At 64.8% G+C, this 56,036-nt stretch carries 54 protein-coding genes and 1 pseudogene (2 of these 55 only partly in view); 30 read left to right on the forward strand and 25 right to left on the reverse strand.

Going from position 1 to position 56,036, the window contains the following annotated elements; translation table 11 throughout:
• Positions 1–121: the start of a nodulation factor ABC transporter ATP-binding protein NodI gene (nodI, locus tag BBA01S_RS21900; RefSeq protein ID WP_027818322.1), read on the reverse strand. It extends 788 nt beyond the left edge of the window; the window shows 121 of its 909 coding nt (coding positions 1–121); it begins with the start codon at positions 119–121; its stop codon lies off the left edge, out of view.
• A gap of 323 nt (positions 122–444) precedes the next feature.
• Between nodI and BBA01S_RS21905 the strand changes: the two genes are divergently transcribed.
• Positions 445–915: a universal stress protein gene (locus tag BBA01S_RS21905; protein WP_027818323.1), complete on the forward strand. Its 471-nt coding sequence runs from the start codon at positions 445–447 to the stop codon at positions 913–915.
• A 93-nt stretch (positions 916–1,008) separates the two neighbouring features.
• Here BBA01S_RS21905 and BBA01S_RS42160 read toward each other — a convergent pair whose 3' ends face one another.
• The 3 genes from BBA01S_RS42160 to lexA form a co-directional block, all read right to left on the reverse strand.
• On the reverse strand, positions 1,009–1,680 hold the full coding sequence (locus BBA01S_RS42160; RefSeq protein WP_042297665.1) for a DUF2939 domain-containing protein: 672 nt from the start codon (positions 1,678–1,680) through the stop codon (positions 1,009–1,011).
• A gap of 117 nt (positions 1,681–1,797) precedes the next feature.
• A complete protein-coding gene (locus BBA01S_RS47610; RefSeq protein ID WP_027818324.1) occupies positions 1,798–2,178 on the reverse strand; it encodes a hypothetical protein in 381 nt (126 codons plus the stop codon).
• Positions 2,179–2,234: 56 nt separating this feature from the next.
• Positions 2,235–2,885, reverse strand: coding sequence for a transcriptional repressor LexA (lexA, locus tag BBA01S_RS21920; protein WP_027818325.1), 651 nt, complete (start codon positions 2,883–2,885; stop codon positions 2,235–2,237).
• A 303-nt stretch (positions 2,886–3,188) separates the two neighbouring features.
• On the opposite strand from lexA, the gene BBA01S_RS21925 reads away from it, so the two are divergent.
• From BBA01S_RS21925 to BBA01S_RS21950, 6 genes are all read left to right on the forward strand, one after another.
• On the forward strand, positions 3,189–4,232 hold the full coding sequence (locus BBA01S_RS21925) for a sulfate ABC transporter substrate-binding protein (protein ID WP_027818326.1): 1,044 nt from the start codon (positions 3,189–3,191) through the stop codon (positions 4,230–4,232).
• A 147-nt stretch (positions 4,233–4,379) separates the two neighbouring features.
• Positions 4,380–5,270 (forward strand): sulfate ABC transporter permease subunit CysT, encoded by an 891-nt coding sequence (cysT, locus tag BBA01S_RS21930; protein ID WP_027818327.1) that lies wholly within the window; start codon positions 4,380–4,382, stop codon positions 5,268–5,270.
• The gene (gene cysW, locus BBA01S_RS21935; protein ID WP_027818328.1) at positions 5,267–6,223 is read left to right on the forward strand and encodes a sulfate ABC transporter permease subunit CysW; all 957 of its coding nucleotides are present in this window, start codon (positions 5,267–5,269) and stop codon (positions 6,221–6,223) included. Before cysT ends, cysW begins: the two co-directional genes overlap by 4 nt.
• Positions 6,224–6,225: 2 nt before the next feature.
• On the forward strand, positions 6,226–7,284 hold the full coding sequence (locus tag BBA01S_RS21940) for a sulfate/molybdate ABC transporter ATP-binding protein (protein ID WP_027818329.1): 1,059 nt from the start codon (positions 6,226–6,228) through the stop codon (positions 7,282–7,284).
• A gap of 83 nt (positions 7,285–7,367) precedes the next feature.
• Positions 7,368–8,294 (forward strand): CysB family HTH-type transcriptional regulator, encoded by a 927-nt coding sequence (locus BBA01S_RS21945; protein ID WP_027818330.1) that lies wholly within the window; start codon positions 7,368–7,370, stop codon positions 8,292–8,294.
• A 173-nt stretch (positions 8,295–8,467) separates the two neighbouring features.
• Positions 8,468–9,499, forward strand: a complete 1,032-nt coding sequence (locus BBA01S_RS21950; protein ID WP_027818331.1) for an asparaginase — start codon at positions 8,468–8,470, stop codon at positions 9,497–9,499.
• A gap of 413 nt (positions 9,500–9,912) precedes the next feature.
• On the opposite strand, the gene BBA01S_RS21955 is transcribed toward BBA01S_RS21950, so the two are convergent.
• The 3 genes from BBA01S_RS21955 to gcl all read right to left on the reverse strand — a co-directional run bounded on the left by BBA01S_RS21955 (position 9,913) and on the right by gcl (position 13,558).
• Positions 9,913–10,821 (reverse strand): 2-hydroxy-3-oxopropionate reductase, encoded by a 909-nt coding sequence (locus tag BBA01S_RS21955; RefSeq protein WP_027818332.1) that lies wholly within the window; start codon positions 10,819–10,821, stop codon positions 9,913–9,915.
• 68 nt (positions 10,822–10,889) lie between these two features.
• Positions 10,890–11,687: a hydroxypyruvate isomerase gene (gene hyi, locus BBA01S_RS21960; protein ID WP_027818333.1), complete on the reverse strand. Its 798-nt coding sequence runs from the start codon at positions 11,685–11,687 to the stop codon at positions 10,890–10,892.
• A gap of 95 nt (positions 11,688–11,782) precedes the next feature.
• The gene (gene gcl, locus BBA01S_RS21965; protein WP_027818334.1) at positions 11,783–13,558 is read right to left on the reverse strand and encodes a glyoxylate carboligase; all 1,776 of its coding nucleotides are present in this window, start codon (positions 13,556–13,558) and stop codon (positions 11,783–11,785) included.
• Between the two features lie 211 nt (positions 13,559–13,769).
• Here gcl and BBA01S_RS21970 point away from each other — a divergent pair, with 211 nt between their 5' ends.
• Complete coding sequence (locus BBA01S_RS21970) at positions 13,770–14,681, forward strand: substrate binding domain-containing protein (protein WP_027818335.1); 912 nt, start codon at positions 13,770–13,772, stop codon at positions 14,679–14,681.
• Between the two features lie 13 nt (positions 14,682–14,694).
• On the opposite strand, the pseudogene BBA01S_RS48135 reads toward BBA01S_RS21970, so the two are convergent.
• Positions 14,695–14,833 (reverse strand): annotated as a pseudogene (locus BBA01S_RS48135) (cupredoxin domain-containing protein); the annotation flags it as partial.
• A gap of 266 nt (positions 14,834–15,099) precedes the next feature.
• Between BBA01S_RS48135 and BBA01S_RS42165 the strand changes: the two are divergent.
• The 9 genes from BBA01S_RS42165 (at position 15,100) to BBA01S_RS22015 (ending at position 21,858) form a co-directional block, all read left to right on the forward strand.
• Positions 15,100–15,891 (forward strand): RNA polymerase sigma factor, encoded by a 792-nt coding sequence (locus BBA01S_RS42165; RefSeq protein WP_156966029.1) that lies wholly within the window; start codon positions 15,100–15,102, stop codon positions 15,889–15,891.
• A complete protein-coding gene (locus BBA01S_RS21980; protein ID WP_027818336.1) occupies positions 15,881–16,771 on the forward strand; it encodes a zf-HC2 domain-containing protein in 891 nt (296 codons plus the stop codon). Before BBA01S_RS42165 ends, BBA01S_RS21980 begins: the two co-directional genes overlap by 11 nt.
• A gap of 169 nt (positions 16,772–16,940) precedes the next feature.
• Entirely contained in the window at positions 16,941–17,312 is a 372-nt protein-coding gene (rpsF, locus tag BBA01S_RS21985) for a 30S ribosomal protein S6 (RefSeq protein WP_027818337.1), read from the forward strand.
• A 45-nt stretch (positions 17,313–17,357) separates the two neighbouring features.
• Positions 17,358–17,657 carry a primosomal replication protein N gene (gene priB, locus BBA01S_RS21990; RefSeq protein WP_027818338.1) on the forward strand — a complete coding sequence of 100 codons (300 nt, stop codon included), beginning with the start codon at positions 17,358–17,360 and terminating at the stop codon, positions 17,655–17,657.
• 2 nt (positions 17,658–17,659) lie between these two features.
• Complete coding sequence (gene rpsR, locus BBA01S_RS21995; RefSeq protein ID WP_027818339.1) at positions 17,660–17,935, forward strand: 30S ribosomal protein S18; 276 nt, start codon at positions 17,660–17,662, stop codon at positions 17,933–17,935.
• Between the two features lie 27 nt (positions 17,936–17,962).
• Complete coding sequence (gene rplI, locus BBA01S_RS22000) at positions 17,963–18,415, forward strand: 50S ribosomal protein L9 (protein ID WP_027818340.1); 453 nt, start codon at positions 17,963–17,965, stop codon at positions 18,413–18,415.
• 220 nt (positions 18,416–18,635) lie between these two features.
• The gene (locus tag BBA01S_RS22005; protein ID WP_027818341.1) at positions 18,636–20,018 is read left to right on the forward strand and encodes a replicative DNA helicase; all 1,383 of its coding nucleotides are present in this window, start codon (positions 18,636–18,638) and stop codon (positions 20,016–20,018) included.
• Between the two features lie 191 nt (positions 20,019–20,209).
• Positions 20,210–20,836 carry a DUF47 domain-containing protein gene (locus BBA01S_RS22010; protein ID WP_027818342.1) on the forward strand — a complete coding sequence of 209 codons (627 nt, stop codon included), beginning with the start codon at positions 20,210–20,212 and terminating at the stop codon, positions 20,834–20,836.
• A gap of 11 nt (positions 20,837–20,847) precedes the next feature.
• Positions 20,848–21,858 (forward strand): inorganic phosphate transporter, encoded by a 1,011-nt coding sequence (locus BBA01S_RS22015; protein ID WP_027818343.1) that lies wholly within the window; start codon positions 20,848–20,850, stop codon positions 21,856–21,858.
• Positions 21,859–21,935: 77 nt separating this feature from the next.
• Here BBA01S_RS22015 and BBA01S_RS22020 read toward each other — a convergent pair whose 3' ends face one another.
• The 12 genes from BBA01S_RS22020 to BBA01S_RS22075 form a co-directional block, all read right to left on the reverse strand.
• Positions 21,936–22,754 (reverse strand): SDR family oxidoreductase, encoded by an 819-nt coding sequence (locus BBA01S_RS22020; RefSeq protein WP_027818344.1) that lies wholly within the window; start codon positions 22,752–22,754, stop codon positions 21,936–21,938.
• A gap of 162 nt (positions 22,755–22,916) precedes the next feature.
• Positions 22,917–23,972, reverse strand: coding sequence for a C40 family peptidase (locus BBA01S_RS22025; RefSeq protein ID WP_027818345.1), 1,056 nt, complete (start codon positions 23,970–23,972; stop codon positions 22,917–22,919).
• Between the two features lie 253 nt (positions 23,973–24,225).
• The gene (locus tag BBA01S_RS22030) at positions 24,226–26,073 is read right to left on the reverse strand and encodes a PhoH family protein (RefSeq protein WP_027818346.1); all 1,848 of its coding nucleotides are present in this window, start codon (positions 26,071–26,073) and stop codon (positions 24,226–24,228) included.
• A 402-nt stretch (positions 26,074–26,475) separates the two neighbouring features.
• On the reverse strand, positions 26,476–26,937 hold the full coding sequence (locus BBA01S_RS22035; protein ID WP_027818347.1) for a peroxiredoxin: 462 nt from the start codon (positions 26,935–26,937) through the stop codon (positions 26,476–26,478).
• Positions 26,938–27,134: 197 nt separating this feature from the next.
• Complete coding sequence (locus tag BBA01S_RS22040) at positions 27,135–28,031, reverse strand: polysaccharide deacetylase family protein (RefSeq protein WP_027818348.1); 897 nt, start codon at positions 28,029–28,031, stop codon at positions 27,135–27,137.
• Between the two features lie 18 nt (positions 28,032–28,049).
• Positions 28,050–29,099: a bifunctional UDP-4-keto-pentose/UDP-xylose synthase gene (locus BBA01S_RS22045; protein ID WP_027818349.1), complete on the reverse strand. Its 1,050-nt coding sequence runs from the start codon at positions 29,097–29,099 to the stop codon at positions 28,050–28,052.
• The gene (locus tag BBA01S_RS22050) at positions 29,096–30,064 is read right to left on the reverse strand and encodes a formyltransferase (RefSeq protein WP_027818350.1); all 969 of its coding nucleotides are present in this window, start codon (positions 30,062–30,064) and stop codon (positions 29,096–29,098) included. The genes BBA01S_RS22045 and BBA01S_RS22050 overlap by 4 nt, the downstream gene beginning before the upstream one ends.
• Complete coding sequence (locus tag BBA01S_RS42170; protein WP_042297666.1) at positions 30,061–31,158, reverse strand: glycosyltransferase; 1,098 nt, start codon at positions 31,156–31,158, stop codon at positions 30,061–30,063. Before BBA01S_RS42170 ends, BBA01S_RS22050 begins: the two co-directional genes overlap by 4 nt.
• 99 nt (positions 31,159–31,257) lie before the next feature.
• Complete coding sequence (locus BBA01S_RS22060) at positions 31,258–32,409, reverse strand: DegT/DnrJ/EryC1/StrS family aminotransferase (RefSeq protein ID WP_027818351.1); 1,152 nt, start codon at positions 32,407–32,409, stop codon at positions 31,258–31,260.
• A 187-nt stretch (positions 32,410–32,596) separates the two neighbouring features.
• Positions 32,597–32,968 carry an SMR family transporter gene (locus BBA01S_RS22065; RefSeq protein ID WP_027818352.1) on the reverse strand — a complete coding sequence of 124 codons (372 nt, stop codon included), beginning with the start codon at positions 32,966–32,968 and terminating at the stop codon, positions 32,597–32,599.
• Between the two features lie 159 nt (positions 32,969–33,127).
• Positions 33,128–34,819 (reverse strand): glycosyltransferase family 39 protein, encoded by a 1,692-nt coding sequence (locus tag BBA01S_RS42175; RefSeq protein WP_042297667.1) that lies wholly within the window; start codon positions 34,817–34,819, stop codon positions 33,128–33,130.
• Positions 34,820–35,049: 230 nt separating this feature from the next.
• Positions 35,050–35,424 carry an Mth938-like domain-containing protein gene (locus tag BBA01S_RS22075; protein WP_027818353.1) on the reverse strand — a complete coding sequence of 125 codons (375 nt, stop codon included), beginning with the start codon at positions 35,422–35,424 and terminating at the stop codon, positions 35,050–35,052.
• A gap of 458 nt (positions 35,425–35,882) precedes the next feature.
• Here BBA01S_RS22075 and BBA01S_RS22080 point away from each other — a divergent pair, with 458 nt between their 5' ends.
• The 8 genes from BBA01S_RS22080 to BBA01S_RS22115 all read left to right on the forward strand — a co-directional run bounded on the left by BBA01S_RS22080 (position 35,883) and on the right by BBA01S_RS22115 (position 44,178).
• Positions 35,883–37,121, forward strand: a complete 1,239-nt coding sequence (locus BBA01S_RS22080; protein ID WP_027818354.1) for a pyridoxal phosphate-dependent aminotransferase — start codon at positions 35,883–35,885, stop codon at positions 37,119–37,121.
• 62 nt (positions 37,122–37,183) lie between these two features.
• Complete coding sequence (locus BBA01S_RS22085; RefSeq protein WP_027818355.1) at positions 37,184–38,515, forward strand: homoserine dehydrogenase; 1,332 nt, start codon at positions 37,184–37,186, stop codon at positions 38,513–38,515.
• Between the two features lie 28 nt (positions 38,516–38,543).
• Positions 38,544–39,995 carry a threonine synthase gene (thrC, locus tag BBA01S_RS22090; RefSeq protein ID WP_027818356.1) on the forward strand — a complete coding sequence of 484 codons (1,452 nt, stop codon included), beginning with the start codon at positions 38,544–38,546 and terminating at the stop codon, positions 39,993–39,995.
• Between the two features lie 286 nt (positions 39,996–40,281).
• Positions 40,282–41,502 (forward strand): molybdopterin molybdotransferase MoeA, encoded by a 1,221-nt coding sequence (locus BBA01S_RS22095; protein ID WP_027818357.1) that lies wholly within the window; start codon positions 40,282–40,284, stop codon positions 41,500–41,502.
• 46 nt (positions 41,503–41,548) lie between these two features.
• Positions 41,549–41,806 (forward strand): molybdopterin converting factor subunit 1, encoded by a 258-nt coding sequence (gene moaD, locus BBA01S_RS22100; protein ID WP_027818358.1) that lies wholly within the window; start codon positions 41,549–41,551, stop codon positions 41,804–41,806.
• A 30-nt stretch (positions 41,807–41,836) separates the two neighbouring features.
• Positions 41,837–42,316 carry a molybdenum cofactor biosynthesis protein MoaE gene (locus BBA01S_RS22105; protein WP_027818359.1) on the forward strand — a complete coding sequence of 160 codons (480 nt, stop codon included), beginning with the start codon at positions 41,837–41,839 and terminating at the stop codon, positions 42,314–42,316.
• A gap of 189 nt (positions 42,317–42,505) precedes the next feature.
• Positions 42,506–42,817 (forward strand): helix-turn-helix domain-containing protein, encoded by a 312-nt coding sequence (locus BBA01S_RS42180; protein WP_052391830.1) that lies wholly within the window; start codon positions 42,506–42,508, stop codon positions 42,815–42,817.
• The gene (locus BBA01S_RS22115) at positions 42,817–44,178 is read left to right on the forward strand and encodes a HipA domain-containing protein (RefSeq protein ID WP_027818360.1); all 1,362 of its coding nucleotides are present in this window, start codon (positions 42,817–42,819) and stop codon (positions 44,176–44,178) included. Before BBA01S_RS42180 ends, BBA01S_RS22115 begins: the two co-directional genes overlap by 1 nt.
• A gap of 33 nt (positions 44,179–44,211) precedes the next feature.
• Here BBA01S_RS22115 and BBA01S_RS22120 read toward each other — a convergent pair whose 3' ends face one another.
• Positions 44,212–45,540, reverse strand: a complete 1,329-nt coding sequence (locus BBA01S_RS22120) for a M23 family metallopeptidase (protein ID WP_027818361.1) — start codon at positions 45,538–45,540, stop codon at positions 44,212–44,214.
• A gap of 289 nt (positions 45,541–45,829) precedes the next feature.
• The gene (locus BBA01S_RS22125; protein ID WP_027818362.1) at positions 45,830–46,381 is read right to left on the reverse strand and encodes a group III truncated hemoglobin; all 552 of its coding nucleotides are present in this window, start codon (positions 46,379–46,381) and stop codon (positions 45,830–45,832) included.
• A 162-nt stretch (positions 46,382–46,543) separates the two neighbouring features.
• On the opposite strand from BBA01S_RS22125, the gene BBA01S_RS22130 reads away from it, so the two are divergent.
• Positions 46,544–47,050, forward strand: coding sequence for an Rrf2 family transcriptional regulator (locus BBA01S_RS22130; protein ID WP_027818363.1), 507 nt, complete (start codon positions 46,544–46,546; stop codon positions 47,048–47,050).
• 187 nt (positions 47,051–47,237) lie between these two features.
• Complete coding sequence (gene clpB / locus BBA01S_RS22135) at positions 47,238–49,835, forward strand: ATP-dependent chaperone ClpB (RefSeq protein WP_027818364.1); 2,598 nt, start codon at positions 47,238–47,240, stop codon at positions 49,833–49,835.
• Between the two features lie 124 nt (positions 49,836–49,959).
• On the opposite strand, the gene BBA01S_RS22140 is transcribed toward clpB, so the two are convergent.
• From BBA01S_RS22140 to BBA01S_RS22150, 3 genes are all read right to left on the reverse strand, one after another.
• Positions 49,960–50,397, reverse strand: a complete 438-nt coding sequence (locus BBA01S_RS22140) for a YidB family protein (RefSeq protein ID WP_027818365.1) — start codon at positions 50,395–50,397, stop codon at positions 49,960–49,962.
• Positions 50,398–50,478: 81 nt separating this feature from the next.
• Positions 50,479–51,075 (reverse strand): ComEA family DNA-binding protein, encoded by a 597-nt coding sequence (locus BBA01S_RS22145; RefSeq protein WP_027818366.1) that lies wholly within the window; start codon positions 51,073–51,075, stop codon positions 50,479–50,481.
• A 271-nt stretch (positions 51,076–51,346) separates the two neighbouring features.
• Positions 51,347–53,323, reverse strand: a complete 1,977-nt coding sequence (locus BBA01S_RS22150; protein ID WP_027818367.1) for a sigma-54-dependent Fis family transcriptional regulator — start codon at positions 53,321–53,323, stop codon at positions 51,347–51,349.
• Positions 53,324–53,802: 479 nt separating this feature from the next.
• On the opposite strand from BBA01S_RS22150, the gene BBA01S_RS22155 reads away from it, so the two are divergent.
• The 3 genes in view from BBA01S_RS22155 to BBA01S_RS22165 are tightly spaced (at most 56 nt apart) and all read left to right on the forward strand, a layout consistent with a single transcriptional unit that may run on beyond the window.
• A complete protein-coding gene (locus tag BBA01S_RS22155) occupies positions 53,803–54,861 on the forward strand; it encodes an ATP-NAD kinase family protein (protein ID WP_027818368.1) in 1,059 nt (352 codons plus the stop codon).
• 27 nt (positions 54,862–54,888) lie between these two features.
• On the forward strand, positions 54,889–55,665 hold the full coding sequence (locus BBA01S_RS22160) for an SDR family NAD(P)-dependent oxidoreductase (protein WP_027818369.1): 777 nt from the start codon (positions 54,889–54,891) through the stop codon (positions 55,663–55,665).
• Positions 55,666–55,721: 56 nt separating this feature from the next.
• Positions 55,722–56,036, forward strand: the beginning of a protein-coding gene (locus BBA01S_RS22165; protein ID WP_027818370.1) for a thiamine pyrophosphate-dependent dehydrogenase E1 component subunit alpha. The gene runs 663 nt beyond the window's last position; 315 of the gene's 978 nt are visible here — the first part of the coding sequence; its start codon is at positions 55,722–55,724; its stop codon lies off the right edge, out of view.

The raw sequence follows: 56,036 nt of genomic DNA on the forward strand, positions 1-56,036 counted from the left end.
CCGCGCCGTTGGGGCCCAGAAGCCCGAAGCATTCGCCGCGGACGACGTCGAACGACAAGCCGTTGACGACCGTCCGGTCTCCGTAATGTTTGATCACCTGCTCGAATTCGATGGCGGGCATGTCGTACCGTTTTCCGGTTTTATATCGGTTTGAGTGTGCGCCAGGCACACGTCCACACGTCTTGAGGCGGCCTATTCTAGTGCATCGACGCTTAAGCGGTGGCGGCCCGCTGCTGCGCAGCGACGATGACAATGCACGGTCAATGGCTGTCGCGACAAGCATCCGGAATCGCTGCAAAGCCCGTGCCGCAAGGGTTTCGAGGCGCTAAAACGGTGCACGCTCAGCTGGCGCCCACCTGGCGTTTTCCAGCCCTTGCGTGCGGAATTGCGGCGCACCATCATGCCAGTACGACCTGCGTTTCGAGCGGGTGGGGAGAAGGGATCATGGCGAGCTACAAAAAGATTTTGTTGTGCTACGACGGCTCGCGCGAGGGCCGCAAGGCGCTGCGTTGCGGCGCCGATCTGGCGTTGGATCTGAAGGCGGAAACGCATCTGCTGTCGGTGGTCGACATGCGCTCGACCATCGCACAGAGCGCCGGTCTGCTGACCGATGTGGCGTGCGGCCGCTTCGAGGAAACCGCACGCGAAATCCTTCAGGAAGGGGTGGACTGGCTCACCGAGCGCGGCGTGCGCGCGCAGGGGCATTTCGCCTTCGGCCATCCGATCGACGAGATTGCGAATCTCGCGACCGAACTGAACGTGGATCTCGTGGTGGTGGGGCATCGCTGCCGCACGGGTCTGTCGCGCTGGTGGATGGGCGCGGGCAATACGCCGCTGCTCGACCGTATTTCGTGCAGCATTCTGGTGGCGTGTTCTTCGGCCGCCGAGGAAAAACAGCAGCAGGCGGCTGCTTAAACACGCCTGACGCAATTTGCACGCGCCCGGCTGCAATGGCCGGGCGCGGTGTCGTTCACGTTTCCATTCACGTTGTTACTCAACGTGCGGTATTTAATTCGGCGCGCTTGCGCCGTCGCCTGCATCAGCCGGGTTCAATTCCACTGCGGCAAGTTTCCACGAGAACAGACCGTGCCGCTGCAGGATCGCGGCGTAGCGCTCGCCGTTCGCGCTGCGCTGCCACGTTACGGCGAATGCGTTGAGGCTGCGATAACCGGCGCTTGCTTGCGGACGCGGTTGCGGTGCTTCGGCTTGCGTACTGGCAGGTGCAGGCGGCGCTGCTTCAGCCGGTGTCGATGATGCCGGCGTGCTGGGCGGCGGCGGTGCGGGTCGCTCTCCAGGCTTGCCCGTCGGCGGCATGCCGTTGAGCAAGGCGGCCACGCCTTCCGGCGTAGCGTAAGCATCCACGAGCGGCCCGATCAGCGCCGCGCCAATCACCGCACCGAGCATCAACAGCGGATTACTGCTGTGCTGCGCCTGAATGCGCCGCTGCAGCATCTCGCCAACCTGTTGCTTGAGGCTCACGCGCAGCGCCGGGTAGTCGACGTATTCGCTCAACGCCGCGGCGTCGCGCGCGTCCGCGGCCTGTTTGAGGCTGTTGAGCGCGAGATACGGCGAGGCATACGCGTAGCCGAGCGCAGTCACGACAACGACTGCCGCGACGGCAATCGCGACGGGTTTCTTCCAGTTCGAAGTCGGGCGTGAGGACGGTGTCGGTTCAGTCATCGGGCAGGGCGGCCCCGCGCGAACGGGGCAAAAGTTCAATCACGGTGTTGACCGCCCGCGCGCCGAAAAATTTCCCGCGTAACGCTTTGTTACCCCGGCTTTGTTACCCCGGCCTGGTTACTTCGCGAGCGCCATGGGCATGTCGCCGGTTTGTTCGGCGATGCAGCGGTCGATGGCGCGGCACACCGCGTCCATCGTGCCGACCATGATGAGTCGCGACGGGCCGTGATAGACGCGCACCGGCGCGCGGCGATCCGGTTGTTCCGTATTGAGCGTGCTGTTCAGCGACACGCGCGCGAATGCGGGCTGCGCGGAGGGCAAGGACGGCAGCGGCGGCAGTTCCGGCGTGTGGACGAGATCGACGTTGTCTTCGAAGAGCGAGCCATTGAGCGCCGCCGCCGAAGCGCGCGCTTCGCGCATTGCGCACGATGCGATCCCACGCAGATGGCGCAGACGACCGAATTGACGGAAGGGCAACAGGCGGGCAAGGCGTTCCATGGCTAACTCTCCAGAAGATGCGCGGACCAGGCGCTGACGAGGCGCGGTCGGAATTATCAGAATTCGGTGGGACGGATCAGACCGACTGCAATGCCTTCGAGCGCGAATTCAGCGCTGCCGGCCGCGACGAAGATGTTGTCGTAGTCGGGGTTCTCGGCGATCAGCTCGATACCGTTGGGCTGGCGCTTCAGGCGCTTGACGGTCACGTCGTCGCCCAGACGCGCGACGATGATCTGGCCGTCCTTGGCCTCGGCTTTCTTCTGCACGGCGAGCAGGTCGCCGTCGAGGATGCCCGCGTCGCGCATCGACAGGCCGCGCACCTTCAGGAGGTAGTCGGGACGGCTCGAGAACAGCGCCGGGTCGCATGCGTAGTTCTGCGAAATATGCTCCTGCGCGAGGATCGGGCTGCCCGCCGCGACGCGGCCGACGAGCGGCAGCGAGAGCTGCATGATGCTGGCGTGCGGCAGCGTGAACTGATGCGGCAGGTCATCCGGGCCCGGCATCAGGCGGATGCCGCGCGAGGCGCCCGCAGCCAGTTCGATCACGCCTTTGCGCGCGAGGGCGCGCAGGTGTTCCTCTGCGGAGTTGGCCGAGCTGAAGCCGAGTTCGGCGGCAATCTCTGCGCGCGTGGGCGGAAAGCCGGTGCGCTCGATCGCGCGGCGAACCAGATCGAAAACCTGCTGCTGTCGTGCGGTGAGTTTGGTCATGGCGACACTGTATGTTTGAACAGGTGCCTGTATTTTTATACAGTACTCGCCGCTTTTCAAGTGTTACTTGAAGTTTGACGTTTGGGTGGCGCTACAACGGCGTTTTGCGATGGTCTGACGGACGAAAACCTGCTCCAACAGCCGACTTGTCCGCCTTTACCACTTTTGCGTATTAAAAAATGAGAAAACATCATTTTTAATAATGTAAGCCAATCGCTAGACTGGCCTTCATCGATCGCCGCACAGACAAGAACGCGGCGGCACGCAAGACCACACGGCACACGACAACACGGAGAAAGCGGGATGAAACAAGGCACTACGGGGCGCGCATGGTTCAAGACTTTCGCGGCAAAACTGGTCATCGGCGCAGTGCCGCTGCTGGGCATGGCCGCCATCGCGCCGGCCGCGCATGCGGACACGTCGCTGCTCAACGTCTCCTACGATCCGACGCGTGAGCTGTACCAGGACGTCAACGAAGCCTTCATCAAGCAGTGGAAGGCCAAGACCGGCGAAACCCTGACCATCAAGCAGTCGCACGGCGGCTCGGGCGCACAGGCGCGTTCGGTGCTCGACGGCCTGCAAGCCGATGTCGTGACGCTGGCGCTCGCCTGGGACATCGACGCACTCGCCAACAAGGGCATCGTCGCGAAGGACTGGCAAAAGCGCCTGCCCGACAACGCCTCGCCGTACACCTCGACCATCGTGTTCCTCGTGCGCAAGGGCAATCCCAAGCACATCAAGGACTGGGACGACCTGACCAAGCCGGGCGTGTCGATCGTCACGCCGAATCCGAAGACCTCGGGCGGCGCGCGCTGGAACTACCTCGCGGCGTGGGCCTACGCGGAACACCAGCCGGGCGGCAACGACCAGAAGGCCAAAGAGTTCGTGACGAAGCTCTACAAGAACGCCGGCGTGCTCGATTCGGGCGCACGCGGTGCGACGACCAGCTTCGTGCAGCGCGGCATCGGCGATGTGCTGATCGCCTGGGAAAACGAAGCCTTCCTGTCGCTCAAGGAGTTCGGGCCGGAGAAGTTCGAGATCGTGGTGCCGTCGGTGAGCATCCTGGCCGAGCCGCCGGTTGCCGTGGTCGACAAGGTCGTCGACAAGAAGGGCACGCGCAAGGTCTCGGAAGCCTATCTGCAGTTCCTCTATAGCGAGGAAGGCCAGGAAATCGCCGCGAAGAACTTCTACCGTCCGCGTTCGGACAAGGTGCCCGCAGCGCTGACGGCGAAGTTCCCGAAGCTCAAGCTCTATACGGTGGACGACACGTTCGGCGGCTGGACGAACGCGCAGAAGACGCACTTTGCCGACGGCGGCGTGTTCGATTCGATCTATCAGCCGCAGTAAGGGCCGCAATAAGTCCTGCAACACGTATCAACGCAGTCGCAACCATTAGAAAAGCAGCATAAAACAAGGCGCGCCCCACGAGGCGCGCCTTTCGGCGCAGTGCATCGCATGCGATCCGCCCGCGCAACCCATGTGAAGAGATAGAGCATGACGACGTTCCGATTACAGAAGCCAGGCGCCTTGCCCGGGTTCGGCGTGACGCTCGGCATCACGGTGGCGTACCTGAGCCTCGTGGTGCTGATCCCGCTTGCGGCGACCTTCCTCAAGACCGCCACGCTCGACTGGGCGCAGTTCGTACGCGCGGTGTGGTCGCCGCGCGTGATCGCGTCGTACCGCCTGACGTTCTTCTCGGCGCTTGGCGGGGCGCTCATCAACGCCGTGTTCGGCTTCCTGCTCGCGTGGGTGCTGGTGCGTTACACGTTCCCGTTCAAGCGCGTGGTCGATGCGCTCGTCGACCTGCCGTTCGCGCTGCCCACTTCCGTGGCGGGCATTTCGCTGGCTGCGGTGTATGCGGGCAATGGCTGGATCGGCCAGTTCCTCGAACCGCTCGGGCTGAAGATCGCGTTTACGCCGATTGGCGTGCTGGTGGCGCTCACGTTCATCGGCTTGCCGTTCGTGGTGCGCACGGTGCAGCCCGTGCTCGAAGAGTTCGAGCGCGAGCAGGAAGAGGCCGCCGCGTGCCTGGGCGCGTCGCGCTGGCTGACGTTCCGCCGTGTCGTGTTCCCCGCTGCGTTGCCCGCACTGCTCACCGGCTTCGCGCTCGCGTTCGCGCGCGCACTGGGCGAGTACGGCTCGGTCATCTTCATCGCCGGCAACGTGCCGATGAAGTCGGAAATCACGTCGCTGCTCATCATCACCAAGCTCGAACAATACGATTACGCGGGCGCCACGGCGCTGGCCGTCGTGATGCTGTGCGTGTCGTTCCTCATGCTGCTGTTCATCAACACCTTGCAGTGGTATCTGCAACGTCGCACGGGCCGCGGCGCATCGGCTGCCGCGCCTGTGAGCGCAACGCCGGCGACCGGAGGCGCGCAATGAGCACGATCAATCGAAAAAACGCAGGCCGCCCCGATCCCGTCACCGAAGCGCCCTGGGTGCGCTGGCTGCTTACCGGCATCGCGCTGGTGTTCCTCTCGCTGTTTCTCGTGGTGCCGCTCGTGGCGGTGTTCTGGCAGGCGCTCTCGAAGGGCATCGGCTTTTATTTCGAATCGCTCGCCGATCCCGACGCGCTCGCCGCCATCAAGCTCACGCTGATCACGGCCGCGATCGCCGTGCCGCTGAACTGCGCATTCGGGCTGGCCGCTTCGTGGGCGATCGCCAAGTTCGACTTCCGCGGCAAGGCGCTGCTCACGACGCTGATCGACCTGCCGTTCTCGGTCTCGCCGGTGATCTCGGGCCTGATCTACGTGCTGATGTTCGGCGCGCAGGGCTGGCTTGGGCCCTGGCTCGAAGACCATAACGTGCAGATCATTTTCGCCGTGCCCGGCATCGTGCTGGCGACGATCTTCGTGACGTTCCCGTTCGTCGCGCGCGAGCTGATTCCGCTGATGCAGGCGCAAGGCAACGACGAGGAAGAAGCCGCGCACGTGCTCGGCGCGTCGGGCTGGCAGATGTTCCGCCGCGTGACGCTGCCCAATATCCGCTGGGGCCTGCTGTACGGCGTGATTCTGTGCAACGCGCGGGCGATGGGCGAGTTTGGCGCGGTGTCGGTGGTGTCGGGCCATATTCGCGGCCAGACCGACACCATGCCGCTGCACGTCGAAATTCTCTACAACGAATACAACTTTGCTGCGGCATTTGCGGTGGCTTCGCTGCTGGCGCTGCTTGCGCTCGTGACGCTCGGCCTCAAGCTGCTCGCTGAGCGCCACATGAACGCCGCGCTGCGCGACGACGACGTGCCGGCATTCGCGGGCCCGGCGCCGCAAGCTGCGGGACACGCGGCGCAAGCTGCACGCCAATCGGGACAATCGCTTCAACCTGGAGAGCTGTAATCATGGGCATCACCGTCAGCAATTTGCAGAAGCGCTTTGGCGACTTCACCGCCCTCGACAATGTCTCGCTCGACTTTCCGCCAGGCGAACTCGTCGCGCTGCTGGGCCCCTCCGGTTGCGGCAAGACCACGCTGCTGCGCGTGATCGCCGGTCTCGAATACGCCGATGCGGGCCAGGTCGTGCTGCAGGGCCAGGATGTGGGTGCGGCCGGTGCGCGCGAGCGCCAGGTGGGTTTCGTGTTCCAGCATTACGCGCTGTTCCGCCACATGACCGTGTTCGAGAACGTGGCGTTCGGCCTGCGCGTGAAGCCGCGCGGCGAGCGTCCGTCCGAAGCGAAAATCCGCGAGAAGGTGCATGAGCTGCTCAAGCTCGTGCAGCTGGACTGGCTCGCGCAGCGTTATCCGTCCGAGCTTTCCGGCGGCCAGCGCCAGCGTATCGCGCTGGCCCGCGCGCTGGCCGTGGAGCCGAAGGTGCTGCTGCTCGACGAGCCGTTCGGCGCGCTCGACGCCAAGGTGCGCAAGGAGTTGCGCAGCTGGCTGCGCCGCCTGCACGACGACCTGCATATCTCGACGATCTTCGTCACGCACGACCAGGAAGAGGCGCTGGAAGTGGCCGACCGCATCGTCGTGATGAATCATGGTCATGTGGAGCAGGTCGGCAGCCCGCAGGACGTGTACGATCATCCCCAGACGGCGTTCGTCTACGAGTTCCTCGGCGCGGCGAACCGTCTGCGCGGCAAGGTGGCGGCGGGCGGCTTCGTCGCCGATGGCGCGGCGCAGGCGATTGCGGTCGAGGCCGGCTTCGAAGGCCCGGCGCTCGCCTATGTGCGACCGCACGATATCGTGCTGCATCGCGACGCCGCGGATCATCGCGACGGCATCGTCGTCGATGTGCGCCGTGTCGTGACGCTGGGCGGCTCCGTGCGCGTCGAGCTGGAAAGCCGCACGGGCGGTGCGCTCGAAGCGCAGCTCGACCGCGAGGCGTGGCGTTCGCTCAACCTCGCCGTGGGCGACGGCGTGACGGCCGTGCCGCGCGGGCTGCGCGTGTTCCCGGCGCAGTGAAGCGAAGTGCATAACCGCGCATCCCCAATAGCGGGTAAATAGCGGGCAAATAAAAACAGGTCGGCAGTTCCGGAGAGAAGAACATGAATTTTCAGCAGTTGCGTTTCGTGCGCGAAGCCGTGCGGCAGAACATGAACCTGACCGAAGTCGCGAACGTGCTGTACACGTCGCAGTCGGGTGTCTCGAAGCAGATCAAGGATCTGGAGGACGAGCTCGGCGTCGATATTTTCATTCGCCGCGGCAAGCGCCTCACGGGCCTCACGGAGCCGGGCAAGGCCGTGCACCAGTTGATCGAGCGCATGTTGCTCGACGCCGAAAACCTGCGCCGCGTGGCGCGCCAGTTCGCCGACCAGGACAGCGGTCACCTCGTGGTGGCGACCACGCACACCCAGGCGCGCTATGCGCTGCCGAAGGTCGTGCACCAGTTCCGCGAAGTGTTCCCGAAGGTGCATCTGGCGCTGCGCCAGGGCAATCCGCAGCAGATCGCGCAGATGATCATTAACGGCGAGGCCGACATCGGCATCTCGACCGAAGCGCTCGACCGGTTCCCGGATATCGTGACGTTCCCGTGCTACTCGTGGCATCACACGGTGGTCGTGCCGAAGACGCACCCGCTCGTGGGCCGCGAAAACCTCACGCTCGAAGAGATCGCCGAGTATCCGATCATCACGTACGACCAGGATTTCACGGGCCGCTCGCACATCGACCAGGCGTTCGCGAAGGCGGGCACCGTGCCCGACGTGGTGCTGACCGCCATCGACGCGGACGTGATCAAGACTTACGTCGAACTCGGCATGGGGATCGGCGTGGTCGCGGCGATGGCCTACGATCCGAAGCGCGATAGCGAGCTTGTCGCGCTCGACACGCAACATCTGTTCGAGGCGAGCACGACGCGCGTCGGCCTGCGCAAGGGCGCGTTCCTGCGCCAGTACGCGTACCGCCTGATCGAGATGTTCGCGCCGCAGCTCAGCGAGCAGCAGATCGCGAGCCAGTTGCGCGAAGCGGTCTGAGGGCGTCGATGTAACGCGTCGATGTGAACCTGAAGCGGCGGCGCGATTTCGCGCCGCCGTTGTCATTTCTGCACGGGCGTTCGTGGGTATTTGCGTGATTTAGCTAGATAGCGCGCGCCAGCGGGGTTTTCCGCCAGATCGTCGCGCGCCGCGGATCGCTTAAAATCGCGGCCATGAATACTTCCAACACTACCCAAAGCGCGGCCCTGCCGCGCATCGCCGTGCTCGCTACCGGCGGCACGATCGCGGGCTCCGCGCCCGACGCGGCCAATACCGCCGGCTACCAGGCCGGCGTGATCGGCGTCGCGCAATTGCTGGCGGCCGTGCCCGGCCTCGACGCGGTCGCGCAGATTCACGCCGAGCAGGTCGCGAGCGTCGACAGCAAGGACATGTCGTTCGCGCTCTGGACGACGCTGGTGCAGCGCGTGAACGAGTTGCTCGCGAGCGACGATATCGACGGCGTCGTCATCACGCACGGCACCGATACGCTCGAAGAAACCGCCTACGTGCTGCATCTCGCGGTCAAGAGCGCAAAGCCCGTGATCCTGACGGCCGCCATGCGTCCGGCTTCGGCGCTGTCGGCGGACGGCCCGCTGAACCTGCTCAACGCCGTGACGCTCGCCGCGAGCGGCCAGGCGGGCGGGCAGGGTGTGCTGGTGGCGTTCAACAACCGCATTCACTGCGCGCGCGATGTGGCGAAGGTCAGTACCTACGCGGTGGACGCGTTCCAGTCGCCTGAGATCGGCGCGCTGGGCTGGGTGCAGGACGGCCGCGTCGAGTTCCAGCGCCGCGCACTGCGCCCGCATACCGTCGATACGCCGTTCCACGCCGACAAGCTGACGGAAACCCAGTGGCCGCACGTCGAGATCGTCACGAGCTACGCGGGCGTGTCGCGCATTGCCGTCGATGCGCTGGTGAGCGCGGGCGTGCGCGGCATCGTCGTGGCGGGTACGGGCAACGGCTCGATCCATGCGACGCTGCAACAGGCGCTGGGCGATGCGGTGGCACAGGGCATTGCCGTGGTGCGCGCGTCGCGCGTGGGTTCGGGTCACGTGATGCACAACGGCGCGGCGAAGGACGATGCGCTTGGCTTCGTCTCGGCAGGCACGCTCAGCCCGTTCAAGGCGCGCGTGCTGCTGATGCTGGCACTCGCGGCGGGCACGAGCGGGAAGGCTGATCTGCAACGCGTGTTCGACACGTACTGATCGGGCGCGGCAAAACACAAAGGGCCTGGCGGATCATCGTCCGCCAGGCCCTTTTGTTTTTTTGCAGGCTTCTGCTGGGTGCCTGTCTGGGTGCTCGATGGGGTACTCGAATGAATGCGGGCTGCCGCAATCCGTACGCGGACACCCGGTGACGACGTCTGACCGACCAAGGCTTCCCCGTCGTCGCCGGGTGCCGCTTTCGGACCCCACTGGCCGCTCTCAGCCCAGAGCGGCCCCGATTTGCCCCGCAGCGGTTGCCGCCGCCACGAAGCGCCCCACCTGCGGCCGTCGCGTGCACAGTGCCGCGCCAGCCTGAATTCGTGTTGTGGCCTGGTGAAAGTCCATCGAGAGGCGATGCGCACGGGCCCACGCGCGCATCGCTTCGGCTTTTGCTGCTTTACAAACCGGCAGCCTTAGGCGGCCTTGGCCTTCGATTCCGGTGCTTCGGCGATTTCGAAATCAGCCATGATTTCCAGTGCGCGAATCATCGCCGAGTGATCCCAGGCCTTGCCGCCGTTCGCTGCGCACACGCTGAACAGTTGCTGCGCGCTCGCCGTATGGGGCAGGGCGATGCCGAGCTTGCGCGCGCCGTCCAGTGCCAGGTTCAGATCCTTCTGGTGCAGCTCGATGCGGAAGCCCGGGTTGAACGTGCGCTTGGTCATGCGCTCGCCGTGCACTTCGAGAATGCGCGACGACGCGAAACCACCCATGAGCGCCTTGCGCACGCGCTCCGGATCGGCGCCCGAGCGTGCCGCGAACAGCAGCGCTTCGGCGACGGCTTCGATGTTCAGCGCGACGATGATCTGGTTCGCGACCTTGGTGGTCTGACCCGCGCCGTTGTCGCCGACGAGCGAAATGTTCTTGCCCATCAGGTCGAACAGCGGCTTGGCCAGATCGAAGGCCTTTTGCGGGCCGCCGACCATGATCGAGAGCGTCGCTTCGCGTGCGCCGACTTCGCCGCCCGAGACCGGCGCGTCGAGGTAGTCGCAGCCCAGCGCGTTGACCTGCTTCGCGAACTGCTGCGTTTCCAGCGGCGAGATCGAGCTCATGTCGATCACGAGCTTGCCAGCCGTGAGGCCCTTGGCGACGCCGTCATCGGCGAACAGCACGTTCTGGACGTCGGGCGTGTCCGGCACCATCAGGATGACGATTTCCGAAGCCTGCGCGACAGCGGTCGAATCGGCGACCACGGTGGTGCTCGCGCGCAGGTCGTCCGGCACCGGGAACTTGCCGTTCACGACGAGCGAGTGGCCACCCTTCTGAAGGTTGCGCGCCATGTGCGCGCCCATGATGCCGAGGCCGATAAAACCAATCTTTGCCATCTTGTGTGTCTCCGGTTGAGTCTAATGCGAGTCGAATGCGGTTCGAGGTGTCGATTGAGCAGCGTGGCTCACGCCAGTTCTGCCGCGCGTTGCTGTGCGCCACGCAGCCAGCCGAGGCCGTCGACGGTCGCGGTCTTCGGCTTGTACTCGCAGCCGACATAACCCGCGTAGCCGAGCGAATCGAGCAGCTCGAACAGGAAGGGATAGTTGATCTCGCCCGTGCCCGGCTCGTTGCGGCCCGGGTTGTCGGCAAGCTGGATGTGGGCGATCTTCGCGAACTGCTTCTTGATGGTCGCGGCCAGTTCGCCTTCCATGCGCTGCATGTGATAGATGTCGTACTGCAGGAACAGATTGTCCGAGCCGACCTTTTCGATGATGTCGAGGCCTTCTGCCGAACGGTTCAGCGCAAAGCCGGGAATGTCGTACGAGTTGCACGGCTCGACCAGCAGGCGGATGCCTTCGCGCTTGAGTTCGGCAGCGGCGTAGCGCAGGTTGTCGACGATGCTCGCGTGCGCGGTGTCGCGGTCGATGCCCGCCGTCGGGATACCGACGAGGCAGTTCAGTTGCGGCACCTTGAGCGCCTTCGCGTACTCGATCGCGCGGCCCACGCCTTCCTGGAACTCGCCACGGCGATCCGGCAGGCACGCAATGCCGCGCTCGCCGCCTTCCCAGTTGCCGGCGGGCAGGTTGTGCAGCACGAGCTTGAGGTTGTTCGCCTCCAGACGTTCGGCCAGTTCAGCGGCCTTGAACGGGTAGGGGAACAGGAATTCGACGGCTTCGAAGCCCGCCTCGGCAGCCGCGGCAAAGCGGTCGAGGAACGGCACTTCGTTGAACAGCATGGTGAGATTCGCGGCGAATTTCGGCATGAGTTGTCTCTCGCGGGGCTTGAGTGGGTGGGGAGCGCCGCTTTTCGCGCATCAGGGCTGAGTGCGAAAAGCGGCGCTTGCTGTTACTTCGATCTTCAGGACTGCAGGCTGATTGCCGTCGGTGCGTGCTCGGGCTTCTCGGCGAGTTCCTCGAACTCGTTGATGGCGTCGATTTCCGTGCCCATCGAGATATTCGTCACGCGTTCGAGGATCACTTCCACGACGACCGGCACGCTGTGTTCGAGGGCCATCGCTTGCGCCTGCTTGAGCGCCGGAGCGATTTCTTCCGGCTTGAACACGCGCAGCGCCTTGCATCCCAGGCCTTCGACGACGGTCTTGTGATCGACGCCATAGCCGTTCAATTCCGGCGCATTGATGTTCTCGAAGGCGAGCTGCACGCAGAAGTCCATGTCGAACTGGCGCTGCGCCTGGCGGATCAGGCCCAGATACGAGTTGTTCACCAGCACGTGCACGTAGGGCAGCTTGAACTGCGCGCCCACGGCCAGTTCTTCGATCATGAACTGGAAGTCGTAGTCGCCCGAGAGCGCCACGATCGGGCGCGCCGGATCGGCTGCACGCACACCGAGCGCCGCCGGAATCGTCCAGCCGAGCGGGCCTGCCTGGCCGCAGTTGATCCAGTTGCGCGCCTTGTAGACGTGCAGGAACTGCGCACCGGCGATCTGCGACAGGCCGATCGTGCTGACGTAGCAGGTGTCGCGGCCAAACGCCTTGTTCATCTCTTCATAGACGCGCTGCGGCTTGATCGGCGCGTTGTCGAAGTGCGTCTTGCGATGCATCGTTGCCTTGCGCTGCTGGCAGTCCGCGACCCATGCGCTGCGATCCTTGAGCTTGCCCGCGGCCTTCCACTCCTGCGCGACTTCGACGAACAGTTCGAGCGCGGCCTTGGCGTCCGAGACGATGCCCAGATCCGGGCCGAACACGCGGCCGATCTGCGTCGGTTCGATATCGACGTGCACGAACTTGCGGCCCTTCGTGTAGACCTCGACGCTGCCCGTGTGGCGGTTGGCCCAGCGGTTGCCGATGCCGAGCACGAAGTCCGACGCGAGCATCGTGGCGTTGCCGTAGCGGTGCGAGGTTTGCAGACCGACCATGCCAGCCATCAGCGGATGGTCGTCGGCGATGGCGCCCCACGACATCAGCGTCGGGATCACCGGCACGCCGACGGTTTCCGCGAACTGCACGAGCAGGTCTTCAGCGGCTGCGTTGAGTACGCCGCCACCCGACACGATCAGCGGCTTGTCGCTGGCGTTCAGGAGTTCGAGCGCGGCTTCGATCTGCTTGCGCGTGGCGCGCGGCTTGTAGACCGGCAGCGGCTCGTAGGTGTCGATGTCGAATTCGATTTCGGCGAGCTGCACGTCGATCGGCATGTCGACCAGCACCGGGCCGGGGCGGCCCGAGCGCATCAGGTGGAACGCCTGCTGGAACACGCGCGGCACGAGCGCCGGTTCGCGCACCGTGACGGCCCACTTGGTGACGGGCTTGGCGATCGATTCGATGTCGACGGCCTGGAAGTCTTCCTTGTAGAGACGCGCACGCGGGGCCTGGCCCGTGATCGCGAGAATAGGAATCGAGTCGGCCTGGGCCGAGTAGAGACCGGTGATCATGTCGGTGCCCGCCGGGCCCGAGGTGCCGATACACACGCCGATGTTGCCCGGCTGCGCACGCGTATAGCCTTCGGCCATGTGCGAGGCGCCTTCGACGTGACGCGCGAGCACGTGGGTGATGCTGCCGGCCTTCTTGAGCGCCGAGTAGAACGGATTGATGGCGGCACCCGGCACGCCGAAGGCGGTATCGATGCCTTCTTTTTCGAGCACCAGCACGGCGGCGTCGACGGCTCTCATTTTGGCCATGATTGTCTCCTGAATATCGCAAAAGCTTTGAGTGACGCGCTGGAAAAAGCGCGCATGGGATACAGCGCTTGTGGTTCACTTTAGGGATGCACGAAAGGTTTGATAAGATCAGTCCCGGTCGCTTATTTCGAAACAAAAAGTATGGAATGACGGTGTGGCGGGGCTTTGCGCCATCGGCACCCTCAGCACCGTGCGTTCAGGAGACAGAGCCATGGATCGCTTCAAGCAGATCGAGACCTTCGTGCGCGTCGCGGAGGCGGGCAGCCTCGCGGCGGCGGCACTGGAGGAGGGCGTGTCGCCCGTGATCCTTGGGCGGCGCATCGACGCGCTGGAAAAGCGCCTGGGCGTGAAGCTGATGTACCGCTCGACGCGGCGGCTGGTGGTGAGCGAGGAAGGCGGGGCGTTCCTGGAGCGTTGCCGCGGCCTGCTGGCGGAATGGGAGCAGGCGGAAAACGAGCTATCGGTGGGGCGGCGCGTGGTCAACGGGCATCTGATCGTGTCCGCGCCCGCGGCGTTCGGTCGCAAGCACGTCGCGCCGCTCGCACCCGAATTCATCGCCGACAAGCCCGAGCTGCAGGTGTCGTTCAACCTGACCGACCGCGTGGTCGATCTGGTGCGCGAGGGTTACGACCTGTCGATCCGCATTGGCGGGGCCGTCGATCCGAACTTCGTGGCCGTGAAGCTGGCGACGAACCGGCGCGTGGTGTGCGGCACGCCCGAATACTTCCGCAAGCACGGCAAGCCGAAGACGCTCGAAGATCTGCCGGGCCACAACTGCCTCGCGTTCAATCTGCAAGGCGGCCAGAACCGCGGCTGGTATTTCCGCCGCAACGGCAAGCTGGCGACGGTGCGTGTGGGCGGCAATCTCGACTGCAACGATGGCGAACTGCTGCATCGCTGGGTCACGGAGGGATTGGGTCTTGGCTGGCGCTCGACCTGGGAAATCGACGCGCAACTCGCGCGCGGCGAACTGGAGACCGTGCTCGATGACTATGCGCTGCCCGATTACGACATTCTTGCCGTCTATCCGCAGCAGCGCTATGTGCCGGCCAAGGTGCGCTATTTCATCGACTATCTGAAAGAGGTCTACGCGCGGCCCGGGTACTGGAGCGGCGTGGTGTGAGGCTAAGCGTGGGCTAGCCCACGACGATCACGCCATTCATCGATTCGATGCCCCGAGCCGCAGAAGATATCGCAGAGAAACTCCACGTTGCCCGCATCGCCCGCCGTCGCGGCGACTAGCACGACTGCGCCGGGCGGCACGTCGGCACGCATCCAGGTTGGTGTGCGCTCTTTCTCAGCCGGGATCGCGGTTCGGCATTTCCGTGAGCGCAAAGGCTTGCGGTGTGCTGCCTGGTGCGTCGATCCGGCCTGCGTGTAGTAGCGGCTTTCGTGCGCAAACCTTCCCGATTTATTTTTCGTTTTCGCCCGCATCGAGCGGGAATAAACTGGCCGCTAACCAGGTAAGACATGCGGGAAGGCAGAGCGATGACACGACTGCCGGTGAGCGAGACCAGGCGCGTGCGGCACGAGGGGACGAGGTGGGAAAAACCGCGAACGGGCAGCACGAATGCCGGGGTAGCGAGGCGGGCGACGCGCAGGAGATCGCGGCGCGCAGCCGCCGTTTCCAGGCGCTCGCGCTGCCGCATCTGGATGCGGCCTACAACCTCGCGCGCTGGCTGTCGCGCAATCCCGGCGACGCCGAGGACATCGTGCAGGACGCGTTTTTGCGTGCGTTTCGTTTCTTCGACACGTTTCGCGGCGATGAGGCGCGGCCGTGGCTGCTCGCGATCGTGCGGCGGGTCTGGTACGACGAATGGCGGCGTCGCGGCGGGGCGCAGGAAGTGGCGCAGTTCGACGAGATGCGCGACGACGTCGCGCCCGAAGGCTGGGACACGGGTGGCGTCGATCCGGAAACGCTCGCGATCCGCGCGGAATCCTCGCGCCACGTGCACGAGGCGTTGCAGCGCCTGCCGGTGGAGTATCGCGAAGTGCTGGTGCTGCGCGAGCTGGAGGAGCTGGAATACCGCGAGATCGCCACGGTGATCGACGTACCGATGGGCACCGTGATGTCGCGGCTCGCACGGGCGCGCAAGCGCCTCGCCGCGTTGCTGGCGGCGCAGGGGCATGGCTCCGGCAGCTCCGGCGGCGCAGCAGGCAGGGAGAACGGTTTAGCAGTCGGGGGAAGTAGCAGTAAAGCCTGGAGACCATCCGGCCGGGGGCCAGACGGCCGGTTCCGCGAGGGGCCGGCCGTCGATGGCGGAGCGCACGAACCGCGTGCGCAGGAACGCCCCGTCGGCCCGCGCAATACGGAGGCGCCCGATGAACTGTGACGAAGCGCGCCCGCTGGTCGACGCCAGTGTCGATCGAGAACTGTCCGCCGCCGATGAATGGCGCGTGCGTGAGCATCTGGCTGGCTGCGTGCCGTGCCGCCGCGCCGTCGCTCAGGTCGAAGCGGTTTCCCGGATCACGCGTCAAGCGCCTTATCACCGCGCGCCGGAAGGCCTGGCCGCGCGGATCGTGGCGGCCTTGCCGCCCGAGGCGGCGCCCGAAGCGGCTGCAACTGCGCCGCAACGGATTGAACCTGCTCGTCGTGGAACGTGGCGCGACTGGCTGCGCTTGCCCGTTGGCGGCGTCGGCGGTGTCGGTGGCGCATCGGGCGCGGGCACGGCGGGGCTCGCGTGGGCGGGCAGCGGCGCGCTGCTGCTAGCCGCGCTCGGCGTGGCGCTCGCGCTGCATCTGCGCACACCCGCCGCCGACGGCGCGTTCGTCGATGAACTGGTCGCCAGCCACATCCGTGCGCAGATTTCAGGGCGCGACATCGACGTGATTTCGACGGATCGGCATACCGTGAAGCCGTGGTTCAACGGCCGCATCGACTATGCGCCGCCGGTCGAGGATTTCGCCGCGCAAGGCTTTCCGCTAATAGGTGGCCGCCTGGACTATGTGGGGCGCGAGCGTGTCGCGGTGCTGATCTATCGCTTCCGCAAGCACGTGATCGACCTCTACGTGTTTCCGCCGGGCTCGGCGGGGCCGGCGCAGCAGGGCGGCACGCCACGCGCAAGCGATGGCTATTCGCTGCTGCGCTGGCAGGCCGCCGGCATGACCTGGTGGGCGGTCACGGATGCGGGGCCCGATGCGCTGGTGGGCCTGCGCGCGGCGCTCGACACACGCCTGTCCGATGGCTCGCCGGGCGTGGAAGCGCGCCCTTAGACACGACTGTTTTGCGCGCCCGAGCGCAAGTCCTTGAAAACACGCCCGAAACGACGCGCGAGGCGCTCAATCCTGTTGCGGGAGGCGTCTTATCGCGCTATACTCTTCGGCTTCTCACTTGCCGCACCGGTTCCGACGCCCGGGTGGCTTTAATCCACAAGGAGTGAATATGCGTCATTACGAAATCGTCTTTATCGTGCACCCCGATCAGAGCGAGCAAGTGCCCGCCATGATCGAGCGTTACAAGAGCACGATCACGTCGCACGGTGGCCAGATCCACCGTATCGAAGACTGGGGCCGTCGCCAACTGGCCTACATGATCGAGAAACTCGCGAAGGCTCACTACGTCTGCATGAACATCGAATGCGACCAGACCACGCTCGACGAACTGGAACACGCGTTCAAGTTCAACGACGCTGTTCTGCGTCACCTCATCGTCAAGATGAAGAAGGCCGAAACCGGCCCGTCGCCGATGATGAAGGAAGTGCAGCGCGAAGAAGCCAAGAAGGCGGCTGCCCAGCCGACCGAAGCGCAGGCTTAAGTTTTAAGCCATCAGGATTCGAGCCCACTTGCACAAGCTGACTGCGTGAACAGGCTGCAACTCACGGCAAGCGTCGTCGAACGCGAACCGGTGCGGTATACCCCCGCCGGCGTTCCGATTGCGAGCGTTACGTTGCAGCACCGCACGGAAGTCGTCGAAGCCGGGATTCCCCGCTTCGTCGAACTGACGATGCCCGCAGTCGCAGCCGGCAAGGCCTGCGGTCTGGTCGAAAGCTGCGAGTTGGGAGCGGAAGCGCTCTTCACCGGCTTTCTGGCGAAAAAGCACCGCAACGCGCGAACCCTGGTGTTTCACATCACCGAAATGCAAGGCACAGGAAAGGACTAATCATGCCCCGCCCGACTGGTAAGAAATTCGACAAGCGTCGTCAACAACAAAACCCGCTCTTCAAGCGTAAGAAGTTCTGCCGCTTCACGGCCGCAAACGTCGAACAGATCGACTACAAGGACATCGATACGCTGAAGGACTTCATCGGCGAAAACGGCAAGATCACGCCGGCTCGTCTGACGGGTACGAAGGCCCACTATCAGCGTCAGCTGGACACGGCTATCAAGCGCGCGCGTTTCCTCGCGCTGATGCCGTACACCGACCAGCACAAGGCCTAATAAGACGACGCGATAAGGAGCAATAGAATGCAGATCATTCTTCTGGAAAAAGTCGTCAACCTGGGTAACCTCGGCGACATCGTGAAGGTCAAGGACGGTTACGCACGTAACTTCCTGATCCCGAACAAGAAGGCACGCCGTGCAACGAAGGACGCAATCGCTGAATTCGAAGTCCGCCGCGCAGAACTCGAAAAGGCCGCCGCTGAAAAGCTGGCAGCAGCTCAAGCCGAAGGCGAAAAGCTGAATGGCCAAACCGTCACGATCGGCCAGAAGGCTGGCGTCGACGGCCGTCTGTTCGGTTCGGTCACGAACGCAGACATCGCTGCAGCGCTGGTCAAGGCTGGCTTCGCAGTGGAAAAGATGCAAGTGCGTCTGCCGGAAGGCCCGCTGAAGATGGTTGGCGAGCACCCGGTGCAAGTTGCACTGCACACGGACGTCCTCGTCGACGTCACGGTGTCGGTGCAAGGCGAGCACGCCTAAGCATGCTGACGGGCGGCCCGCAAGGGTCGCTTGCTGTCTTGCAAAGCACAAAAACAAGAAAGGCAGGAGCCGCAGGGCTTCTGCCTTTTTTGTTGCGCGCTTGTTGTATCGTGACGTCCGCCTTGATGTCTGGTGACGTCCATTGGCTGCACGCTCGCACTGACTTTTTGCACTTTTTGAAGCTTGTGAGCGCCCGCGCACTGCCCGATAATTGCCCTCCATGAACGCTCCGAAAGACCCCCAAATCGAGTCGCTAAAAGTCCCGCCGCATTCGATCGAGGCCGAGCAATCGGTACTCGGCGGCCTGCTGCTGGATAACGGCGCCTGGGACCGGATTGCCGACTTCCTCTCGCAAGGCGACTTCTACCGCTACGATCACCGCGTCATCTACGAGCATATCGGTCGTCTGATCGCGTCTTCGCGTCCGGCCGACGTGGTGACGGTGTTCGAAGCGCTCGGTACGTCGGGCAAAGCGGAGGACGTAGGCGGGCTCGCGTACCTGAACGCGCTCGCGCAGAACACGCCGAGCGCGGCGAATATCCGCCGTTACGCGGAAATCGTGCGCGACCGCGCGGTGCTGCGTCGCCTGGTGTCGGTGGCTGACGAAATTTCCGCCGACGCGTTCAACCCGCAAGGCAAGGAAGTCCGCCAACTGCTGGACGAGGCCGAGGCGAAGGTGTTCTCGATCGCCGAGGACGGCGCGCGCGGCACCCAGGGCTTCCTCGAAATCGGCCCGCTGCTCACCCAGGTGGTCGAGCGCATCGACACGCTCTATCACACGGCCAATCCGAGCGACGTGACGGGCACGCCCACGGGCTTCATCGACCTCGATCGCATGACTTCGGGCATGCACGGCGGCGAACTCATCATCGTGGCGGGTCGTCCGTCGATGGGTAAGACGGCGTTTTCGATGAACGTCGGCGAATACGTGGCGGTGGAGTACGGCCTGCCGGTCGCGGTGTTCTCGATGGAAATGCCGGGCACGCAGCTCATCATGCGTATGCTGGGTTCGGTCGGCCGGCTCGACCAGCACCGCATGCGAACCGGTCGTCTCACCGACGAAGATTGGCCCAAGCTCACGCACGCTGTGCAGAAAATGAGCGAGGCGCAAATCTTCATCGACGAAACCGGTGGCCTGAACCCGATGGAACTGCGCTCGCGCGCGCGGCGTCTGTCGCGCCAGTGCGGCAAGCTTGGCCTCATCATCATCGACTACTTGCAGCTGATGAGCGGTTCGGGCGGCGGCGAAAACCGAGCAACCGAAATTTCCGAAATTTCGCGCTCGCTCAAGAGTCTCGCCAAGGAACTCGACGTGCCGGTGATTGCGCTCTCGCAGCTCAATCGTGGCCTGGAGCAGCGTCCCAACAAGCGTCCGGTGATGTCCGACCTGCGCGAATCGGGCGCTATCGAACAGGATGCGGACGTCATCCTGTTTATTTATCGCGACGAAGTCTACAACCCTGACAGCCCCGACAAGGGCACTGCCGAAATCATCATCGGCAAACAGCGTAACGGCCCAATCGGGCCCGTTCGCCTCACGTTCCACGGTCAATACACGAAGTTCGACAATTTTGCCGGGGCTCAGACCTTCTACGGCGAGTGATGTCGAGTTACGCCAGAAATTGACGTGGAGTCAAGCCGGGATCCCGTGCGATTGCGCCATAGTGGCGCAAATGCCGCTCGGGTGTCCCCGGATCAGTGCGGCCTCCTGCCCGTAACGTTACAATATTGCCGTTTTATGACGGCTATCTTGCTGTTTTGTGACGGCAACTCGAGACCATTACCGGGATTCAAATGTTCGGTCGATTCATGCCCACCGAGGGCAAGTTCTTCGAAATCTTCAATGCGCACGCAAAGTGCATCGTTTCCGCCAGCCGCGAGCTTGAGCTCGTGATCGACAATCTGGCTGATGCGGAAGTCCACAAACAGAACGTGCAGGCCGCCGAAAAGGCCGCCGACAAGCTCACGCACGAAGCGATTGACCTGCTGCACAAGACCTTCATCACGCCGCTCGACCGCGACGAGATCCACAAGCTGATCACGACGATGGACGACTGCCTCGACCTCATGGAGGACGTCGCCACGGCCATCTCGCTGTACGACGTGCAGGCCGTCACCGCCGAAGCCAGCCAGCTCGCACACGTCGTCACGGCGACCGCCGAGCGTGTCCAGGCCGCCGTCGCGCTGCTCTCCGACATGAAGCAGGCGCGCGAGATCCTCAAGGCCTGCGAGGACATCGACCGTCTGGAGTCCGACGCCGACCGCCTGCTGCGCGGCGCGATCTCCAAGCTCTTCCGCGAGGAAGAGGACGTCAAGAACCTGATCAAGCTGAAGGCGATCTACGAACTGCTCGAAGCCATCACGGACAAGTGCGAGGATGTCGCGAACATCATCGAAGGCATCGTGCTAGAGAACGCCTGAGCGGGACCACGATGCAATCGATACAACTCGCCCTCTGGGTGGTGGCCACGCTGGTGGCCATCGCTCTCATTTTCGACTTCATGAACGGCTTTCACGACGCGGCGAATTCCATCGCCACGGTCGTGTCCACGGGCGTCCTCAAGCCGCAGCAGGCGGTGGCGTTCGCGGCCATGTTCAACGTGATCGCCTATTTCGTGTTCCACCTGAAGGTGGCGCAGACGGTGGGCAAGGGCACCATCGATCCCGATATCGTCGATCACTACGTGGTGTTCGGCGCGCTCGTGGGCGCGATCGGCTGGAACGTGCTGACGTGGTACTACGGCATTCCGTCGAGCTCGTCGCACGCGCTGATCGGCGGTCTGGTGGGCGCGGCGCTGGCCAAGTCCGGCTGGCACTCGCTGAACTTCGACGGGCTGATGAAGACCGTTGCGTTCATCTTCATCTCGCCGCTGCTGGGTTTCATCCTCGGCTCGTTCTTCATGCTGACGGTGTCGTGGCTGTACTTCCGCACGCCACCTAGCAAGGTAGACCGGCGTTTCCGCCGTTTGCAGCTGATTTCGGCCAGCCTCTATAGCTTGGGCCACGGCGGCAACGACGCGCAGAAGACCATCGGCATCATCTGGATGCTGCTGATCGCAACCGGCTATTCGGCGATCGGCTCGGATGCGCCGCCCATCTGGGTGATCGGCGGCTGCTATCTGTCGATGGGGATTGGCACGCTGTTCGGCGGCTGGCGCATCGTGCGCACCATGGGCCAGAAGATCACCAAGCTCAAGCCTGTGGGCGGTTTCTGCGCCGAAGCGGGTGGGGCGCTGACGCTCTTCACGGCTTCGTGGCTCGGCATCCCCGTGTCGACGACGCATACCATCACTGGCGCGATCGTCGGTGTGGGCGCGACGCAGAAGCTCAGCGCCGTGCGCTGGGGCGTCGCGGGCAATATCGTCTGGGCCTGGGTGCTGACGATCCCGGCTTCGGCCACGCTCGCTGCGGCGGGCTGGTGGATCGGTCACCGGTTGATGTAACGCCTCTGGTGGCTGCAAACCACACGTGAAAACGGCGCCTTCGGGCGCCGTTTTCTTTTATGCCGCGAATCGTAGCGTCAGATGATCGGCGTCGAACAGCCGTCCATCGGCACAATCGCGCCCGTGACGTAACTGGCGCGCCTGCTGGCGAGAAAGAGCGCCACATCGGCGATTTCCTCGGGTTTCGCATAGCGGCCTAGCGGCACTTTGGCCTCGCCGCGAGCGAGCGCGTCTTCGGCGCTCACGCCTTCGCGGCCTGCTTCCAGTTGCACGGCTTCCTGCAGGCGTTCGGTGAGCGTCGCGCCCGGATTGATCGCGTTGATGCGAATACCGTAGCGCGCGTGATAGTGCGCAAGGCCAACGGTTGCGAGCATGAGCGCCGCATTGGCCGCGCCGCCCGCGATGTGGATGTCGCTCGCGTATTTGCCGCCCATGCCGATGATGTTGACGATCGTGCCGGGTTCCTTGTTTTCGTCCGTTGCCCGCGCCGCCTTGGCGCGCTCGACCATGCGCCTGAGCACCTCCTGCTGCGGGTAGATGTACGGGAAGTACTTCGCTTCCATCGTGGCCCTGAAGGCTTCGGCATCGAGCGCTTCCGGGTCGTAGCGGCGCGCCGCGCCGGAACTGTTGATGAGGATGTCGATTGCGCCGACCGCCGTGGAGACTTCTTCGACGACATCAGCTGCGCTGTGCGGTTCGTGCAGGTCAGCACGCGTGAGATGGACGTGCAGGCCTTCGCTGGCCAGTTGCTCGCGTGCGCGCGCCAGATTGGCGGGGTCGCGCGAGACGATCGCGACGCGCGCGCCTTCTTTTGCGAACGCCCGGGCGCAGGCGAGCCCAATGCCCTTGCTGCCGCCCGTCACCAGCACCACCTTGTTACCGAGTCCGAGATCCATCGCTGCCTCGCTGCGCCTGGGATTGAAAAAGTAACTGGAAACAGTACCAAAACCATAGCAGACGCAGCCGACGGGCGACACCACCGCGGGCGTTCGCTGGCCGTTCGGCCAGGGGCGGGGGCCCGCTTCAGCGGATGGTGGCGCCGCGCCGTGCGGCCGCGCCTAGAACGAGCCGTTGGCGAAACGGGCGATGGGATCGTCGCTGGATTGCGTCGGCGCGACCTGGCTGCTGCCTGCCGTCGACGCGCGCATGATCTGCACGGGCTGACTCGACTGGATAGCCGTCGAACCGGCCTGGGCCGCCTGTCGCTGGGCGGCGTTCATGGCGGACGGCGGGGGCTCAAACGCATCGGCGGCGGCGTCGATCGCGTCGCGCGGGGCGTCGGGTGGCGTCGTCGGTGCGACGGAGGCGGCGTCGCGCGCCTGGGTCTGTGCCGCGCTCATGGCGGGCGGCGGCGGTTCGAAGGCATCGGCTGCGGGTGCGCTGTTCGCATACGTCGGTTGCGAGGCACTCGTCAGGCGGTTTTGAGCAACAGGCGGGGGCGCTGCTGTCGCGGCATAAGCGTTGGCCGCGGCTGGCGAGGGCGTCACCGCAGGCGCGACGGGTGCGGCAACCGCAGCCACTGCTGGCGCACGCGGCGCTGGCGCAGCCGCATCGTAAGTCGGCGCATCGAACGGCGTCGGCGCGCGCTTCGCTGGCGCCAGACGCCGGATCCCGTCGAAATGCTTCGCCCAATAGGGATTGGTCAGATAGTCGAGCCGCACCGTGCCGCCTGTCGAGGGGGCATTCACGAAGCGCAGCTTGCCCACGTAAATGCCCACGTGCGAGTGCGGTCGCCCGGTGGTGTTGAAGAACACGAGATCGCCCGCCGCGATCTGGTCAGGTTCGATCGATTCGCCGCGCTGGCTCATATCGAGCGTCGTGCGCGGTAGATCTTCCGATGCCGCACGCGCGAACACGTATTTCACGAGGCCGCTGCAATCGAAGCCGCTATCGGGCGTATTGCCGCCCCAGCGATACGGAATGCCGACGAGTCCCATCGCCTGGATCGAGATTTCCTCGCGTCCGACGCTGTGATCGACGAAATTGGGGAAGCCGGGCGGCTTGGTGCGCCAGGCGTAGCCAGCGCTCGAACCGTTGCGCGATACCTTCTGCGGCGCGCTTGAGCACGCCGCCAGAAAAACCAGGATCAGTAACGCAAGCCAGAGTCGCCGCATGAAAAGCAGTAGGCGCACACGGAGCGTGCGCCATTGGGGAAAACCGGTAATTCGCCGATGGTAGCCCGTCAGTGCGGGCTTCGGCAAGAATTCTTCACAACTTACTTGAAGTTCGCCCGCCAATCGTTGCGCTCACGGCACGCCGCGCAAAGTGGCCAGCCATAAAAAAAGACCGTGTCCGGTTGCCCGGAAACGGTCTTTCGGTCGATGCCCGGCGCCTGACAAAGCGCCGGATTCAGCCTGTGGCGTCGCCTTACAGAATGTCCGACGCGTAATCGGCCAGACGCGAGCGCTCGCCGCGCGCCAGCGTCACGTGGCCGCTATGCGCCCAGCCCTTGAAGCGATCGACCACGTAGGTCAGACCCGAGCTGCCTTCGGTCAGGTACGGCGTATCGATCTGGGCGATATTGCCCAGACACACGATCTTCGTGCCCGGGCCCGCACGCGTGACGAGCGTCTTCATCTGCTTCGGCGTAAGGTTCTGCGCCTCGTCGATGATGAGGTACTTGTCCACGAAGGTACGGCCGCGCATGAAGTTCATGCTCTTGACCTTCAGACGCGAGCGGATCAGCTCCTGGGTCGCGGCGCGGCCCCATTCGCCAGCGGCGTCGTCCGTTTTCTGGAGCACTTCGAGGTTGTCGTCGAAGGCGCCCATCCACGGCTGCATCTTTTCCTCTTCCGTGCCCGGCAGGAAGCCGATGTCCTCGCCGACCGGCACCGTCGCACGCGTCACGATGATCTCGTTGTAGCGCTTGTCGTCGAGCACTTGCGCAAGACCCGCCGCAAGCGCGACGAGCGTCTTGCCCGTGCCGGCCTGGCCGAGCAGCGTGACGAAGTCGCAGTCCGGGTTCATCAGCAGGTTCAGCGCGAAATTCTGCTCGCGGTTGCGCGCCGTGATGCCCCACACGTTGTTCTTGTGGTGGCCGTAGTCACGCAGCGTCTGCAGCAGCGCCGTCTTGCCGTTGAGTTCGCGCACGATGGCGTGGAACGCCGGCTCGCCGTTCTGCGGCTCCAGATAGACGAACTCGTTCACGAGCATCGACAGGCATTCCGGGCCGGTCACGCGGTAATACGTGGTGCCGGTCTTGGTGTCCTGCCAGGACTCCATGCCCTTGGCGTGCTTGGCCCAGAAGTCCTGCGACAGCGCACGGATGCCCGAGTACAGCAGATCCTTGTCTTCGAGAACCTGGTCGTTGAAGTAGTCTTCGGCGGGCAGGCCGAGCGCATGCGCCTTGATGCGCATGTTGATGTCTTTCGACACCAGCACGACGAGGCGATCGGGCCGGTCGCGTTGCAGCGCACGCACCACGCCGAGGATCTGGTTGTCGGCCTTGCCTTCGGGCAGGCCATCGACCGGATCGATATGCGTGAGCGTGGTCTGGAAGTACAGGCGGCCAAGCGCTTCGCGGCTGCCCAGGCGGGCGAGCGAAATGCCTTCCGAAATCGGGCCGGCGTTCGCGACCAGCTGGTCGAGCGTGCGGCTCACCTGACGCGCATTGCGCGCGACTTCCGACATGCCCTTCTTGTGGTTGTCGAGTTCTTCCAACGTCATCATCGGCAGATAGACGTCGTGTTCCTCGAAACGGAACAGGCAGGTCGGATCGTGCATCAGCACGTTGGTGTCGAGCACGAAGAGCTTCTGCACTTCGACGCTTTCTTCCGGATGCACGCGTTTTTTCGTGCTGCCGCGCGTGGCCGGTGCGGCTGCGCCGCCTGTGGCTTTCGCGGACGCGGGTTTGCTGCCGCTGCGGGCAACCGGAGCGGCGGGCGCTTCGGCGGCGGGCGCGTCAGCCTGCGGGGCCTGCACCGGTTGCAGCAGGGCCGCGGTCTGTTGCTTGCGTTTGCGTGCGGGGGCGGGCGCCACGGGTTCGAGCGCGGCGAGTTCCGCGCTGGCGGAAGGCAGCGGCACCGTGCGCAGCGTGGTCGCTGCGTTGGCGGCTTGCGTCATCGGTTCGGCGACGCTTTCCGCGCCGAAATCCACATCGGCGGCGTCGTTTTCGCTCGCCGCTTTACGCGTGCTGCGCGTCGTGCGCGCGCGCGTCTTGTATTCCTCGGGCGGCAGCAGGTTGCCGAGCTTGCTGGGGGGAGTAGGCAAAGGCATGGTGTCCCTCGAAAAATTCGGGTCGAGTGGTCCGGGGTTACCCAGTAAGGTGCGCTTTCGGGCGGTGCGTGCGGGCTGCCGGGTAGGCCGTCCGCCGTGACCGCGCAGGGTGCGCGCTCAGGTCTGAAAATGCCGGTTCGCCTGGTCTTCGATCGGCTCCTTGACGTGGACGCGCACTGGTTTGCCAGGCCGGCGCAGCGTTGTGGGTACGAAATCCGAAAAAACCAACAAAAAAGCCGCCGCCCCGACTGACGAGGCAAGCGGCTTCACTGCTCTGATGGCGCGTTGCCCGAATGCGCGGGAGCGGTCATCCAGTGACCGTTCGCAACACCGCGCAGAAGCAGGAAAACGCGACAAAATATGGGGTGGACAGGCACTCATTGCAGCCCAATATAACGCGCCTCACAGCGCTTGTACAGCCTCCAGAACCTCGTCGACATGGCCCGGCACCTTGAGTCCGCGCCACTCCTGGCGCAGCACGCCATCGGCATCGATGAGGAACGTGGAGCGCTCGATTCCACGTACTTCTTTGCCATACATTTTCTTCATTTTGATGACGTTGAAGAGCGAGCAGAGCGCCTCGTCGCCATCCGATACCAAAGTAAACGGCAGTTCGAGCTTGGTCTTGAAGTTTTCGTGCGAGCGCACGCTGTCGCGCGAGACGCCCACGATGGTGGCGCCGGCTTTCTTGAACTTCGGATAGAGGTCGCGGAACTCCATGCCCTCGCGCGTGCAGCCGGGCGTGTTGTCCTTCGGATAGAAGTACAGCACCACTTTCTTGCCCTTCAGGCTCGACAGCGTGAAGTCGCCTCCGGTGGCGGGCGCGGTGAAATCGGGAACGGGTTGGTCGATTGCGATGGTCACGTCAGGCACGTGGCACTCCCTTTGTTATTGGCTGGCGGACGATGGCGGGCGGGGGCGCGGTCGGCAGCTTGCTGCGCTGGGGAGGGCGTCCTCGCACGCATCGCCGGAACGACGTGCCGCCCGGCAAAGGCGGGCGGCGGCTTTCGATCGGGCTTGGTGCGAGCTTCGGTCGGGCTACTGTCGAGCTTCGGTCGGCTTCAGTCGGGCTGGATGATCAACTGGCCGGAGCGGCCGGCGATCTCGCCCCAGGTGACAGGGTACGATGGCAGCGAAGCCGGGTCTAGCGTCGCATGATAGTCGCCCATCGTGGCAAACGTATGGCCCTGCGCGCGCCAGCCCGCGAGCAGTTGCTCGAACACCGGCGCAAGCTTCTGGCCTTCGAGTTCGGCGTGCAGCGTGAAGACCTGGTCGTGCGGATTGTTTTCGGTGCGCTTGAGCATCCAGGTCGCCACCGTGTCGATATCCACACCGTCCACGCCCAGCACTTCATCGAGCGTGGGCAAAGTAGTGGGCATCTGCACGTGGTTCAGCGTGCGGCCGTTCACGACCGGGCGATAGGGCGAATGCCCGCGCCCGTCCGAGGCGTACTGCATGCCCCAGGCGTCGATCTGCTCGAACGCGGCTTCGTTCATTTGCCAGCCTGCCGCGCCGTGCGTGACGGGCGGCGTGCCGAAGATGCGCTCGAATCGGTCGTGGCTCTTCTGCATCTGGCGCGCGGTCCACTGCGCGTCGCGCGTGCGCACGTTGTCCTGCCAGTAGACGTGATCCCACGTGTGAATGCCGCACTCGAAGCCGGCTTCGTGGATCGCGCGCATTTCTGCCGCCGCTTCCACGCCGATATCGGGCCCGGGCAGCAGCACGCCGTACATCAGTTGCTTGACGCCGTAATGCTCGACCACCGACGTGCGCGAGACCTTTTTCAGGAAGCCCGGCCGGAACACGCGGCGCAGCGCCCAGCCCGTATGATCCGGGCCGAGGCTGAACAGGAACGTCGCGCGCGCCTTGTAGCGATCGAAGATGCGCGCGAGATTCGGCACGCCTTCACGCGTGCCGCGCAGCGTGTCGACGTCGATTTTCAGGACGATGCGAGCCAAGAGGCGAAGTCCTTCGCCTTAGGCTTGCTGCTCGACGAGGGCGCGTGCCTCGGCGACATGGCCGCGATACGCCTCGAAGATCTTGCGCAGCGCTTCGTCGAACGTCGACTTCGGCGCCCAGCCGAGTTCCTGCATCGTGTTGTCGATCTTCGGCACGCGGTTCTGCACGTCCTGGTAGCCCGCGCCGTAGTACGCACCCGACGAGGTTTCGACGAGTTGCACCTTCTTCGCCATGTCCGCGTATTCCGGGAATTCGGCCGCGAGCGCCAGCATCTTGTGCGCGAGTTCGCGCACAGAGAAGTTGTTGGTCGGGTTGCCGATGTTGAAGATCTTGCCCGTGGCGACGCCGTCCTTGTTCTCGATGATCTTCATGAGCGCTTCGATGCCGTCGTCGATGTCGGTGAACGCGCGCTTTTGCGCGCCGCCGTCGACGAGGCTGATGTTCTCACCGCGCACGATGTGGCCGAGGAACTGCGTCACGACGCGCGACGAACCTTCCTTCGGCGTGTAGATCGAGTCGAGGCCCGGGCCGATCCAGTTGAACGGGCGGAACAGCGTGAAGTTCAGGCCTTCCATGCCGTAACCCCAGATCACGCGGTCCATCAGCTGCTTTGAGCACGCGTAGATCCAGCGCGGCTTGTTGATCGGGCCGTAGGTGAGGGCCGATGCGTCCGGGTCGAACTGCTCGTCCGAGCACATGCCGTAGACCTCGGAGGTCGACGGGAAGACCAGGTGCTTGCCGTACTTCACCGCCGAACGCACGATCGGCAGGTTCGCCTCGAAGTCGAGTTCGAACACGCGCAGCGGCTGCTGCACGTAGGTAGCGGGCGTGGCGATCGCGACCAGCGGAAGGATCACGTCGCACTTCTTGACGTGGTATTCGACCCATTCCTTGTTGATCGTGATGTCGCCTTCGAAGAAGTGCATGCGCTCATGCTTGACCAGATCGCCGAGGCGGTCCGTCTGCATGTCCATGCCGAACACTTCCCAGTTCGTGGTCTCGAGGATGCGCTTGGAGAGGTGATGGCCGATAAAGCCATTGACACCCAGGATCAGAACTTTTTTCATGGACGAGGGACAGATGAAATGAGGTCGGAGAACGCGGCGGGCGTGACGACGGTCTCTTGACCGCCATGCTCCGGATTAGGGGCAAGCCGCAGCTCGTGGATCGCGATGGCGCGGCCGTCGCCGCAGAGGGCGAAAAGCGCATTATCGCTTACGTGGAGGCCCGCGGGCAATCCGGCGAGGGCGCGCACGCTTTCGGCGGCCGGTGTGCCGGGGCGCACGAGACGCGCGCGGGCGATCACGAAGCGGTGCGTGCCAATGTCGGTGAACGCGCCCGGATAGGGCGGCGCGACTGCGCGAATCAGGTTGTAGACGTCCTGCGCGCTATGCGAGAAGTCGAGGCGCCCGTCTTCGGGCTTGCGCCCGCCGTAGTAGCTGCCGTGCGCGAGGTCGTTCGGCAGATGCGGGGCTTCGCCCGCGACCAGCGCGGGCAGCACGCGCCAGAGCGTCTGCTCGGCGGCCACTGTCACCTTGTCGAACACCATTGCGGCCGTGTCGTCGGGCAGGATCGGCACTGGCGTCTGCGCGATGATCGCGCCCGCGTCGGGCTTGGCGGCCATTTCGTGCAGCGTCGCGCCGGTTTCGGTTTCGCCCTTGATGACGGCCCAGTTGGTGGGCACGCGGCCGCGGTACTTCGGCAGCAGCGAACCGTGCATGTTGTAGGCGCCGCGTGAGGCCAGCGCCAGCAGCTCCACCGGCAGCATGTGGCGGTAGTAGAACGAGAAGATGAAGTCGGGCTGCGCGGCGGACACCGCTGCGCGCAGCTCGGCGCTCTTCGGATCGGCGGGCGTGATGACGTCGATGCCGTGTTCCTCGGCGACCGACTTCACGCTGCCGAACCAGATGTTCTCGCTCGGGCTGTCCTCGTGCGTGACGACCAGCGCCACGTCCACGCCGCGCGCAAGCAGCACCTGCAGGCAGCGCACGCCGACGTTGTGATACGCGAAGACGACTGCACGCGGTTTCATGACTGTGCTCCGGATTGCGTGCCATTCTGCGCGCCGGTGTTGCCGGTGTTGCCGGTGTTGCCGATGGCGAGCGACGCCTGCACGCCCTGGACGATGTCCTGGCGCGGCACCTCGACGACCGGGCGGCCATTGCGCTCTTCCAGGATCGTCTGCACCAGATAGCGCGGACGCGCGCGCACCTGCTGATAGATACGGCCGATGTATTCGCCGAGCAGGCCCAACGCGAAGATGATGACGCCGAGCATGAAGAACGTGATGGCGAACAGCGTGAACACACCCTGGACTTCGGCGCCCAGCACGAAGCGGCGAATCAGCAGCAGCAGGAACAGGCCCGCCGATCCCAGCGAAAGAATCACGCCGATAAACGACAGCCATTGCAGCGGCACGACTGAAAAGCCGGTCACGAGGTCGAAGTTCAGGCGAATCAGGCTATAGAGCGAATACTTCGACTCGCCCGCGAAGCGCTCTTCGTGCGCGACGTCGACTTCGACCGGGTTCTGCGCGAACGTGTACGCGAGCGCCGGAATGAAGGTGTTGATTTCGCCGCAACGGTTGATCGTGTCGATGATGTGGCGGTTGTAGGCGCGCAGCATGCAGCCCTGGTCGGTCATCTTGATGCGCGTGATGCGCTCGCGCAGACGATTCATCATCTGCGAAGCCTTGCGGCGCCACAGGCTGTCCTGACGCTGCATGCGGATCGTGCCGACGTAGTCGTAGCCTTCGCGCATCTTTTCGACCAGCTTGCCGATTTCCTCGGGCGGATTCTGCAGGTCGGCGTCGAGCGTGATGACGATTTCGCCGCGCGCCTGCTCGAAGCCCGCGAGAATCGCCATGTGCTGGCCGTAGTTGCCGTTGAGCAGGATCGCGCGCGTCGTGTCCGGGCGGGCGCGGAACTGCTCGGCGAGCATCGCGGCCGAGCGGTCGCGGCTGCCGTCATTGATGAAAATGACTTCGTACGCGGTGCCGAGCTTGTCGAGCGCCGGGTACAGGCGCTCGAACAGCGCCTTCAGGCCGGCTTCCTCGTTGTAGACCGGAATGATGACCGAGACTTCCGGCGTTTCCGGGGTCAAGGTGCGTTGTTCCGTTTGACTCATGTGTGCGTCTTTTCCGTTGGGGTAATGCGTGTTGCGCGACAGTGTACGGCGAGCGCAGCGGGCGCGATTGACCGAACAGCGCCCGCCCTTTGCGCGTACTTACTTCGCGTACTGCGTGCAGATCTCGTCGATGGCGCGGCACACGCGTGCCACGTCCGCGACGCTCATCTGCGTGAAGAGCGGCAGCGTGAGCGTGGTCTGGCCGAGGCGCTCCGCATGCGGGAACATGCCTTCGGTGAAACCGCGCTCGCGATACAGCGTGAAAAGGTGGATGGCCGGGTAGTGCACGCCCGTGCCGATGCCGCGCTGCTTGAGCTGTTCCATGAACTCCGCGCGGCTGATCGTGAGCTTGTCCAGCGGCAGCGTGACCTGGAACATGTGCCAGTTGCTGTTGACGAGATCCGCCAGCGGCAGGCCCATGCCCATCTTGACGGCGGCGCTGCCCTCGAAGCCCGTGAAGTACGCATGCGCAAGCTTGCGGCGCTGCTCAGTGAAGCGCTCGATGTGCTTGAGCTGGCCGAGGCCCACGCGCGCAGCTACATCCGTGAGATTGTACTTGCCGCCGAGCACGTCGCAGTCCATGCCGTCGTGGCCGGTGCGGGTGATGCCCTGCAGGCGGTATTTGCGGGCCAGTTCGGCTTCGTCCTCGTTGTTGAGGACGAGCGCGCCGCCTTCGATCGACGTCAGGTTCTTGTTGGCGTGGAAGCTGAACGAGACGATGTCGCCGATCGCGCCAATGCGCTTGCCGTTCCAGCTCGCACCGAACGCCTGCGCCGCGTCCTCGATCACGCGCAGCTTGTGCTGGCGGGCGATCGCGTAGAGGCGATCCATGTCCACCGGCAGGCCGGTGAGGAACACGGGGATGATTGCTTTGGTCTTCGGCGTGATCGCGGCTTCGAGCTTGTCGAGGTCGATGTTGCGCGTGACCGGGTCGATATCGGCGAACACCGGCGTCGCGCCCACTTCATAGATCACGTTGCTGGTGGACACCCACGAGGCCGGCGTGGTGATGACTTCGTCGCCGGGGCCGACGCCCGCGATGCGCAGGCCGATTTCCAGCGTCGCCGTGCCCGAATTGAAGGTGCGCACCGGACGGCCGCCGCAGTATTCGGACAGCGCGGCTTCGAAAGCCTGGTTCTGCGGGCCGGTGGTGATCCAGCCCGAGCGCAGCACGTCGACGACGCCCGCAATGGTTTCTTCGTCGATTTCGGGCTTCACGAACGGCAGGAACGAGGCGGGTGTCTGGGTCATGAGTGCTTTGGGGGTCGGAGCGTCTGGGGTGGACGAAAACTGCGCGAGGGCCGCGTGAAAGCCGGTTGGGCCTTCGGCGGCATTCGCGCGGGGCGCAAGGATGCCTGAGGCTGCCTTACGAACTGCTGAACTGCTGAACTGCTGATGCGTCGGGTGGTGCACAGTGCGGCGCGCTGTCAGCGGCGCTTTAGCTGCGCGCCAGCACGACTACGCCGATCAGGATGATGCCGATGCCGACAAGGCGCTGGATGCTCAGCACTTCGCCGAACAGATACCACGCTGCGAACGCGTTGACCACGTAGCCGAGCGAGAGCATCGGGTAGGCGATCGAGACGTCCACGCGCGACAGGCCGACGATCCACACGACCACGCTGAATACATAGCAGGTCAGGCCGCCGATGATCGGCAACTGCGTGGCGAGCTTCCAGCCAATGGGCAGGATGTTCGCACGGGTGAATTCGAAGTGTCCAACGCCATTGACACCGGCCTTGAGCAACAGTTGCGCACAGGCATTCAGGCCGACACCGGCAAGAATGCAGATCAGGGAAATCGGGTTCATCTTATTGGCTGGTTGATTCGGTGACACGAATTGGGGGCGGATAAGCGTACCCCATCTGGCGCGGGTGGCGCCCGCGCAAGCGCCCCGCATTATCGCTCAAGTGCAGGGCGCGATCGCCGCGTCGCCCTGCTGGACGGTACGGCGATCTCAGCGCGGCACTCAGGACTGGGGCTTCTCGACGACGACGCGGCGCGTGTCGCGGGCGATGACCTGCATCGGGAAGCCTTGCGCCGCGAGTTCGTCATAGCGCTGCACCGGCAGCAGAGCGAGCGCATAGCGCTCGTCCTTCCAGCGCTGCTCCCATTCGGCGACGGTCGGCACCCATTTTTGCGGCTCTTCGCTGATGCCGAAGGCCAGTTCGTCGGTGACCTGCACCATCGTCATCGAATGGCGGACGTAGAACGGCAGGGTGTGATCGAGCACGCCCACCGAGTAGAACGGCGTATCGGGCGGCAGCTTCGCGATGGCCGAGCGCACGGCCGGTGCGAGCGGCGCGCCCGAGCTGAGCGTGCCGAACACGTCGTGGCCCGTGCCCGCGATGGTCGCGAGCAGCAGCCAGGCGGCGCCCAATGCGATGGCCGGCGATTGCGCGCCGGCTTCCGGCGTGCGCTTGCTGCGTGCGAAACGCAGGCCCACCATCGTCGCGACAAAAGCGACGGCAGCGGCAGCGAACACCCACACCTGGAATTCGCGATAGAGCGCATTCGGGTTGCGCGAGTCGCCCAGACGCGTGAGCACGAAGGAGCCCGCCATCAGCGCGACGGCCAGCAGCACGTAACCGGTCAGGTGGCGCGTCCACTGCCTGCGCGTCATGAGCGGCAGATACAGGCCGATGACGAGCGCGAGCGGCGGGGCGATCGGCAGCACGTACGAAATCAGCTTCGAATGCGACGCGCTGAAGAACAGGAAAATGAATGCGCTCCACACCAGCACCAGCGTGACGGGCGCGAAGCCGTTGGGCTGGCGCGGCGTGCGCAGCGCGTGGCGGACGCTCTGCACGCTCACTGACAGCCACGGCAGGAAGCCCACCAGCAAGACCGGCACGAAGTAATAGAACGGGCCGGGGCGGTTCTGCGCGGGCGTGAGGTAGCGCTGGAACTGCTGGACGATGAAGAAGAAGTTGAAGAACTCGGGATTGCGCTGCTGCACGAGGATGAACCACGGCGACACGATCGCGAAAAACACGATCAGGCCGCTTACGAGGTACAGACGCTTCCACAGCGCCCAGTCGCGCGCAACCAGCGTGTAGAGCACCAGCACAGCGCCCGGCAGGATCAGGCCGACCAGGCCCTTCGAGAGCACGGCGAGCGCCATTGCGCCCCAGCAGACCCACATCCACAGGCGCGCGTCGCGCGTGGGCAGGTTCGGGCGCTGGGCCAGCAGCAGGGCGCAGAGCGTGAGCTCCATCCAGAACGACAGGCCCATGTCGAGCGTGTTGAAGTGGCCCATCAGGTTCCAGTACGGCGCGCAGGCGAGCACCAGCGCGGCGAAGAAGCCGGTGGCGGCGTTGAACACGCGCGCGCCCGTGAAGCCGATCAGCAGCACGCCCGCGAAACCCGTCAGGGCCGTGTAGAGACGCGCCTGCCATTCGCCGATCCCGAACCACGCGAAAGTCAGCGCGTTCATCCAGGTTTGCAGCGGGGGCTTCTCGAAATACTTGTAGCCGTTATAGCGCGGCGTGATCCAGTCGCCGGAGGCGAGCATCTCGCGCGCCATTTCGGCGTAGCGGCCTTCGTCGCTGGGCAGCAGATGGCGCCAGCCAAGCGGAAGGAACCAGATCACGGCGAGCGCGACGATCAGCAGCAGGATCGCGCCACGGTTGAGCGGCAGCCTCGACGGCGTATCGTTCATGGATTGCAGCCTGTTCTTGTCAACGTTGCGGGCTTGCGGGCGGTGCGGCGCACCGGGCCAGGAGTTGCGCGGGCGCACGCGACGCCCGCGCGGCGCGCAAGTGTACTACGGCGCGCGAGGCCAACCTGAAGGCGAGCTTAAGCGCTTGCTGGGGACGAAGCTTTCACGCGCTTTCTAATCGTCGTCAGCCGGGCCGGATCGGGTTCTAATGGCGGCTTGAGCGGGCTGGATCAGCTTTCGATCAACAGCGCGGCAGCCACGCGGCGGCCTTCGGCCATCAGGATGTTGTAGGTGCGGCAGGCGGCCTTGAAGTCCATCGCCTCCACACCGATACGCTTCGCGGCGAGCGCCGCGGTCAGGCGCGGGTGCGGAAAGCGCAGGCGCGAGCCGCTGCCGAACACCACCACTTCCGGCTTGAGCGGCAGCAGCATGTCGAAGAGTTCGGGCGTGAGGGCGTCGAAGGCGCTCACCGGCCACGGGATGACCGGGTCTTCCGGCATCACGAGAATGCTGCCGTTGTGGCGTTCGAGGTTGATTTCGACGTAGTCGGCGCCGTAACCGGTGACGGTATTGAGAGCGGCGCTGGAGTCCTGATGTAATTTCAAAACGGATTTCCGGAAGTTCGCAGGCAGGGCGGTCGCGCGGAGAAAGGCTGGCGGGAAGGCGCAATAGCTTGCACACGATTCGCGCCCCATTTCCGTCGCGCCCGCCGCTGGCGGGCCGGCGCGGCTTCTTGCGCATTGCGGAAGTCGGCCAAAATCCGCTAAATTATAGCTTTTTGGTGGCCGCACCGACGCAGGCACGCATCTCGTGCCGGTTCCAGTGTCACCACGAGCGGCAGCCCCTGCAGCGTCCGCTTCACGCCATGCGCCGGATCATCCCTTTCCTGGCGACGCAGCCACAAGCTGCAGGCTGGCCTTATCCGCGTTCGGGCAAGTGCAGTTTTTGTCACCTGTGCTGCCGCCCACGCGCCGCAATCCGCAGCGCCTGGCGTCCCGGGCCGCTCGCCCATCCGATCAACCCCGTTTCAGCCCGTACCAGGCTTTTAAACCGACCGCCCGCCGTGAAACCGATCCTCAAATCCAACAAGCTGCAGAACGTCTGCTACGACATCCGCGGGCCGGTGCTCGAGCATGCCAAGCGCCTCGAAGAAGAAGGCCACCGCATCATCAAGCTGAACATCGGCAACCTCGCGCCGTTCGGTTTCGACGCACCCGACGAAGTGATCCAGGACATGATCCTGAATCTGCCGGGCTCCTCGGGCTATTCGGACTCGAAGGGCGTGTTCGCCGCGCGCAAGGCGATCATGCATTACGCGCAGCAAAAGGGCATTAAAGGCGTCGAACTCGACGACATCTACATCGGCAACGGCGCGTCCGAGCTGATCGTAATGGCCATGCAGGGCCTCCTGAACGACGGCGACGAAGTGCTGCTGCCCGCGCCCGATTATCCGCTCTGGACGGCGGCGGTGAGCCTCTCGGGCGGCACGCCCGTGCACTACATCTGCGACGAATCGAACGCGTGGATGCCCGATCTCGACGATATCCGCGCGAAAATCACGCCGAACACGCGCGCGCTGGTGGTCATCAACCCGAACAATCCGACCGGCGCGCTGTACTCGGACGACCTGTTGCGGGGCCTGATCGAGATCGCGCGCGAGCACGGCCTGATCATCTTCGCCGACGAGGTCTACGACAAGATCGTCTATGACGGCAAGACGCACACGGCGCTCGGCTCGCTGTCCGAGGACGTCCTCACCGTGACGTTCAACAGCCTGTCGAAGAGCTACCGGGCGTGCGGCTACCGCGCGGGCTGGATGTTCCTCTCGGGCATGACGGGCGAGAACCGCCGCCGCTCGAAGGACTACACCGAAGGGCTGGGCATTCTGGCGTCGATGCGCCTGTGCGCGAACGTGCCCGGCCAGTACGCGATCCAGACGGCGCTGGGCGGCTACCAGAGCATCAACGAGCTGATCCAGCCGGGCGGGCGCCTGTATCGCCAGCGCGACCTGGCCTACAACATGCTCACGGCGATTCCGGGCGTGACCTGCGTGAAGCCCGAGGCGGCGCTCTACATGTTCCCGCGCCTCGATCCGAAGATCTATCCGATCCAGGACGACCAGCAGTTCATCCTCGACCTGCTGCTGCAGGAGCGTGTGCTGCTGGTGCAGGGCACGGGCTTCAACTGGAAGCAGCCGGATCACTTCCGCGTGGTGTTCCTGCCGAACGTCGACGACCTGACCGATTCGATCAACCGGATCGCGCGCTTCCTCGACGGCTATCGCCAGCGCCACGGTACGTAAGGCTCGCGAGCGCGTACCCCAAACGAATTTCCTTTTCACACTCTTAGACGAACACACGCTGCATGGATCCGATCAAAGTAGGTCTCTTGGGCTTCGGCACGGTAGGCAGCGGCACCTTCACGGTACTGCGCCGCAACCAGGAAGAAATCAAACGTCGCGCGGGCCGCGGCATCGAGATCGCGCGCATTGCCGTGCGCAATCCGGCCAAGGCAACAGCGGCGCTCGGCACTGAAGCGGGCAGCGTCGAGCTGACGACCGACTTCAACGCCGTGGTCGACGATCCGTCCATTTCGATCGTCGCCGAAATGATCGGCGGCACGACGCTCGCCAGGGATCTCGTGCTGCGCGCGATCGGCAACGGCAAGCACGTCGTCACCGCGAACAAGGCGCTGCTGGCGGTCCACGGCACGGAGATCTTCCAGGCGGCGCGCGCCAAGGGCGTGATGGTTGCGTTCGAAGCCGCGGTGGCGGGTGGCATTCCCATCATCAAGGCGCTGCGCGAAGGCCTGACGGCCAACCGCATCCAGTACATCGCCGGCATCATCAACGGCACCACGAACTACATCCTGTCGGAAATGCGTGAGCGCGGCCTCGACTTCGCGACCGCACTGAAGGCCGCGCAGGAACTGGGTTACGCCGAAGCCGACCCGACCTTCGACATCGAAGGTGTCGACGCCGCGCACAAGGCCACGATCATGAGCGCGATCGCGTTCGGCGTGCCGGTGCAGTTCGACAAGGCCTACGTCGAAGGCATCAGCAAGCTCGACGCCATCGACATCAAGTACGCAGAGGAACTGGGCTACCGCATCAAGCTGCTCGGCATTGCGCGCCGCACGGACAAGGGCATCGAGCTGCGCACGCACCCGACGCTGATCCCGGCCAAGCGCCTGCTCGCCAACGTGGAAGGCGCGATGAACGCAGTCGTGGTGCACGGCGACGCCGTCGGCACGACGCTGTACTACGGCAAGGGCGCGGGCGCGGAGCCCACCGCCTCGGCAGTCGTGGCCGACCTCGTCGACGTGACGCGCCTGCATACGGCCGATCCGGAACACCGCGTGCCGCATCTGGCGTTCCAGCCGGACAGCCTGTCGAACACGCCGATCCTGCCGATCGACGAAGTCACGAGCGGCTACTACCTGCGCCTGCGCGTGGCCGACCAGACCGGCGTGATGGCCGACATCACGCGCATCCTCGCGGACAGCGGCATTTCCATCGATGCGCTGCTGCAAAAGGAATCGGAAGAAGTGGACGCGCAGGGCAAGGCGGAAACCGACATCATCCTGATCACGCACGAAACGCTCGAAAAGAACGTGAACGCGGCCATTGCGCAGATCGAAAAACTGGCGACGGTGAAGTCGTCGGTGACGAAGCTGCGCATGGAAGGACTGAACTAATCAGGTGTCGAAAGACAAGGGCAAGGCAATGAATTACGTATCTACGCGCGGCGCGGGTGCCGGCGAGCATCATTCGTTTTCGGACATCCTGCTGGGCGGTCTCGCGCGCGACGGCGGCCTTTATCTGCCGGCCGACTATCCGCAGATCGGCGCGGACGAGCTCGCGCGCTGGCGCGGCCTGTCGTACGCGGATCTCGCGTTCGAGATCCTCTCGAAGTTCGCCGGCGACATTCCCGCCGACGACCTGCGCGACATCACGCGCCGCACCTACACCGCGCAGACGTACTGCAACGTGCGCCACGGCGAGGACGCCAGCAAGATCACGCCGCTGACCACGCTCGGCGAGGAAAACGGCGCGACGCTCTCGCTGCTCGAACTCTCGAACGGCCCGACGCTCGCGTTCAAGGACATGGCGATGCAGCTGCTCGGCAACCTGTTCGAGTACGCGCTTGCGAAGGCTGGCCAGCAGCTGAACATTCTGGGTGCGACCTCGGGCGACACTGGCAGCGCCGCCGAATACGCGATGCGCGGCAAGAAGGGCGTGCGCGTGTTCATGCTCTCGCCGCACAAGAAGATGAGCGCGTTCCAGACGGCGCAGATGTTCAGCCTGCAAGACCCGAACATCTTCAACCTGGCCGTGGAAGGCGTGTTCGACGACTGCCAGGACATCGTCAAGGCCGTCTCGAACGACCACGCGTACAAGGCGCAGCAGAAGATCGGCACGGTCAACTCGATCAACTGGGCGCGTGTGGTGGCGCAGGTCGTGTACTACTTCGCTGGCTACTTCGCCGCGACGAAGAGCGACGACGAGCGCGTGTCGTTCACGGTGCCTTCGGGCAACTTCGGCAATGTCTGCGCGGGCCATATCGCGCGCATGATGGGCTTGCCGATCGAAAAGCTCGTGGTCGCGACCAACGAGAACGACGTGCTCGACGAGTTCTTCCGCACGGGTATCTATCGCGTGCGCGCTTCGGCTGAGACGTATCACACGACCAGCCCGAGCATGGACATCTCGAAGGCGTCGAACTTCGAGCGCTTCGTCTACGATCTACTGGGCCGCGATCCGGCGCGCGTGACGCAGCTGTTCCGCGACGTGGAAGAAAAGGGCGGTTTCGACCTGGCGGCGAGCGGCGACTTCGTGCGCGTGCAGCAATTCGGTTTCGTGTCGGGACGCAGCAGCCACGACGACCGTATCGCCACGATTCGCGACGTTTATACGCGCTACAAGACGATGATCGACACCCACACGGCCGACGGCGTGAAGGTGGCGCGTGAGCACCTGCAACCGGGCGTGCCAATGATCGTGCTGGAGACGGCGCAGCCGGTGAAGTTCGGCGAGACGATTCGCGAGGCGCTTGCGCGTGAGCCGGAGCGTCCGGCGGCGTTCGAAGGCCTGGAGGCGCTGCCGCAGCGCTTCGAAGTCATGCCGGCCGATGCGCAGCGTGTGAAGGACTTCATCGCGGGTCATACGGGGCTGTAAGCAGCGCTGTTAGCCCTCTCCCCAACCCTCTCCCAAAGGGAGAGGGAGGCCTTGCTCCCCTCTCCTGGGGGAGAGGGGCCGGGGGAGAGGGGCGGTTGCGATGCACGACATAAGGGGACGCGGCGCAACGCTGCGTCCCCGCCGCTACAATATCGGCAGACCATCACTGTCGATGGCACGGGCCCCTCGGTGTTGCAATGTCTCAACACCGTCGCGCGCCTGGCCACCCTCCCCACACATGTCCACGCCCAATACTCCCTCCGCCGCACCGGCTCCCCGCGCGCCGATGATTTCGACCGCTGACGCCCTGGCGACCCTGCTGGCCGCCGCGCAACCGCTCGCGCAAACCGAGACGCTGTCGACCTTCGACGCGCTCAACCGCGTGCTGGCCACCGAAGTCGTGTCGCCGCTCGACGTGCCGCCCATGAACACGAGCGCGATGGACGGCTACGCCGTGCGCGTGGCCGATCTCGCCCAGGGCAGCCGACGCTTGCCGGTCTCGCAGCGCATCCCGGCGGGTCACGCCCCGCAGCCGCTCGCGGCGGGCACGGCGGCGCGCATTTTCACGGGCGCATCGGTGCCACCCGGCGCGGATGCCGTGGTCATGCAGGAGCAGACGGAAAGCGCCGACGGCGAAGTGACGATCCTGCATAACCCGAAAGCGGGCGAATGGATCACGGCGCAAGGGGCGGATATCAAGAAGGATTCGGTGATCCTGCCGGTCGGCACGCGGCTCTCGCCTGCGGCGCTGGGCCTGGCGGCCTCGGTTGGTTGCGCGACGCTCACGGTCACGCGCCGCGTGAAAGTGGCCGTGTTCTTCACCGGCGACGAACTGACCATGCCGGGCGAGCCGCTCAAGCCCGGCGCGATCTACAACTCGAACCGCTTCACGCTGACGGGGCTGCTGCGCAACCTCGGCTGCGAGGTCACCGATTACGGCATCGTGCCCGACCGGCTCGACGTCACGCGCGAGACGCTGCGCGACGCGGCCGCGACCCACGACCTGATCCTGACGTCTGGCGGTGTATCGGTGGGCGAGGAGGATCATGTCAAGCCCGCCGTGGAAGCCGAAGGCCGCATCGACATGTGGCAGATCGCGATGAAGCCGGGCAAGCCGCTGGCTTTTGGCGCGGTACGTCGCCCTCAGGGTTCAAATGCGCAAGGCGAGGCGTTTTTCATCGGCTTGCCGGGCAATCCGGTGTCGAGCTTCGTGACCTTCCTGCTGTTCGTGCGGCCGTTCCTGATGCGCCTCGCGGGCGTGGCGCACGTCAGCCCGCGCGCACTCTCGCTGCGTGCCGACTTCAGCCAGAGCAAGGCCGACCGCCGCAACGAGTTCCTGCGCGCGCGCGTGAATCCGGCTGGCGGCCTCGATCTGTTCTCGAACCAGAGCTCGGCGGTGCTGACGTCGACCGTCTGGGGCGACGGCATCATCGACAATCCGCCCAATCACGCGATCAGCGCGGGCGAGACCGTGCGTTTCATCCCGTTCACCGAATTGCTGTACTAAGTTGCTGCACTAGGCACCAGGCACCAGGCCACTCCAGGTTTTAGCGATGAAGATTCAACTGAAATTTTTTGCGAGCGTACGCGAAGCACTGGGCGTCGCCGATGAAACGGCCACGCTGCCCGACAGCATCGTCACAGTGGGCGACGTGCGCGGCTGGCTGCGTGCGCGCGGCGGCGTCTGGGCCGACACGCTGGCGGAAGGCCGCGCGCTGCGCATGGCCTGCAACCACGTCATGACCGAGCCGACCACGCGCATCACCGAAGGCTGCGAAGTGGCGTTCTTCCCGCCGGTCACGGGCGGCTGATCCCGCGCCGCAACGAGGAGGAACATCATCATGCCAGTACGCGTCCAGACCGAAGATTTCGACCTGAGCACCGAGGTCGCGCAACTACGCGCGCATAACCCGTCGATTGGCGCAGTGGCGTGCTTCGTCGGCACCGTGCGCGATCTCAACGACGGCAGCAGCGTCGCGGGCATGGAGCTCGAACACTATCCAGGCATGACGGAAAAGGCGCTCGAAGCGATCGTGACGCAGGCGCAGCAACGCTGGCCCGGCATCGACGTGTTGATCGTTCATCGGGTGGGCAAGCTCGCGCTGCTCGACCAGATCGTGCTGGTGGCGACCACCTCGAAGCATCGCGGCGATGCGTTTGCGTCGTGCGAGTTCGTGATGGACTACCTCAAGACTGAAGCGCCGTTCTGGAAGAAGGAAGAAACCGAACACGGCGCGCGCTGGGTCGACGCGCGCACCAGCGATGATGCGGCGCTCGCGCGCTGGGGCGTGAAATCCGGGAATGCCGCTAACGAGGCTTGAATCTCATCCCCTTGGTCGATAGTTCCGGTATTGCGGAATTATCGACGGTTCTGTGGTATCTCAATCAATAGTTCCGATATTTAAGGTTTAATGGGTGCGGGGCGGCGTTTCGGCGCATAATTCTGATATATACGGAATTATGCGTCTGCAACCCGTCTATCCTGCGGTTAATCCTGGAATATCGGAACTATGGCTCGCGTTCTCCCACAACCTGTCGAACTTGCGCCCGGTGCGCCCACGCTGGCGGCGCTCGGCCGTCTCGTGCGCAACCGGCGCGCGCAGAGTGCGCTGCGCATCGATGACGCCGCCGACCAGATCGGCGTCTCGAAAGACGTGCTGTCGCGGCTGGAGAACGGCCGCCCGATTGGCCTCGACAAACTTTTCCTGATCCTCGACGGGCTGGGCCTGAGCCTTCTCGTGCTGCCGCGCGCCGACGCCTCGGAGGTGCTGGATCGGCTGGAGTCGCACAAGGCGGACGATCCCACCACGGAGCGCCGCTGATGCGTCATTTCCTGAACGTCTCCACGCACGGCGAAGCAGTCGGCTCGCTCGGCTTCGAGCCGCGCGAAGATCGCTATGATTTCCGCTACGCCGACGACTGGCGCGGCCGCCGCGACGCGTTCCCGCTCTCGCCGCATATTGGGCTCAATGGTGAAATGCCGCCGACGGGCACGCTGCAGCGCTTTATCGGCAACCTGCTGCCGGAAGGGCGCGCGCTCGACGTGGCGTCGATCGTCTATCAGATCTCGAAGGACAACATCTACGGGCTGATTCGCATGCTCGGCAGGGAGCCGGTCGGCGCGTTGAGTTTTCTTGCCTCTGACGACGCACCGCTGGCGGATCAGCGGCAGGAGTCCGGCGCGGAAACCCGTCGCATCGTCGGCGAGGAAGAACTGACTGAACGCATCCGCGATCGCGACACGATCCCGTTCCCGGTCTGGGACAGGCGTGTACGGCTTTCGGTGGCAGGCTATCAGGACAAGTTGCAGGTGCTGCTGGAGGGGCGGCAAATGTCGCTGGTCGACGGCGGCGCGCTCAGCTCGACGCACATCCTGAAGCCCGAGTCGCGCAATCCCGGCACGCCGTTCATGGTCGCCAACGAGCACTTCTGCATGACGCTGGCGGCGCAGATGGGGCTGCCCGCCGCGCCGGTCACGCTGCGCCGCGTTCCGGAGCCGATTCTGCTGATCGAGCGCTTCGACCGTCATGTCACGCGCGCCCAGGGCGATCCCGGGCGGGTGGACGCGGTGCGGCGACTCCACGTGATCGACGGCTGCCAGGCGCTCGACCTGCCGGTGTCGTTCAAGTACGAGCGCAACTTCGGCAATACCAAGGATGTGCGCTCGATCCGCGAAGGCGTGAGTTTCGCGAAGCTTTTCTCGCTCGCGCCGCATTTCGTCACGCCCGCCGTGGCCCGCACCTTCATGACCCGCTGGGCGGTCTTCCAGTTGCTGATCGGCAATAGCGACGCGCATGGCAAGAACCTGTCGTTCTTCATGCAGCGCGGCGGGCTGGCGCCGGCGCCGCTTTACGACCTGGTCAGCGTGAACGCGTATGGCGAGATGGTGGAGCAGGAGATGGCGATGAGTTATGGCGATGCCTTTCGCCTCGAAGAGATCACGCCGTTCGAACTGGCAAGCTTTGCGCAGCGTACCGGCGTACAGCCGCGTTATCTGGCGCGCGAGATCGTCCGCATGGCGCAGGCGGCGCGCTCGCTTGCGCCAGGGCTTGCGCGCAGCGAGCTATACGTGGGCGACGAGCGCGCGTTGCTGGAGAGCGTCGCGCGTTTCATCGATAGACAGGCCGAACGCCTGCTGGCAATTGCGCCCGAGGTGCCTAAGGTCGATCGCAAGCTGTTGTGAGGATCGCCGCGCCGCTTCTCACTCATTCACCGATTAGCCGATGCGCCCTGGCGTCATGATCGACGCCGTCCGTTCGGCGGGTTGCGGCAATGCTGCGAGGCGCGTGCGGGTGGCTTCGACTTGTGCGTCAAACGCCAGCCTCGCCGCCCCGCTGAGCGGCGCAACAAAGGCGAGCGACGTCAGCGTGAGCGGATCGACCGGCTGATCGTTGCGGCGCACCTCGAAATGCAGGTGCGGCCCGGTCGTAGTGCCGGTGCGGCCAACATAACCGATCACCTGACCCTGCTCGACACGCTGGCCGTATCGCAGGCCCTTTGCCCAGGACGCCAGATGGGCGTAGCGGGTCGAATAGCCGTCGTCGTGACGCAGCACGACCAGCTTGCCGTAGCCGCGCCCGCTCGCAGCCAGTTCGAGCGTGCCTTGGGCCGCAGCGTAAATCGGCGTGCCGACGGGCGCGGTCAGATCGACGCCCTCATGGAAACGCGGCTCGCCAAACACCGGATGCGTGCGCATGCCGAATGGCGAGCTCACGCGGCGATAGTTCAATGGCATGGCGAAGGGCCGCCCGGCGAGCAGCGCGCCATCGAGCGTGTAGTACGCACCCTGTGCGGAGCCGGGCGCAACGAACCACAGCGCGTCGTACGTTTGGCCTTGCCAGTGCAACTCGACAGAGGCGACGCGCGGCGCGTTCAGGTCTTCGGCGAGATCCAGCATGACGCGGAAGGTGTCGCCGGGTTGCGCCTGGGCGTCGACATCCACATGCCCCGCGAACAAGGTCGCGATCTGTGCGGCGACGCTGGCGGGCAGGCCGGATTGCGCGATCGATTCGCGCAAGGTCGTATCGATCGAACCGGCCGCCGACTGAGGCGCGGGCTCGGGTAGCCCAAAACCGCCGGTGTCCGGCGCTTCTAGCGTAATCACGTGACCCGACCATTGATGGGCGCTCGAATGGGCGCTCGACCCGGCGGGCGGTTCAACATCGGCGAGCGGCAGGCACATCGACGCAAGACGCGAGCAAATCGTGCCAGGCGCGTGCATGGCGAACGGCACGATATCGGCGCCCGCGGCGAGGGGTTGGGCAAAGACGCCATCGACGTCGCGCAGGGACGGCCAGACACCATCGAAGGTCGTTGCGGGCAACGCGCCCGGCAAAGTCATTTCATCGGCAAACGGGGCGCGGACGACGGCCGGGCCGTAGCTTGACGCCGTCGAAACGGCAGCTTGCGCGCCAGGCACGAACGTCGTGGTCGCGCACAAAGCCAGCAGGGCAGCCACGCCGGAAAGCGTCTTGCGTTTGAGCGGCCGTTGCGCCGCCAGGGAAATGTCTTGCCCGCGCGCGAGGAGTGAATGGAAAGCGGTCACTTTTGAGTCTCGCGGTTAGAAACAGAGAGGCGCGGGCGTGTGGCGGGAAGAGAGTATCGAGTATCGAATGTCAGGTCATCGCGCCGCGTAGCCCAACGAGCGATGAAGAAATTTTACGAATCCGCCTCAGGGGAATCTGTAGAACGAGTTCGAATGACGGGAAACGAGGGAAATAGGGGAAGCGCTCAGGCGATCGACCTTATGCGCATAAAACGGGGGCGGATTACTCTTTTATTGCAACTAACCGCCGATTTTTCGAGGCCACAAGTGCTCAGGTGGCCCGTCGAACTCAGGCAGCTTCGTCCTCGTCCATCGTCCGGCCGATGATTTTGGCCGGAAACGGTTCACCAGCACGGCGTTCAGGCAGATCGTGGCCGTGGCCCGCGGGACGACGCCGCGGCGCGACCGCATCGAGCAATGCCTGTTGTTCAGGCGGAATGGTGTAATCCCAGCCGAATTTGCTCAATTGCAGACTTTGCGCGATGCGCAGCGCGGGCTCCATGAATTGCACAGCCGCAGCGGGTTCGTAATGCGCCTGGACGGTGTCGAGAAACAGATAGAGCCAGTGGCTGAAGTGCTTGGGTTCGACACCGGCAACGGGCTCGTGCGCCTGCTGCACATTGCCGCGATACGACTTGCTGCCGAGCACGAGGCTCGACCAGAAGCGGCACATCTTCGGCAGATGTTCGTCCCAGCGTCCGGCCAGCGCGCCGTCGAAGACCGGGCCCAGCAGCGCATCGGCACGCACGCGGTCGTAGAACGCGTAGACCAGTTCGCGGATGTTGTCTTCGGTCGGATCGGGATGACGGACGCGCCCGGCGCCAGCGTTGGGGGGATTCATGGTGGAACCTGAGCAGAAGCGGCAATGAAGCGGCAATGAAGCCGCAATGAAGCGGTGAGCGAATCATGATACCCGGCCAGGCTAAAACGTGCATGTCGCTTGCATGTTAATGTACGGCTTCACCTTTCAGTATTCAGTACCCCTGTCCAGAACCCTGTCGCCATGAGACTGACCGATTACACCGACTATTCGCTGCGCGTGATGCTGTATCTCGCGTTGCGCCGCGACGGCCTTTCGACGATTCAGGAAATCTCGGACGCTTACGGCATCTCGAAGAACCATCTGATGAAGGTGGTACAGCGTCTGGGCGAGCTGGGCTGGGTCGATACCGTGCGCGGGCGCAATGGCGGCCTGCGGCTCGCGCCGGAGTCGCAGACGCTGAGCGTCGGCGCAGTAGTGCGTCAGACCGAGAACGACTTTGCACTGGTCGGCTGCTTTCCGGATGAGCAGGGCGAGCGCCGTCAGTGCGTCATAGAGCCGCAATGCCGTCTCAAGCACGCGCTGGCGGCCGCGCGCGATGCGTTTCTTGCCGAACTCGATCGTCATACCATCGGCGAAATCGCCCAGCCGGCGAGCGACCTGAGCGGCCTGCTTGGCCTCGCGCCTGTCCAGTTCGTGCCGAACGCCACCGGAACCGTTGCGCGCCGCGCGCCATCGCGCGAGCATTGAGCGCACGCGCGCCAACAGGACGCTCTTCTGCGGTTTTCCCGCGCCATTGCGGCAGTCTGCCGCGCGGCTGGCGGGCCTGCGCGCGCCTGGCGTAAAAATCGGAAAAAATGACGTGATCGGCGCTTGAAAATGGCGCATGACCCCTTAGATTTGATGACAGTCAAGAATACTGGAGGTCTCGCTTTAAATGAGAATCGACAAACTCACCACCAAGTTTCAGGAAGCACTCGCCGACGCGCAAAGTCTCGCTGTCGGCCACGATAATCAATACATCGAACCGGTTCACCTGCTGGCGGCGCTCGTCGCGCAACAGGACGGCTCCGCACGCTCGCTGATGTCGCGTGCAGGCGTGCAGGTTCAGGCGCTGCAGAACTCGCTGAACGACGCGATCAACCGTTTGCCGCAGGTGCAGGGCACCGACGGCAACGTCCAGGTCGGCCGCGAGCTCACGGGCCTGCTCAACCAGGCCGACAAGGAAGCGCAAAAGCTCAACGACACCTACATTGCGAGCGAGATGTTCCTGCTGGCGGTCGCCGACGACAAGGGTGACGCCGGCCAGATCGCGCGCAAGAACGGCTTGACGCGCAAGGCGCTTGAATCGGCGATCGTCGCCGTCCGTGGCGGCGCACAGGTGCATAGCCAGGACGCCGAAAGCCAGCGCGAAGCGCTCAAGAAGTACACGGTCGACCTGACCGAGCGCGCCCGTGCCGGCAAGCTCGATCCCGTGATCGGGCGCGACGACGAAATCCGCCGCTCGATCCAGATCCTGCAACGCCGCACCAAGAACAACCCGGTGCTGATCGGCGAGCCGGGCGTGGGCAAGACGGCCATCGTCGAAGGTCTCGCGCAGCGCATCGTCAACGGCGAAGTGCCGGAAACGCTCAAGGGCAAGCGCGTGCTGTCGCTCGACATGGCGGCGCTGCTGGCCGGCGCGAAGTATCGCGGCGAGTTCGAAGAGCGCCTGAAGTCCGTGCTCAACGACATCGCCAAGGACGAAGGCCAGACCATCGTCTTCATCGACGAAATCCACACGATGGTGGGCGCGGGCAAGGCCGAAGGCGCGATGGATGCGGGCAACATGCTCAAGCCGGCGCTTTCGCGCGGCGAGCTGCATTGCATCGGCGCGACCACGCTCGACGAATATCGCAAGTACATCGAAAAGGACGCCGCGCTGGAGCGCCGCTTCCAGAAGGTGCTCGTCGACGAGCCGTCGGTCGAGGCGACCATCGCGATCCTGCGCGGTCTGCAGGAAAAGTACGAACTGCACCACGGCGTGGAAATCACCGACCCGGCGATCGTCGCGGCGGCCGAGCTGTCGCATCGCTACATCACGGATCGCTTCCTGCCGGACAAGGCCATCGACCTGATCGACGAAGCGGCTTCGAAGATCAAGATGGAAATTGATTCGAAGCCCGAAGAGATGGACAAGCTCGATCGCCGCCTGATCCAGCTGAAGATCGAGCGCGAAGCCGTCAAGAAGGAAAAGGACGAAGCCTCGCAAAAGCGTCTGCAGCTGATCGAGGAAGAAATCGATCGCCTGAGCCTCGAATATAAGGATCTCGAAGAGATCTGGACTGCGGAAAAGGCCGCCGTGCAGGGCAGCGCGCAGATCAAGGAAGAGATCGACCGCGTGCGCGCCGAGATCACGAAATTCCAGCGCGAAGGCAAGCTCGAAAAGGTCGCGGAACTCCAGTACGGCAAGCTGCCGCAACTGGAATCGCAACTCAAGCAGGTCGCGCAGGCCGAAGCGAGCGAGCAGAGCAACCCGACGCGCCATCGTCTCTTGCGCACCCAGGTGGGCGCCGAGGAAATCGCGGAAGTGGTCTCGCGTTCGACCGGCATTCCCGTCTCGCGCATGATGCAGGGCGAGCGCGAAAAGCTGCTGCTGATCGAAGACAAGCTGCATGAGCGCGTGGTCGGCCAGGATGAAGCGATCACTGCCGTGGCCGATGCGATCCGCCGCTCGCGCGCTGGTCTCGCGGATCCGAACAGGCCGTACGGTTCGTTCCTGTTCCTCGGGCCGACGGGCGTGGGCAAGACCGAGTTGTGCAAGGCGCTTGCGGGTTTCCTGTTCGATTCGGAGGATCATCTCATCCGCATCGACATGAGCGAGTTCATGGAGAAGCACAGCGTCGCGCGCCTGATCGGCGCGCCGCCGGGCTACGTCGGCTACGAGGAAGGCGGCTACCTGACCGAGGCCGTGCGCCGCAAGCCGTATAGCGTGATCCTGCTCGACGAAGTCGAAAAGGCGCACCCGGACGTGTTCAACGTGCTGCTGCAAGTGCTCGACGACGGTCGCATGACCGATGGCCAGGGCCGCACGGTCGACTTCAAGAACACAGTGATCGTGATGACGTCGAACCTGGGTTCGCACCTGATCCAGTCGATGGCGGGCGAGCCGCAGGAAGCGGTCAAGGAAGCGGTGTGGAACGAAGTGAAGCTGCAGTTCCGCCCCGAGTTCCTCAACCGTATCGACGAAGTCGTCGTGTTCCATGCACTCGGCAAGGAGAACATCGAGTCGATCGCGAAGATCCAGTTGCAGCGCCTGCGCGAGCGTCTGGAAAAGCTCGACATGGAACTCGTGGTGTCGGACGAAGCGCTCGGCAAGATCGCCGATGTCGGCTACGACCCGCTGTTCGGCGCGCGCCCGCTCAAGCGTGCGATCCAGCAGGAGATCGAAAATCCGGTCGCCAAGCTGATCCTCGCGGGCAGGTTCGGGCCGAAGGACGTGATTCCGGTCGATGTGCAGGACGGCAAGCTCGTGTTCGAACGCATCGTGCATTGAACGTAGGCGCTTGCGCGTGATGGCGCATGATGTTGCGGGCCGCAAGGCTCGCACCGCTGCAAATGCAAAGGGCTCCCCAGTCGGGGAGCCCTTTTTTATGGCCGCTTGATTACGGGCGGGGCGCTCAGGCCTGCTTGTTGCCGCCGAACAGCGAAGCCAGGCCGCCGAGCGTGCCCAGCACGCTTTCGGTGTTGATCTGGCCGCCTTGCGGCACTTCGCCGTTCGGCGTGCCCGCGTTGACGATGTGCGGCAGCACCTGGGCGAGCAGGCCGCTCACCTGGCTCGGCTCCATGCCGACCTTCTGCGCGAGGCCCGACACCACGTCGGAGCCCAGCACGTTATGCAGTTGATCGGCGGAAACCGCCTGGTTTTCGCCGTTGCCGACCCACGATTGCGCGATGTCGCCGAGGCCGCCTTGCTGGAACTTCTGGATGAGGCCGTTCAGGCCGCCCGGCTGGTTGTTGACGAATTCCATCGCCAGCGCGAGGAGTTGGGCCTGGCCGCCGCCTTGTTGCTGTTGCGACGAACCGAGCAGGGAACCGAGGGTATCAAACAGGCTCATGACAATCTCTCTGAATAGTGGCCGTGGCGAGGGCCGCAGCCGGTGATGACGACGGCGCGCGACATGCGCGCCGCAATGTTCTTAGGCACCCGATGCGGCCGCATCCGAAGCCGCCTTGCTCTTCTTCGACTTCTTGGTCTTCTTGGCCTTGGCGTCCGAAGCCGCGCCCGGCGCGGAGGCCGCGGAGCCAGCAGCGGCGGCGCTCGCGGCGGCGTCCTTCTTGCTCTTGCCCTTGGACTTGCTCGCCTTCGCGTCCGATGCGGCTTGCGGCGCGGTCGTGGCGGCAGGAGCAGGGGTTTGCGCCATGGTCGTGGCGGGGTTGGGCGCCGTGCCCGTGGTTGCCGCCGGCGCCGCCGTGCTCTTGCTGCTCTTTGACGCTGCTGCAGGCTTGCCCGCCGGCGGCGCGGAAGAGCCGTTGATCGTCAGGCCCGCGGCTTCCAGGTTCTGCACCGACTTCGGGCCAATGCCCTTGACGCGGTTCACCAGATCGTCGGCGTCCTTGAACGGGCCGTTTTTCGTGCGCTCGTCGATGATCGCCTTGGCGTGCACGGGGCCAATGCCCTTGACCGATTCGAGCGCGGTTTCATCGGCGCTGTTGACTTCGACGCCCGCGATGGCGAGCGCGGCGGACAGCGAGAACCCAATTGCGAGGAACAGCATCAGCAACTTCTTGAGCATGGCAATCACTCCATTGAGGGCATTTCGGTTAGCCGGGAACGGACGACGCATCCAGTCGTTGGTGCTGCGCTACAAGAATAGGACAGTTGGCGTATCCGTGGACGGGAAGCGGTCGATTTATACCCACGGTTTCGTGGCAAGACAATCGCGCCGCACAATATTTAAAACTTCTGTGCATTCGTGCGGCAGGATGGCTGCGGCAGCGTGCGCCAGGGTGGTGCGTGCGATTGCGCTGGACTGAACCATGCTTCAGGCCGCAAACAAGCTGGATTCAGGCCCGATGCGGGCCCACGATGCCGAACTTCGCCACCCGCCGATAGAGCGTCGCGCGCGACATGCCGAGCGCGGCCGCAGCCGCATTGGGACGCCAGCGATGCGCCGTCAGCGCGGCGAGGATGCGCGCGCGTTCGTCCGCTTCATCGGTTTCGCTTGCCGCGTCGCGCGCTGAGACTGGGCGCGTGCCCCCGGGTTCGGGCGGCGGCAATTGCGGTGCGAGATCGGCGCTCAAATGCCGCGCCTCCACGCGAACCGTGTCGCAAACGGCGCATGCGTAGCGCAACGCGTTGCGTAGCTGACGCAGATTGCCGGGCCACGCAAACGCGGCGAGGCGCGCTGCAAGCTGCGCATCGAGCGCGAGCGGACGGCCCGCGGCCTGCGCTTCTTCGGCGAACACCGTGTCGATCAGCGTGGCGATATCGCGGCGCTCGCGCAGCGGCGGCAGCGTGAGCACCGCGCCGCACAGGCGGTAGTAGAGATCGTCGCGGAAGCTGCCTTCGGCGGCCATGCGCGCGAGATCGCGGTGCGTCGCGCAGATCACGTCGAGATCGACGCGCGTGGGCGCTTCGCCGCCCAGCGGCAAGACTTCGCCTTCCGCGAGCACGCGCAAGAGGCGCGTCTGCAACGCAAGCGGCATATCGCCGATTTCGTCGAGAAACAGCGTGCCGCCATCGGCCATCGCGATCTTGCCGCGCGCGCCGTGCCGTCGCGCACCCGTGAACGCGCCCGGCGCATAGCCGAACAGCTCGCTCTCGATCAGCGATTCCGGCAGTGCGCCGCAATTCACGGCGACGAACGGCCGGTTGCGGCGCGGCCCCGCATCGTGGATCGCGCGCGCAAAGACTTCCTTGCCCGCGCCCGTTTCGCCGAGCAGCAGCACCGGCAGGCGCTTGCCCGCGACACGCTGGGCGATGCGGGCGTTCCCGGCGACGCGCTCATCGGCGCTGCGTAAAAACGGGCCGAGTGCGCCGTGCTCGTGCGCGTCGTCGTGATGTGCGGCGCGCACATCGCGCAGCGGCGTCGCGCCATGCTGGCCCGCCGAGGCAACGCGCCCGAGCGGCGCACGAATGCGCGCGTACAGCATCGCGCCGCTTGCGCGCAGGCGCAGCGCCGCAATCGCTTCGATCCGGCCGATATCGCGCAGCTGTACATGCGAGGAATCGAAAATCTCGTCGATATGGCGCGGCGCGTCGAGTCCCGCGATGCATTCGCGCGCGCGCCGGTTCGCGGCCATCACGTTGCCGTTCTCGTCGAAAGCGATCAGCAGTTCGGGCTGCGCTTCGACGTAGTTGCGGTTCTGATGCCCGAACAGAATCCAGCACGCCGAGGTGCGATGCAGAAAATAGCCGTCCTCGATGAGCGTGGCGCTCTGGCGCACGAGCTGATTGACGATGCGCTGGCTGTCGCGGTTGTCGGGCGACTGCACCGCCGACGCATCGAGCACGCCGATCAGTTCGCCGCCCGGCGCGAAGATCGGCGCGGCGCTGCAGGTCAGCGTCGTGAAGGCGGCGCGGAAGTGATCGGTCTTGTGCACCGTGATCGGCGCGAGATCGGTGAGCACGCTCGCGATGCCGCACGTGCCTTCCTCGCTTTCCGACCAGCAGGAACCGACGTAGAGGCCCGCGTGCTTGAAGTCGTTGCGGCGTTCGCGGTCGATGCGCGAATCGATGGTGACGCCGTGCGCGTCGGTGAGCATCACGCAGTAATCGGCGTCGCGCACGGTTTCGTGCAGACGCGTGAGGCATTGGCCCGAGGCGCGCAGGAAGGCTTCCTCGCGGTCGCGAATCTCGCGCAGCTCGGCGGCGCTCAGCACGCGTGGCCCGATCACCGAGCCGGGATCGAGCTGATAGCGCTCGAACGAGCGCTGCCATGACGACACAAGGCGCGGCGAGTCGGACGGCGCGGGCAGCCGGCCTTCAACGGCCCCGCGCACGCGTTCGGCGTGGCGGGTGGGCGCAAGAGCGTAGGGCATGAGCGGTTCCAGGCGGTTCCAGGCAAGGCGCGGCGCGCTTGCGGACGCGGGCGGCGCGACCTTTTGTAGCACATTCGCCGCGCGCGATCACACCGCAGCGCAGCAAGCGAGACGGCTGAGACGATCGTCTCAAGGCGTTCCGGCCTGCCGTTGAGACGCAGGTCGATTGCCGGGCAAGCCCTTCTGGCGGGCCTTTCCGGCGATGCGTTCCGGCGCGGGGCGTGAGCGCGGCCGTGCGCGATTCGCTGGGCGCCGTCGCATGAGACGCGCTCGCGGCTACCGGCGTTCTCGCCGCAACCCGGGCGCATTGCCCGCAAACGCCCACGGCAAAAGCCTTTGCCGAATCGACCGAAGCGCTTCCGAGCGATTGGCATAACGCTTGCAGAGAGTGACGGCATTCAAGGCGCGAAAACGCTGCATCAGCGCCCACACCAGAAGTCCATGCGCGCCTGGCGACGCATGGACAGGAGACAACGCCCGTGACGACGCCCGTGACCGTAGGCGTGATCGCGAACCCGGCATCGGGTCGTGATATTCGCCGCCTCACTACGCATGCTTCCGTCTTCCCGACAGCGGAAAAAGCCAACATGGTCGTGCGGCTGCTGGCCGGTCTTGGCGCGCTGGGCGTCGAGCGCGTGCTCACGCTGCGCGATCGCACCGGCGTCGCGGCGCTGGTGCTGCGCGCGCTGGAGACGCACGCCGCCATCGATCCTCGCGCGCGCTGGCCCTTGGTCGAATTCGTCGATCTGCCCATGAACGACAGCGTCGCCGATACCCATACGGGCGTCGCTCACATGGTGCGCGAGCCGGTTGCGCTGATCGCCGTGCTGGGCGGCGACGGCACCCATCGCGCCGTGGCTGCGCACTGCGGTGCGACCCCGCTGATCGCGCTGTCCACCGGCACCAACAACGCTTTCCCCGAACTGCGCGAAGCCACTGTCGCGGGCCTCGCGGGCGCGCTTGTGGCGACCGGCGCGGTGCCCGCCGAGACCGCGCTGGTGCGCAACAAGCGGCTGGTCGCGCGTTGCATCGAAGGCCCGAGCCGCGGCCGGGAGGAGATCGCGCTCGTCGATATCTGCGTATCGCGCCAGCCGTTCATCGGCGCCCGGGCGATTTCCAGTAGTTCGGATATCGAAGCGTTGTTTCTGGCCTTTGCGCCTGCCGATGGCATCGGCCTCGCGGCGATCGGCGGCGCCTGGGCGCCTGTCGGCCGCGACGCCGCACATGGCCTGCACATGACCTTCGCGCACGGCGCTGCGCAGTCGCAGGAGGGCGTGCCGCTGATCGCCCCCATCGCGCCGGGCCGCATCGAGCGCGTGACGATGCGCACCTGCCAGCGCCTCGAAGTGGGCATGGCGCTGCCACTCGACGCGGGGCACGGCACGCTGGCCTTCGACGGCGAGCGCGAAATCGAGCCGGCGCGCGGCGACCGCTACGAGGTGACGCTCGACTGGCACGGCCCGCTGACCGTCGATGTCGCGCGCACGTTGCGCTACGCGGCTTCGCATCAACTCATGCGCGATCCCGTCGCGCGCTGAACAACCCAACGAAAAGGAGACATCCGCATGGAAGAACCGCTCAAAGGCCAGGTGGCGATCGTCACCGGCGGTGCGCGCGGCATCGGTCGCGGCATTGCGCTCACGCTCGCGCAGGCCGGGGCAGACCTGCTGCTCGCCGACCTGCTTGAAGAGCCGCTTGCGGCAACTGCGAAGGAGGTGCGCGAACTCGGCCGCCGCGTCGTCACCTGCCAGGTCGACGTCACGCAGGCGGCGCAGGTCGAAGCGATGGTTGCGCGCGCCATCAAGGATCTTGGCGGGCTGGACGTTCTCGTCAACTGCGCGGGCGTGATCTCGATTCATCCGGTCTCCGAGCTATCGGAAAAGGACTGGGACTTCGTCATGGACGTCAACGCCAAGGGCACGTTCCTCGGCTGCAAGGCGGCGCTGCCGCATCTGCTCGCGCAAAAGCGCGGCCGCATCATCAACGTCGCGTCGATTGCGGGCAAGGAGGGCTTCCCGAATCTCGCGCATTACAGCGCATCGAAGTTCGCCGTGGTCGGCTTCACCAACGCGCTCGCGAAGGAGGTCGCGCGCGAAGGCATCACCGTCAATGCGATCTGTCCTGGCATCGTGCGCACCTACATGTGGGATCGCCTTTCCGACGAATGGAAGAACGCTGGCGAAAGCGTGGAGGCGTCGTGGCAGCGCCATCAGCTCACGCTGATTCCGCAAGGCCGCGCGCAGACGCCGCAGGACATGGGACGGCTCGCCCTGTTCTTCGCGACGATGGACAACGTCACGGGCCAGTCGGTCAACGTGGACGGCGGCTTCACGTTCCATTGACGCCGCCAGTTGCAGTACAGCAGGCATACACAGTGTCTTATCGACAGGAGACAACCATGTCAAGCCAGTTGAACAAGGAGCAGTTGCTGAAAGCGTATCGCTCGATGCGCACGATCCGCGAATTCGAGGAGCGCTTGCACACCGAATTCGCGACCGGCGAGATCCCCGGTTTCGTGCACCTCTATGCGGGCGAGGAGGCGTCGGCGGTCGGCGTCATGAGCCACCTGAACGACGCCGATTACGTGGCCACCACGCATCGCGGCCACGGTCATTGCATCGCCAAGGGCGTGGACGTGCGCGAGATGATGGCCGAGATCTACGGCCGCGCGACCGGTTCCTGCCGGGGCAAGGGCGGCTCGATGCATATCGCC

The sequence above is a fragment of the Paraburkholderia bannensis NBRC 103871 genome (assembly GCF_000685015.1).
Classification (GTDB): domain Bacteria; phylum Pseudomonadota; class Gammaproteobacteria; order Burkholderiales; family Burkholderiaceae; genus Paraburkholderia; species Paraburkholderia bannensis.

What these genes read in the sequence shown, in the direction of transcription:
- BBA01S_RS21905 (WP_027818323.1), top strand. Translation starts at nt 445, where the DNA reads ATGGCGAGCTACAAAAAGATTTTGTTGTGCTACGACGGCTCGCGCGAG.
- BBA01S_RS42160 (WP_042297665.1), bottom strand. Translation starts at nt 1,680, where the DNA reads ATGACTGAACCGACACCGTCCTCACGCCCGACTTCGAACTGGAAGAAA.
- BBA01S_RS47610 (WP_027818324.1), bottom strand. Translation starts at nt 2,178, where the DNA reads ATGGAACGCCTTGCCCGCCTGTTGCCCTTCCGTCAATTCGGTCGTCTG.
- lexA (WP_027818325.1), bottom strand. Translation starts at nt 2,885, where the DNA reads ATGACCAAACTCACCGCACGACAGCAGCAGGTTTTCGATCTGGTTCGC.
- BBA01S_RS21925 (WP_027818326.1), top strand. Translation starts at nt 3,189, where the DNA reads ATGAAACAAGGCACTACGGGGCGCGCATGGTTCAAGACTTTCGCGGCA.
- cysT (WP_027818327.1), top strand. Translation starts at nt 4,380, where the DNA reads ATGACGACGTTCCGATTACAGAAGCCAGGCGCCTTGCCCGGGTTCGGC.
- cysW (WP_027818328.1), top strand. Translation starts at nt 5,267, where the DNA reads ATGAGCACGATCAATCGAAAAAACGCAGGCCGCCCCGATCCCGTCACC.
- BBA01S_RS21940 (WP_027818329.1), top strand. Translation starts at nt 6,226, where the DNA reads ATGGGCATCACCGTCAGCAATTTGCAGAAGCGCTTTGGCGACTTCACC.
- BBA01S_RS21945 (WP_027818330.1), top strand. Translation starts at nt 7,368, where the DNA reads ATGAATTTTCAGCAGTTGCGTTTCGTGCGCGAAGCCGTGCGGCAGAAC.
- BBA01S_RS21950 (WP_027818331.1), top strand. Translation starts at nt 8,468, where the DNA reads ATGAATACTTCCAACACTACCCAAAGCGCGGCCCTGCCGCGCATCGCC.
- BBA01S_RS21955 (WP_027818332.1), bottom strand. Translation starts at nt 10,821, where the DNA reads ATGGCAAAGATTGGTTTTATCGGCCTCGGCATCATGGGCGCGCACATG.
- hyi (WP_027818333.1), bottom strand. Translation starts at nt 11,687, where the DNA reads ATGCCGAAATTCGCCGCGAATCTCACCATGCTGTTCAACGAAGTGCCG.
- gcl (WP_027818334.1), bottom strand. Translation starts at nt 13,558, where the DNA reads ATGGCCAAAATGAGAGCCGTCGACGCCGCCGTGCTGGTGCTCGAAAAA.
- BBA01S_RS21970 (WP_027818335.1), top strand. Translation starts at nt 13,770, where the DNA reads ATGGATCGCTTCAAGCAGATCGAGACCTTCGTGCGCGTCGCGGAGGCG.
- BBA01S_RS21980 (WP_027818336.1), top strand. Translation starts at nt 15,881, where the DNA reads ATGAACTGTGACGAAGCGCGCCCGCTGGTCGACGCCAGTGTCGATCGA.
- rpsF (WP_027818337.1), top strand. Translation starts at nt 16,941, where the DNA reads ATGCGTCATTACGAAATCGTCTTTATCGTGCACCCCGATCAGAGCGAG.
- rpsR (WP_027818339.1), top strand. Translation starts at nt 17,660, where the DNA reads ATGCCCCGCCCGACTGGTAAGAAATTCGACAAGCGTCGTCAACAACAA.
- rplI (WP_027818340.1), top strand. Translation starts at nt 17,963, where the DNA reads ATGCAGATCATTCTTCTGGAAAAAGTCGTCAACCTGGGTAACCTCGGC.
- BBA01S_RS22005 (WP_027818341.1), top strand. Translation starts at nt 18,636, where the DNA reads ATGAACGCTCCGAAAGACCCCCAAATCGAGTCGCTAAAAGTCCCGCCG.
- BBA01S_RS22010 (WP_027818342.1), top strand. Translation starts at nt 20,210, where the DNA reads ATGTTCGGTCGATTCATGCCCACCGAGGGCAAGTTCTTCGAAATCTTC.
- BBA01S_RS22015 (WP_027818343.1), top strand. Translation starts at nt 20,848, where the DNA reads ATGCAATCGATACAACTCGCCCTCTGGGTGGTGGCCACGCTGGTGGCC.
- BBA01S_RS22020 (WP_027818344.1), bottom strand. Translation starts at nt 22,754, where the DNA reads ATGGATCTCGGACTCGGTAACAAGGTGGTGCTGGTGACGGGCGGCAGC.
- BBA01S_RS22025 (WP_027818345.1), bottom strand. Translation starts at nt 23,972, where the DNA reads ATGCGGCGACTCTGGCTTGCGTTACTGATCCTGGTTTTTCTGGCGGCG.
- BBA01S_RS22030 (WP_027818346.1), bottom strand. Translation starts at nt 26,073, where the DNA reads ATGCCTTTGCCTACTCCCCCCAGCAAGCTCGGCAACCTGCTGCCGCCC.
- BBA01S_RS22045 (WP_027818349.1), bottom strand. Translation starts at nt 29,099, where the DNA reads ATGAAAAAAGTTCTGATCCTGGGTGTCAATGGCTTTATCGGCCATCAC.
- BBA01S_RS22050 (WP_027818350.1), bottom strand. Translation starts at nt 30,064, where the DNA reads ATGAAACCGCGTGCAGTCGTCTTCGCGTATCACAACGTCGGCGTGCGC.
- BBA01S_RS42170 (WP_042297666.1), bottom strand. Translation starts at nt 31,158, where the DNA reads ATGAGTCAAACGGAACAACGCACCTTGACCCCGGAAACGCCGGAAGTC.
- BBA01S_RS22060 (WP_027818351.1), bottom strand. Translation starts at nt 32,409, where the DNA reads ATGACCCAGACACCCGCCTCGTTCCTGCCGTTCGTGAAGCCCGAAATC.
- BBA01S_RS22065 (WP_027818352.1), bottom strand. Translation starts at nt 32,968, where the DNA reads ATGAACCCGATTTCCCTGATCTGCATTCTTGCCGGTGTCGGCCTGAAT.
- BBA01S_RS42175 (WP_042297667.1), bottom strand. Translation starts at nt 34,819, where the DNA reads ATGAACGATACGCCGTCGAGGCTGCCGCTCAACCGTGGCGCGATCCTG.
- BBA01S_RS22085 (WP_027818355.1), top strand. Translation starts at nt 37,184, where the DNA reads ATGGATCCGATCAAAGTAGGTCTCTTGGGCTTCGGCACGGTAGGCAGC.
- thrC (WP_027818356.1), top strand. Translation starts at nt 38,544, where the DNA reads ATGAATTACGTATCTACGCGCGGCGCGGGTGCCGGCGAGCATCATTCG.
- BBA01S_RS22095 (WP_027818357.1), top strand. Translation starts at nt 40,282, where the DNA reads ATGATTTCGACCGCTGACGCCCTGGCGACCCTGCTGGCCGCCGCGCAA.
- moaD (WP_027818358.1), top strand. Translation starts at nt 41,549, where the DNA reads ATGAAGATTCAACTGAAATTTTTTGCGAGCGTACGCGAAGCACTGGGC.
- BBA01S_RS22105 (WP_027818359.1), top strand. Translation starts at nt 41,837, where the DNA reads ATGCCAGTACGCGTCCAGACCGAAGATTTCGACCTGAGCACCGAGGTC.
- BBA01S_RS42180 (WP_052391830.1), top strand. Translation starts at nt 42,506, where the DNA reads ATGGCTCGCGTTCTCCCACAACCTGTCGAACTTGCGCCCGGTGCGCCC.
- BBA01S_RS22115 (WP_027818360.1), top strand. Translation starts at nt 42,817, where the DNA reads ATGCGTCATTTCCTGAACGTCTCCACGCACGGCGAAGCAGTCGGCTCG.
- BBA01S_RS22125 (WP_027818362.1), bottom strand. Translation starts at nt 46,381, where the DNA reads ATGAATCCCCCCAACGCTGGCGCCGGGCGCGTCCGTCATCCCGATCCG.
- BBA01S_RS22130 (WP_027818363.1), top strand. Translation starts at nt 46,544, where the DNA reads ATGAGACTGACCGATTACACCGACTATTCGCTGCGCGTGATGCTGTAT.
- clpB (WP_027818364.1), top strand. Translation starts at nt 47,238, where the DNA reads ATGAGAATCGACAAACTCACCACCAAGTTTCAGGAAGCACTCGCCGAC.
- BBA01S_RS22140 (WP_027818365.1), bottom strand. Translation starts at nt 50,397, where the DNA reads ATGAGCCTGTTTGATACCCTCGGTTCCCTGCTCGGTTCGTCGCAACAG.
- BBA01S_RS22145 (WP_027818366.1), bottom strand. Translation starts at nt 51,075, where the DNA reads ATGCTCAAGAAGTTGCTGATGCTGTTCCTCGCAATTGGGTTCTCGCTG.
- BBA01S_RS22150 (WP_027818367.1), bottom strand. Translation starts at nt 53,323, where the DNA reads ATGCCCTACGCTCTTGCGCCCACCCGCCACGCCGAACGCGTGCGCGGG.
- BBA01S_RS22160 (WP_027818369.1), top strand. Translation starts at nt 54,889, where the DNA reads ATGGAAGAACCGCTCAAAGGCCAGGTGGCGATCGTCACCGGCGGTGCG.